This window comes from Klebsiella sp. CD33, assembly GCF_051992865.1.
Lineage (GTDB): Bacteria > Pseudomonadota > Gammaproteobacteria > Enterobacterales > Enterobacteriaceae > Klebsiella > Klebsiella pneumoniae.
Genome location: NZ_CP197023.1, coordinates 4,486,788 through 4,544,458, shown reverse-complemented (window position 1 = coordinate 4,544,458; position 57,671 = coordinate 4,486,788). Strand labels below are relative to the sequence as shown.

Genomic DNA, 57,671 nt, shown 5'->3' with positions numbered 1-57,671 from the left:
GAAACTTTAATGCCGATCGGGCTCTTGATGCCGGTGGAGAGCATGTCGATGCGGTTGCGGATCGGCGGCACCCACAGGTTCGCCAGTCCCGGCAGGCGCACGGTTTTATCCAGCTCCTCGACGATCTTCTCCATGGTCATCCCCGGTCGCCATTGATCCTGCGGCTTGAGCTGAATGGTGGTCTCCACCATCTCCAGCGGCGCCGAGTCGGTGGCGGTTTCGGCCTTGCCGGTTTTGCCGAACACCCTTGCCACTTCCGGCACCGTCATGATCAGCTTATCGGTTTTCTGCAGCATATCCGCCGCCTGCGCAGCGGAGATCCCCGGCAGCGTGGACGGCATATACAGCAGATCGCCCTCGTTGATCTGCGGCAGAAACTCGCCGCCGACCCGGTTAAGCGGCCAGGCAACCGTCAGGATCGACAGGAGCGCAATCAGCAGGGTAGTCTTCGGCCAGTGCAGGACCTTCAGCAGCAGCGGGTGATAAATGCGGATCAAAAAGCGATTCAGCGGATTGCTGCTCTCCGCCGGGATCCTGCCGCGGATCCAGAAGCCCATCAGGATCGGGATCGCCACGATCGCCAGCAGCGCTGCCCCGGCCATCGACCAGGTTTTGGTGAAGGCCAGCGGACCGAACAGTTTGCCCTCCTGGCCTTCGAGGGTGAAAATCGGGATAAACGACAGGGTGATGATCAGCAGGCTGATAAACAGCGCCGGACCGACCTCCACCGAGGCCTCGGTAATGATTTTCCAGCGTGTGTCGTTGCTGAGCTTCTCTCCCGGGTGCTGATGTTCCCACTCCTCCAGCCGCTTGTGGGCGTTCTCGATCATCACGATGGCGGCATCGACCATCGCCCCCACCGCAATGGCGATCCCGCCCAGCGACATGATGTTGGCGTTGAGCCCCTGGAAATGCATCATGATAAAGGCGAAGCACAGGCCGAGCGGCAGCGAGATAATCGCTACCAGCGCCGAGCGCACGTGCCACAGGAACAGGGCGCAGACCAGGGCGACGACGATAAACTCTTCCAGCAGCTTGTAGCTGAGGTTGTCGATGGCGCGGTCGATAAGCTGGCTGCGGTCGTAGGTGGTGACCACTTCAACCCCTTCCGGCAGGCTGCTTTGCAGCGACGCCAGCTTCGCTTTGACCGCCGAGATCACTTCGCGGGCGTTCTTGCCGGAGCGCAGGATCACCACGCCGCCGGCCACTTCGCCTTCGCCGTTAAGCTCGGCGATACCGCGGCGCATTTCCGGGCCGATCTGCACCCGCGCGACGTCGCCGAGATAGACCGGCACACCGTTGTCACCGGTTTTCAGCACGATGTTTTTGAAGTCGTCGAGCGTCTGCAGGTAGCCGCTGGCGCGCACCATATATTCGGCTTCCGCCAGTTCGACGGAAGAGCCGCCCGCCTCCTGGTTAGAGGCGTCCAGCGCCGATTTCACCTCGCCGAGGCTGATGCCGTACTGGGTCAGCTTCATCGGGTCGACGACAATCTGGTACTCCTTGACCACGCCGCCCACCGACGCCACTTCCGAGACGTTAGGGATGGTTTTCAGCTCATATTTTAAGAACCAGTCCTGCAGGGAGCGCAGTTCGGCGAGGTCGTGCTTGCCGCTGCGGTCGACCAGCGCGTATTCGAAGACCCAGCCGACGCCGGTGGCGTCCGGGCCCATTTCGGCGCTGACCCCGGCGGGAAGTTTGCCCTGCACCTGGTTGAGATACTCCAGCACCCGCGAGCGCGCCCAGTAAGGATCGGTGCCGTCTTCAAAAATCACGTATACGTAGGAGTCGCCGAATTGCGAGAAGCCGCGCACCGTTTTGGCGCCGGGGACTGACAGCATGGTGGTGGTCAGCGGCCAGGTGACCTGGTTTTCGACGATCTGCGGCGCCTGCCCCGGATAGCGGGTTTTGACGATCACCTGTACATCAGAGAGATCCGGCAGGGCGTCTACCGGGGTGTGGATGATGGTCCAGGTTCCCCAGATGCTGAGAAACAGCGCCGCCATCATCACCAGGAAGCGGTTGGCCACCGAGCGGCGGATAATCCATTCAATCATGGTTCCGTTCCTTAGTGCGCGTGGGCGGCAGAGGCCGCGGCATCAGGGGCCTGCGCGCGCATGCGCTCCAGCGCGCCGGCGATATTGGCCTCCGAGTCGATCAGGAACAGGCCGCTGGCGACGACTTTCTCACCCTCCTGCAGCCCGCTGCGAATGGCTGTGACGCCATTGGATTCATGGAAGACCTGGACCCGCTTCGGCACGAAGCGGCCCTCGTTATCGACGGTGATCACTCGCTGCTCGCTGCCGCTGTCGATCAGCGCTTTGGAGGGGATCAGCAGCATCGGTTCGCTTTCGCTGGTCAGCTGCAGATAGGCGTTCATCCCCGGCTTCAGCGCTTCATCCGGGTTGTTGACCTGCAGGCGCAGCTGCAGGGTGCGGGTGACGCTATCGACGCTGGGGAGAAGAGTCCATTTGCTGATGCGGAAGGTTTTGCCCGGCCAGGCGGGAACCTGAATGCTGAACTGCGAGGCGTCTTTAATCAGCCAGGCGATGGATTCCGGGACCGCCACGCTGACCCACACCGGATCCATGCCCTGAATTTTCGCCACCACGTTATCTTTGGCGATGTTCATTCCGGCGCGCAGATCGAAGGCGGTGATCACCCCGTCGATGGGCGCCTTGAGGGTGAAACGGGTCTGGATCTTGCGCGTGGCTTTCAGGCGGCGGATATCGTCGTCCGGCATTCCGGCGAGACGCAGCCGCTCGAGGATCCCCTCGACCTGGGTGGCGGTGCCCCCGGTCTCCTGCAATAGCAGATATTCGCTCTGCGCTTCCACCCAGTCCGGGATGGTCAGCTCGAGCAGCGGCGTGCCTTGTTTCACTTTGTCGCCGACGGTCAACGGATAGACTTTATTGATAAAGCCCGCCGCCCGCGCCTGCATAATCACATACTGGTACTCGTTATAGCTGATGTTGGCCGGGAAGGTCTGGGCGTAGCGCAGCGGCCCGCGGGTGACGGCGGCGGTTTTCACCCCAAGATTCTGGGTCTGCGTCGGGTCGATACGCACCCCCGGCGCACCGGCGGCGGCATGCTCCTCATCGGCGTATTTCGGCACCAGATCCATATCCATAAACGGCGATTTACCCGGTTTATCGAAGCGGGTGTTCGGGTACATCGGGTCGTACCAGAACAGCACTTTACGCTGCTGCTCGGCCGCCGGAGCGGCAGAGTGGGTCGGTGCCCATCGGGCGTACAGCGCCGCGGTAAGCGCGCCGCCAATCAGCATGCTGCCGAGGATCAGCGCCGTATTTTTCAGTTTCAGGGATGCCATGTGTCGTCCATTCAGTTGTTGAGGGGCCTACCGTCGCCGGGCCGTTATTGGGCGCGGATATCCTGTAATAGCGACAGATTGCCCTGCTGAACGAAGGTGAAATCCACGCTGTCGCCGTCCTTCACATTGTTGAGCTGCGTCTGCGGGGTGATGGTGAAGCGCATGGTCATCGGCGGCCAGTTCACCGCCGGGATGGCCTCGTGGGCGATGGTGATTTTTTTGCTATCCATATCAATAGCTTTAATGACGCCTTTACCGCGGATGCTTTGCGCCTGCGCGGCGGCGGGCTCCTCGTGCATCGCCATGCCGGCATGCGGGTTGGCGGCCTGGGCGGCGAACACCGCGCCAGAGAGCAGGGTGAACAGGGTTATTTTAGATAGTGAATTCATCATCAAGACTCCTTGGGTTATTCCATCCAGCCGCCGCCGAGGGCGGTGAACAGGGTGATTTCATTCGCCTGACGGGAATAGTTGAGTTCCAGCAGGGTTTGTCGGGTGGTGAAAATATCGCGCTGGGCGCTCAGGACTTCGATATAGCTGACCGCGCCATGGCGATAGAGCGCAGTGGCGCGCTGCAGGGTGATATTTAGTGAAGCGAGATAGTGCTCCTGCGCGGCAATTTGATCGGCCAGGCTCTGGCGCAGGGCCAGCGCGTCGGCCACCTCTTTAAAGGCGGACTGGATTTTTTGTTCATAGTTGACCACCTGCTGCTGCTGGCGGATCTCCGCCAGATCGAGGCTGGCCTGATTACGCCCGGCGTTGAAAATCGGCAGTTCGATTTTGGGAATGAAGTTCCACATCGCGCCGCCAGCGTTAAACAGGCTGGAGAGTTCGCTGCTGCTGCCGGAGAGCGAGCTGGTCAGGGTGATCGACGGGAAGAAGGCCGCCCGCGCGGCGCCGATGTTGGCGTTGGCCGCTTGCAGGCTGTGTTCGGCCTCTAAAATATCCGGCCGCTGCAGCAGGATCGCTGAGGAGAGCGATGGCGGCAGGGTTACGCCTTGCAGGTCTACCGCGCTGCTGGCGCTATCGTCCGGCAGGCGCTGATAGCTGCCGAGCAGCAGTTGCAGGGCGTTATTGGCCTGCGCCAGCTGGCCCTGACGTTTGGCGATATCGGCGCGGGTGCTTTCGATCATGCCGCGCGCCTGCTCCAGCGCCAGCACGGTGGTGCTCCCGGTCAGCAGCTGTTTTTCAACGAAGGCGTAAGACTGCTGATAGTTCTGTAAGGTATCGTTGGCCACCTGCAGCTGCGCTGCCGCCAGCCGCTGGTTGAAGTAGCTTTGTGAAACGTTAGCAATCAACAGGATATGCACTGCGCGCCGCGCCTCTTCGCTGGCGAAGAAGTTCTGTCGGTCGGCCTCGCTAAGGTTTTTCAGCCGGCCAAAGAAGTCGAGGTCGTAGCTGAGGTTTAAGCCGGCGGCATAATCGCTGCTGGTGGTGGTGTCGCCTTTGAGCTTGCCGCCATAGGTGGTGCTGCCGTCACCGTTCAATTGCGGGTAGCGGTCGGCGTCGGTAACCCGATATTGCGCGCGAGCCTCCTGCACTTTCAGCGTCGCCATCCGTAGATCGCGGTTGTTGGTCAGCGCGGTGCTAATCAGGCTTTTCACCTGCGGGTCGACGAAAAAGGTGCGCCAGCCGGTCTCCTGGTAGCCCGCCGTTGCGGCAACCAGTCTGTTCTGGCTGAGTGAGAACTGCTGCGGCACCGGCGCGACAGGGCGCTGGTAGTCCGGAGCGAGCGACAGACAGCCGGTTAAGGCAAATATCACGCTGAGGGTAAGTAGCTGTATTGAGCGCATGGCGGCAGAAGTTTCGACGATTTATCCATGGCGGCTACTTTACGTAGCGGGCTCTGTTCAGGGCGTGACGGGAAAATGACAAAGCTGTCATTTTCCTGATATTTCATTGCTATCCGGAGGCGCTCCTCTAAAATTGAATACCCGCACAAAGCGCGCGTGAAGGAGCCTGCCGTGAAGATTTTGATTGTCGAAGATGAGAAGAAAACCGGAGAGTACCTGACCAAAGGGCTCACCGAGGCCGGCTTCGTCGTCGACCTGGCCGATAACGGCCTCAACGGCTATCACCTGGCGATGACCAGCGATTACGATCTGCTGATCCTCGACATCATGCTGCCGGATGTGAACGGCTGGGATATCGTGCGCATGCTGCGCGCCGCCGGGAAAGGCATGCCGATCCTGCTGCTTACCGCGTTGGGCACCATTGAGCATCGGGTGAAGGGGCTGGAGCTGGGCGCTGACGACTATCTGGTAAAACCGTTCGCCTTTGCGGAGCTTCTGGCGCGGGTGCGCACTCTGCTGCGCCGCGGGGCGGCGGTCATCGTCGAAAGCCAGTTTCAGGCGGCCGATCTCTGCGTCGATTTGGTCAGCCGCAAGGTGACGCGCGGCGCCACCCGCATCACCCTGACCAGTAAGGAATTCACGCTGCTGGAGTTCTTCCTGCGTCATCAGGGCGAGGTGCTGCCGCGTTCGTTAATTGCCTCGCAGGTGTGGGATATGAACTTCGACAGCGACACTAACGCCATCGACGTGGCGGTGAAGCGGCTGCGCGCCAAAATTGATAACGACTTCGAGCCGAAGCTTATCCAGACCGTGCGCGGCGTCGGCTATATGCTTGAGGTGCCGGATGGCCGCTAAGCGCCCCTTTTCCCTGGCAACCCGGCTGACCTTCTTTATCAGCCTCGCCACCATCATCGCTTTCTTTGCCTTCACCTGGATCATGATCCATTCGGTGAAGGCCCACTTTGAAGAGCGCGACGTGCACGATCTCAGGCAGCTCAGCACCACGCTGGAGACGGTCCTCGACCACGCTGACTACCCGCAGGCGCGGCGGCTGGAGATCGTGAGGAATATCATTGCGGGTTACGCCAACGTCTTTATCTGTCTGGACGACGGCCAGGGCAATATTCTGTTTCAGTCGCCCGACGGGCCGGATCTCAGCCATATGCTGAGTACGCCGGGGCTGGCGATGCAGCTGCGCGACGGGAATGTGATTTCATGGACTGACCCGCAGCCGCGGAAGATGGTTCATGATAATCATCCAATGGAGACCCGCGCCTGGCGGCTGATCATGCTGCCGCTGGGCAAGCAGGCGGACGGCAAACCGGCGTACCACCTGCTGATGGCCTTATCCATCGATTTTCACCTGCACTATATTAATGAGCTGAAAGCGAAGCTGATTTCCGCGGCGACGATAATCAGTTTGCTGATCATCGCCATCGTGCTGTTTGTGGTCTATCAGGGGCATAAGCCCATCCGCCAGATCAGTCGCCAGATCCAGAATATTACCTCGCGGGATCTCGACGTGCGCCTTGACCCGCAGGCCGTGCCTGTCGAGCTGGAGCGGCTGGCGCTGTCGTTTAACCATATGCTGGAGCGCATAGAGGATGTCTTTACCCGCCAGTCCAACTTCTCCGCCGATATCGCCCATGAAATCCGCACGCCGATTACTAACCTGGTGACGCAAACTGAAATCGCCTTAAGCCAGAGCCGCAGCCAGCAGGAGCTGGAAGAGGTGCTCTATTCCAATCTTGAAGAGTTCTCGCGGATGTCGCGGATGGTCAGCGATATGCTGTTCCTCGCCCAGGCGGATAATAACCAGCTGATCCCTGAGCAACAGGCGCTGGATCTGGCCGATGAAGTGCATAAGGTGTTTGAGTTCTTTGAAGCGTGGGCGGAAGAGAAGGCGGTGGCGCTGCGCTTTGTCGGTAGCCACTGCCGGGTGACGGGCGATCCGCTGATGCTGCGGCGAGCGATCAGCAACCTGCTGTCGAATGCGATCCGCTACACGCCGGCCGGCCAGGCGGTGACCATCCAGTTGAGCGAAAGCGCCGAGACGATCCGTCTGGTGGTGGAGAATCCCGGTACGCCGATTGCCGCCGAACATCTGCCGCGGCTGTTTGACCGTTTCTATCGCGTCGACCCCTCGCGTCAGCGCAAAGGCGAGGGCAGCGGTATCGGCCTGGCGATTGTGAAATCGATTGTCGGAGCCCACCACGGCAGCGTGGCGGCGCAGTCCGATCTGCGCTCGACGCGGTTTATTGTGGTGTTGCCGAAATAGGCGCAATCCGCGAGTGATAGTTGAGTATGTGGCTTTCTGTCGCTATATTAAATGTACGGAAAATAACCGTACATGAAGTTTGCAACAGGCCGGAGATAACGTATGCCCGCACTTAAAAAGCAGCGTATAGATTTGAGATTAACCGATGATGATAAGAGCATCATCGAGGAAGCTGCGGCAATTTCGAATCAGACGATTACCCAGTTTGTGGTTGCCAGTGCCTCAGAACGTGCTGCGGAAGTGATTGAGCAGCACCGCAGAATGGTCCTCAATGAGCAATCATGGAGCCTGGTGATGGAGGCGATTACCCAACCGCCAGCCCCGAATGATCGACTGAAACGTGCAGCGAAGCGTCTACAAACCAGGTAAGGTAGAGCTAATGGAGCAGCAACTGACGATTGAGATGATTGCCGATGCGTTCAGCTACGATATCACTGGATTTGATTGCGGCGAGGAAGCGCTGAATACGTTTTTAAAAGAGCACCTCAAGCGGCAGCACGATGGACAAATCTTAAGGGGTTATGCGCTGGTCTCCGGGGATACCGTTCCCAGGTTGCTGGGTTATTACACCTTATCGGGGAGTTGTTTCGAGCGAGGCATGTTGCCGTCTAAAACTCAGCAAAAGAAAATCCCGTATCAAAATGCGCCAAGCGTAACCCTCGGGCGGCTGGCCATTGATAAATCTGTTCAGGGGCAGGGCTGGGGAGAGATGTTGGTTGCCCATGCGATGCGAGTGGTGTGGGGAGCGTCTAAAGCCGTTGGCATCTACGGATTGTTTGTTGAAGCCCTTAATGAGAAAGCTAAAGCATTCTATCTTCGTCTGGGGTTTATACAGCTCGTGGATGAAAATAGTAACTTACTGTTTTATCCGACCAAATCGATTCAACAGCTCTTTACTGACGATGAGTCATAAAAGAAACCGGGCAGCGCCAGGCGGCTGCCCGCAGTATCGCGACTCTCTTACTCTTCGAAGTACCAGTAGCCCTGATTAATCAGCCGCGTCAGTTCGCTCACGAACGCCGGATTCTGCAGGCCGCTGCCGAGCTCTTCCTGGCCTAATGAGGTATAGCGACACAGCGCATCCAGCGCTTCGGCATCGGTGGTGTCGAGTTGTTCGCTATGCACGAAGAAGCTGTCGCCGATATGCAGAACGCGCAGGCCGCTCAGGCGGGAAAGCTTTTCACCACCCAGCAGCGCATCGACCACTTCCTCTTCTTCATACGGTGGTTCTGCCGGCGCAATATCCAGCTCGTGACGCGGGGTGGTGACGAAACTGCCGAACCACTGCTTGAAGTCTTCCGGCTGGCGAATCATATCGATCATCATGGTGCGCAGACGTTCGAGTTCATACTCTTCAACCCGGCCCGGATGCTCGCGGCAGGTGAGGTCCGGATCGCTGTAGTGCTCGCCGCCGAGATCGTTCTCCAGCACATAGTCGGCGAAGCTGCTGATCAGGTCGCGGCCGTTTGGCCCGCGGAAGCCGACGGAGTAGTTCAGGGCGGTTTCGTGGGTTATGCCGTCGTGCGGGAATCCCGGTGGAATATAGAGGATGTCGCCTGGCTGCAGATCTTCATCAATGATCGGTGGGAACGGATCGACGTGCAGCAGTGCCGGATGCGGACAGAACTGACGCATCGGCAGCTTGTCACCCACGCGCCAGCGGCGGCTGCCCATGCCCTGAATAATAAAGACGTCATACTGATCGATATGCGGACCGACACCGCCGCCGGGGACGGAGAAGGAGATCATCAGGTCGTCCAGGCGCCAGTCCGGCAGTACGCGGAACGGACGCACCAGCTCGGCGGCAGGCATATGCCAGTGGTTTACCGCCTGGGCCAGCAGGGACCAACCGGTTTCGCCCAGCCCGTCGAAATGTTCAAAAGGACCATTGCTGGCCTGCCATTTGCCGTTTTTCAGGCTGACCAGTCGGCTGTCGACTTCCGGCTCCATGGCTAATCCGGCCAGCTCGTCCGGAGTAATCGGGTCGACGAAGTCCGGAAACGCGTTTTTTAATACCACCGGCTGTTTCTGCCAGTATTTTTCTAAAAACTCGGGCCAGTTAATGTTGAGTTGATAAGCCATCGATTATTACCAGTAAGAAGAAACGGGCCTGATTATAGAAATGAGGGCCGGGCGGGCGCATTGTCGTGGGTCAAGAGTGATGCTTAATTCACCATCGGCGCGATAATGGCGTTGGGTAAGAGAGAAAATCACATTTTCGCCAAAAACCGATCTTAGCGTAAATTGCGCTGCAGGCCGCATGAACACTGGGATTGCGCCTTTAATGGTAAGAAGATGAATTAGCGAAAAGTTCAAATAATGAGCGGTCGATAAGATTTTTCTATTTTAACGCTTGCTACTTCCGGCGAACTCCCTATAATGCGCTCCCACTGACACGGCAGATGTGAATCACTTCACACAAACAGCCGGTTCGGTTGCAGAGAAAAATCCTGAAAAACGGGTTGACTCTGAAAGAGGAAAGCGTAATATACGCCACCTCGCGACAGAGCGCTAAAGCGCGTCGCAACTGCTCTTTAACAATTTATCAGACAATCTGTGTGGGCACTCAAAGTGACATGGGTTCTTAACGTCCTCGGACGAAAAATGAATACCAAGTCTCAAGAGTGAACACGTAATTCATTACGAAGTTTAATTCTTTGAGCATCAAACTTAAATTGAAGAGTTTGATCATGGCTCAGATTGAACGCTGGCGGCAGGCCTAACACATGCAAGTCGAGCGGTAGCACAGAGAGCTTGCTCTCGGGTGACGAGCGGCGGACGGGTGAGTAATGTCTGGGAAACTGCCTGATGGAGGGGGATAACTACTGGAAACGGTAGCTAATACCGCATAACGTCGCAAGACCAAAGTGGGGGACCTTCGGGCCTCATGCCATCAGATGTGCCCAGATGGGATTAGCTAGTAGGTGGGGTAATGGCTCACCTAGGCGACGATCCCTAGCTGGTCTGAGAGGATGACCAGCCACACTGGAACTGAGACACGGTCCAGACTCCTACGGGAGGCAGCAGTGGGGAATATTGCACAATGGGCGCAAGCCTGATGCAGCCATGCCGCGTGTGTGAAGAAGGCCTTCGGGTTGTAAAGCACTTTCAGCGGGGAGGAAGGCGTTAAGGTTAATAACCTTGGCGATTGACGTTACCCGCAGAAGAAGCACCGGCTAACTCCGTGCCAGCAGCCGCGGTAATACGGAGGGTGCAAGCGTTAATCGGAATTACTGGGCGTAAAGCGCACGCAGGCGGTCTGTCAAGTCGGATGTGAAATCCCCGGGCTCAACCTGGGAACTGCATTCGAAACTGGCAGGCTAGAGTCTTGTAGAGGGGGGTGGAATTCCAGGTGTAGCGGTGAAATGCGTAGAGATCTGGAGGAATACCGGTGGCGAAGGCGGCCCCCTGGACAAAGACTGACGCTCAGGTGCGAAAGCGTGGGGAGCAAACAGGATTAGATACCCTGGTAGTCCACGCCGTAAACGATGTCGATTTGGAGGTTGTGCCCTTGAGGCGTGGCTTCCGGAGCTAACGCGTTAAATCGACCGCCTGGGGAGTACGGCCGCAAGGTTAAAACTCAAATGAATTGACGGGGGCCCGCACAAGCGGTGGAGCATGTGGTTTAATTCGATGCAACGCGAAGAACCTTACCTGGTCTTGACATCCACAGAACTTTCCAGAGATGGATTGGTGCCTTCGGGAACTGTGAGACAGGTGCTGCATGGCTGTCGTCAGCTCGTGTTGTGAAATGTTGGGTTAAGTCCCGCAACGAGCGCAACCCTTATCCTTTGTTGCCAGCGGTTAGGCCGGGAACTCAAAGGAGACTGCCAGTGATAAACTGGAGGAAGGTGGGGATGACGTCAAGTCATCATGGCCCTTACGACCAGGGCTACACACGTGCTACAATGGCATATACAAAGAGAAGCGACCTCGCGAGAGCAAGCGGACCTCATAAAGTATGTCGTAGTCCGGATTGGAGTCTGCAACTCGACTCCATGAAGTCGGAATCGCTAGTAATCGTAGATCAGAATGCTACGGTGAATACGTTCCCGGGCCTTGTACACACCGCCCGTCACACCATGGGAGTGGGTTGCAAAAGAAGTAGGTAGCTTAACCTTCGGGAGGGCGCTTACCACTTTGTGATTCATGACTGGGGTGAAGTCGTAACAAGGTAACCGTAGGGGAACCTGCGGTTGGATCACCTCCTTACCTTAAAGAACCTGCCTTTGTAGTGCTCACACAGATTGTCTGATGAACGTAAAGAAGCAAGGCGTCTTGCGATTGAGACTTCAGTGTCCCCTTCGTCTAGAGGCCCAGGACACCGCCCTTTCACGGCGGTAACAGGGGTTCGAATCCCCTAGGGGACGCCACTTGCTGGTTCGTGAGTGAAAGACGCGTGCCGAACTATCTCAAAACTCATCTTCGGGTGACGTTTGAGATATTTGCTCTTTAAAAATCTGGATCAAGCTGAAAATTGAAACGACACACAGTCAATGTGTGTTCGAGTCTCTCAAATTTTCGCGACACGATGATGTTTTACGAAACATCTTCGGGTTGTGAGGTTAAGCGACTAAGCGTACACGGTGGATGCCCTGGCAGTCAGAGGCGATGAAGGACGTGCTAATCTGCGAAAAGCGTCGGTAAGGTGATATGAACCGTTATAGCCGGCGATGTCCGAATGGGGAAACCCAGTGCAATTCGTTGCACTATCGTTAACTGAATACATAGGTTAACGAGGCGAACCGGGGGAACTGAAACATCTAAGTACCCCGAGGAAAAGAAATCAACCGAGATTCCCCCAGTAGCGGCGAGCGAACGGGGAGCAGCCCAGAGTCTGAATCAGCTTGTGTGTTAGTGGAACGGTCTGGAAAGTCCGACGGTACAGGGTGATAGTCCCGTACACCAAAATGCACAGGCTGTGAACTCGAAGAGTAGGGCGGGACACGTGGTATCCTGTCTGAATATGGGGGGACCATCCTCCAAGGCTAAATACTCCTGACTGACCGATAGTGAACCAGTACCGTGAGGGAAAGGCGAAAAGAACCCCGGCGAGGGGAGTGAAAAAGAACCTGAAACCGTGTACGTACAAGCAGTGGGAGCACCTTTATGGTGTGACTGCGTACCTTTTGTATAATGGGTCAGCGACTTATATTCTGTAGCAAGGTTAACCGTATAGGGGAGCCGCAGGGAAACCGAGTCTTAACTGGGCGTTAAGTTGCAGGGTATAGACCCGAAACCCGGTGATCTAGCCATGGGCAGGTTGAAGGTTGGGTAACACTAACTGGAGGACCGAACCGACTAATGTTGAAAAATTAGCGGATGACTTGTGGCTGGGGGTGAAAGGCCAATCAAACCGGGAGATAGCTGGTTCTCCCCGAAAGCTATTTAGGTAGCGCCTCGTGAACTCATCTTCGGGGGTAGAGCACTGTTTCGGCTAGGGGGTCATCCCGACTTACCAACCCGATGCAAACTACGAATACCGAAGAATGTTATCACGGGAGACACACGGCGGGTGCTAACGTCCGTCGTGAAGAGGGAAACAACCCAGACCGCCAGCTAAGGTCCCAAAGTCATGGTTAAGTGGGAAACGATGTGGGAAGGCACAGACAGCCAGGATGTTGGCTTAGAAGCAGCCATCATTTAAAGAAAGCGTAATAGCTCACTGGTCGAGTCGGCCTGCGCGGAAGATGTAACGGGGCTAAACCATGCACCGAAGCTGCGGCAGCGACACTATGTGTTGTTGGGTAGGGGAGCGTTCTGTAAGCCTGCGAAGGTGACCTGTGAGGGTTGCTGGAGGTATCAGAAGTGCGAATGCTGACATAAGTAACGATAAAGCGGGTGAAAAGCCCGCTCGCCGGAAGACCAAGGGTTCCTGTCCAACGTTAATCGGGGCAGGGTGAGTCGACCCCTAAGGCGAGGCCGAAAGGCGTAGTCGATGGGAAACAGGTTAATATTCCTGTACTTGGTGTTACTGCGAAGGGGGGACGGAGAAGGCTATGTTAGCCGGGCGACGGTTGTCCCGGTTTAAGCATGTAGGCTGGTTGTCCAGGCAAATCCGGATAATCAAGGCTGAGGTGTGATGACGAGGCACTACGGTGCTGAAGTAACAAATGCCCTGCTTCCAGGAAAAGCCTCTAAGCATCAGGTAACATTAAATCGTACCCCAAACCGACACAGGTGGTCAGGTAGAGAATACCAAGGCGCTTGAGAGAACTCGGGTGAAGGAACTAGGCAAAATGGTGCCGTAACTTCGGGAGAAGGCACGCTGGTGTGTAGGTGAAGTCCCTGCGGATGGAGCTGAGACCAGTCGAAGATACCAGCTGGCTGCAACTGTTTATTAAAAACACAGCACTGTGCAAACACGAAAGTGGACGTATACGGTGTGACGCCTGCCCGGTGCCGGAAGGTTAATTGATGGGGTTATCCGTAAGGAGAAGCTCTTGATCGAAGCCCCGGTAAACGGCGGCCGTAACTATAACGGTCCTAAGGTAGCGAAATTCCTTGTCGGGTAAGTTCCGACCTGCACGAATGGCGTAATGATGGCCAGGCTGTCTCCACCCGAGACTCAGTGAAATTGAACTCGCTGTGAAGATGCAGTGTACCCGCGGCAAGACGGAAAGACCCCGTGAACCTTTACTATAGCTTGACACTGAACATTGAGCCTTGATGTGTAGGATAGGTGGGAGGCTTTGAAGCGTGGACGCCAGTCTGCGTGGAGCCAACCTTGAAATACCACCCTTTAATGTTTGATGTTCTAACGTTGGCCCCTTACCGGGGTTGCGGACAGTGTCTGGTGGGTAGTTTGACTGGGGCGGTCTCCTCCCAAAGCGTAACGGAGGAGCACGAAGGTTAGCTAATCCTGGTCGGACATCAGGAGGTTAGTGCAATGGCATAAGCTAGCTTGACTGCGAGCGTGACGGCGCGAGCAGGTGCGAAAGCAGGTCATAGTGATCCGGTGGTTCTGAATGGAAGGGCCATCGCTCAACGGATAAAAGGTACTCCGGGGATAACAGGCTGATACCGCCCAAGAGTTCATATCGACGGCGGTGTTTGGCACCTCGATGTCGGCTCATCACATCCTGGGGCTGAAGTAGGTCCCAAGGGTATGGCTGTTCGCCATTTAAAGTGGTACGCGAGCTGGGTTTAGAACGTCGTGAGACAGTTCGGTCCCTATCTGCCGTGGGCGCTGGAGAATTGAGGGGGGCTGCTCCTAGTACGAGAGGACCGGAGTGGACGCATCACTGGTGTTCGGGTTGTCATGCCAATGGCACTGCCCGGTAGCTAAATGCGGAAGAGATAAGTGCTGAAAGCATCTAAGCACGAAACTTGCCCCGAGATGAGTTCTCCCTGAGACTTTAAGTCTCCTGAAGGAACGTTAAAGACGATGACGTTGATAGGCCGGGTGTGTAAGCGCAGCGATGCGTTGAGCTAACCGGTACTAATGAACCGTGAGGCTTAACCTTACAACGCCGAAGATGTTTTGGCGGGTTTGAGAGAATTTTCAGCTTAGATTCAGAGTTGAGTACGCAATATAAAGAATTGCGTACTGAGCACAAAGAATTTGCCTGGCGGCACTAGCGCGGTGGTCCCACCTGACCCCATGCCGAACTCAGAAGTGAAACGCCGTAGCGCCGATGGTAGTGTGGGGTCTCCCCATGTGAGAGTAGGGAACTGCCAGGCATCAAATAAAGCAGAAAGCCCGGTCGAAAGACCGGGCTTTCTGCTTTATCTGTTGTTTGTCGGTGAGCGCTCTCCAGAGTAGGACAAATCCGCCGGGAGCGGATTTGAACGTTGCGCAGCAACGGCCCGGAGGGTGGCGGGCAGGACGCCCGCCATAAACTGCCAGGCATCAAACAAGTGAAGAGCCCATCCTGTCGGATGGGCTTTTTGCGTTTCTGTCGTCCGGCCAGCGTGCCGGTATGTCTCCCCGGTGGCGCTGCGCTTACCGGGGCTACAAAACCGTACCCCGGACAAAGTGCGCAGCACCGCCTTTATTGCTTCGCAAAATAGCGTGACGAATGCTTGTGGCATGGTCAACCGGATAGTGAATTTACCGGATGATACAAGTCGGAAAATAATTATCAGCAGCTACGATTAATATTATTTCTTTATTTCAGCGCCATTATATTGTGCTCCGGTAAAATAATGATGCGGCCTCTTCCTCCCACAAAATAACGCGTTTACGCTTCAGAAAAAATATTTCCGTGACTGGATACTTCGCTTCCGGATGTATTGTGGCGAACGGTATGCTTCTTCCCTGTTTTTGTCTAAATGAGCTTTATCATTAACACTTTGTTAACTTGATCTGGTTTATATGGCAGCAAATTTGATATACAAAGGGGGATGATTGCCTGTATGGATGCTGCCCGAAATACCTTGCGAAACATATGCAGGTTCTCGGCTGGCAAATGAGAATAGAAATGAAAATCCTGCTTAACTGGTCGCCATTGCGCCAGCTCTTCACTTACATTCAGGAGCGCTTTACCTTTCTGGTGCTGCTCTGCTGGCCAGCGATTATCTGGTTGTTCTGCCGGGTCGGCGTGTGGCTCACCGATAACGTTTATGAACTGCTGGGAAAATCACCCGCCCAGTCCTTCACCGTGTATCTGCAGCCGTTTATGACCCCCGGCACGCTGCTGCGCATCTCCATCAGCTGGGTGGTGTTGCTGTTCATTCTCTTCAGTATGGCGATGGCCTTCACCTGGGGTTTACGTCGCTTTATGAATCGCCATAAATAAACCATTCGGCCGCCGTAAGTCGACGGCCCTTCTTAAGCCTTTATGCCATCTCACCAATAGTCTTACGAAAACGCAGCAACGCGATAGTAAAGAACACTCCGCCGATAGCCAGCAAGGTTAAGAACTGCGGCCAGACGATGGCGAAGCTGGCGCCTCGATACAATATCGCCTGCGCCAGGCTGACGAAGTGGGTGGTCGGCATGGTCAACATAATATCCTGTACCAGCTGCGGCATACTTTCTCGCGGCGTGGATCCGCCGGAGAGCATCTGCAGCGGCAGTAAGACCAGGATCATCAGCAGCCCCAGCTGCGGCATCGAGCGGGCGAGGGTGCCCATAAAAATGCCGATCGAGGTCGTGGCGAACAGGCTGAGCGCCACCCCCAGCATAAACAGGGGAACCGATCCCTCAATGGGTACCTGCAAAATCCCCTGCACCATCAGCACCAGCGACAGCCCGGACACCACCAGCACCACCAGGCCCATCGACCAGATCTTGGCCAGCATAATTTCAAACGGCGTGACCGGCATCACCAGCAGATGCTCAATGGTGCCATGTTCCCGCTCGCGGATCAGCGCCGAACCGGTGAGGACAATGGCCAGCATGGTGATATTGTTGATGATCGCCATCACCGCGCCAAAGCGCTCCTGCTCAAGGTTAGGATTAAAACGCATCCTTACCGCCAGCTCTACCGGCAGCACGCTGTTATCCCGATAGCGGGCGACAAAACTGTTTACTTCGCCGGTGATAATATTCTGGATGTAACCGTTGCCGGTAAAGGCCTGACTCATGCGCGTGGCGTCGACATTGACCTGGATTTCCGGCTGCCGACCGGCCAGTACATCGCGCTGGAAGTTAGGCGGGATGTTGATGGCGAACGTGTAGCGCCCGGCATCCAGCCCGGCGTCCATCTCATCAGCGGTGATCAGCTCCGGCTCAAGAAACCAGGGACGGTAAAAAGCGTTAATAATGCGTGATGAGAGCTGTGATTTATCCATATCAGCAACCGCGATCGGCGCCAGGTGCAGCGAACCGGGCATCACCGTGGCCGAGGAGTACACCGACACGGTAAACGCAAACACGATCAGCACCAGCATCGCTTTATCACCGAGCAGGCTGCGCAGCTCTTTGACGCCAAGATTATAAATATTGCGTAATCCGCGCATCATCCCTCCTGTTTCTTCAGCAGCAGCACGCTCAACCCGAGCACCAGCGGCACCGCAATCAGTAGCGGAATGAATGAGCCCCACAAATCGCTAATATTCAGCGCTTTCGAAAAGGTCCCGCGGGCGATAGTCAGGAAGTGGCTGGTCGGGTAGATTTGCCCAATCCAGCGCCCGGGACCTTCCAGCGAGGCCACCGGATCGATCATTCCGGAAAACTGGGTTGCCGGGATCAGCGTAATAATCGCGGTACCGAAAATAGCGGCGATTTGGCTCTTCATAAAGGTTGAGATCAGCAGCCCCAGACCAGTGGCGATGGTGACATACAGCAGCGCCGCCAGGGTCAGCGTCAGGAAACTCCCCTTATGCGCGACGCCAAAGACAAAAACCGACAATGCGCACAGCAGGAAGAAGTTAAACATCCCCAGTACGATATAAGGCAGCTGTTTGCCGAGCAGGAACTCGCTACGGGTGGTCGGCGTCACGTACAAGTTGATAATCGACCCGAGCTCTTTCTCACGCACTACGCTCAGGGCGCTGAGCATCGCCGGGATCATCATCAGCAGCAGCGGGATCACCGCCGGGACGATGGCCGGCAGGCTCTTCACATCTGGATTGTAGCGATAGCGGGTCTCGATGGAGATGAGCGAGGTATCGCGCTGCGGGCTGCTCTGCCGGCCGGCCATCTCCTGCAGCCAGGCCAGATGCATCGCCTGTACGTAGCCGCGCACGGTTTCCGCGCGGTTGGGCATCGCGCCGTCCACCCACACGCCGATTTGCACCGGCGTGCCGCGGGCGATATCGCGACCAAAGTTCGGCGGGATCTCTATTGCCACCGCCAGCTCGCCGTCGCGCATCCGGCGGTCCAGTTCGTCATAGCTGTGCAGCGGCGCCTGCTCGATAAAGTAGCGTGAACCGGCTATGTTCTGCGACCAGCCCTGGCTGCTGAGGGTTTGATCGCGGTCGAGGACGGCAAAGCGCAGATCCTCAACGTCCATGCTGATCCCATACCCCATGATAAACATCAGGATCACCGTCCCCAGCAGCGCCAGCGTCGATCGTACCGGATCGCGGCGCAGCTCCAGCGCCTCGCGGCGGCTATAGCTAAACAGCCGGCGAAGACTGAAGGCCTGCCGTGGAGCCGTATGTCCGGAATGCGATGCCACAGCAGACGTGGGTTCTTCTGGTACTGGAGAGGACGGCTGGGCCTCTTTAAGCCAGGCGATAAACGCCTCTTCCAGGCTGTTTGAACCGCGCTGCTCGACCAGCGCCTGCGGCGTATCGCTGGCCAGCACTTTGCCGGCGTGCATCAGGGAGATACGATCGCAGCGTTCCGCCTCATTCATAAAGTGGGTGGAGATAAAAATGGTCACCTGATCCTGCCGCGCGAGGTCTACCATCAGCTGCCAGAACATATCCCGCGCCACCGGGTCGACGCCGGAGGTCGGCTCGTCGAGGATCAGCATCTCCGGGCGATGGATGACCGCCACCGCTAACGACAGGCGCTGACGGATCCCCAGCGGCAGATCGGCGGGAAGCGCGTCTTCAACCTCGGTCAGCATAAAGCGCTCGCACATTTCCGCCACCCGGCCGGGGATTTCGCCGTCCGGAATATGGAACAGGCGGGCGTGCAGCTCGAGGTTTTGCCGGACGGTCAGTTCGCTATAGAGCGAGAAGGCCTGCGACATATAACCCACCCGCTGGCGGGTGGCGATATCCTTCGGGTCGACCGGCTGGCCGAACAGCCAGGCTTCACCTTCGCTGGCGGGCAGCAGGCCGGTGAGCATCTTCATGGTGGTGGATTTGCCGCAGCCGTTGGAGCCGAGGAAGCCGAAGATTTCACCGCGGGCGATGCGGAAATTAACGTGGTCGACGGCAACAAAGTTGCCAAAGCGCATGGTCAGGCCGCGCGCTTCGATGGCGATCTCTTCCTCACGGCTGCCGCGCGGTGGGATAACTACCGCCCTATGCGCCTGACGCTGTGCTTCTGGCAGCAGGGCGATAAACGCCTGCTCCAGGGTCTGGCTGCCGGTCTGGGCTTTGAGCTCTGCGGCGCTGCCGGTCGCCAGCACCTCGCCGGCGTTCATCGCCACCAGCCAGTCAAATCGCTCGGCCTCTTCCATGTAGGCGGTGGCCACCAGCACGCTCATCGCCGGCTGGCGCTGGCGAATACTGTCGATAAGCTCCCAGAACTGCGCCCGGGAGAGGGGATCGACGCCGGTGGTCGGTTCATCAAGGATCAGCAGCTGCGGATCGTGGATCAGCGCGCAGCACAGGCCGAGCTTTTGCTTCATCCCACCGGAGAGTTTTCCGGCGGGGCGATCGCGAAACGGCGCCAGCCCGGTACTCTGCAGCAGCTCGTTGATGCGCAGTTCGCGCTCGGCTTTATCGTGGCCGAACAGGCGGGCGAAGAAGTCTACATTTTCATACACCGAGAGAGTGTGATAGAGGTTTTTCCCCAGCCCCTGCGGCATCCACGCGATTTTCGGACACACCTCGCGGCGGTGATGCACATCGCGCATATCGCCGCCAAGCACCATCACGTTCCCCTGCTCGATGGTCCGCGCCCCGGCGATCAGCGAAAGCAGGCTCGATTTGCCGACGCCGTCCGGGCCAATCAGGCCAACCATACGCCGTGCCGGGATCGCCAGACTGATATCGCGCAGCGCGATGGTGGCGCCAAACTGCTGACCAACGTGTTCCAGCAGGGCGACGGGGGGCGAGGTATCCTGCGGCGTTAGTTTCATTGCGGCAACCTCACCGCCAGGGCTTCAGGCCAGGGTTGTTGTTTATCCAGCCGTACGTAAGCCATACCGGGCAGGCCGGTTTTGACATACTCCAGGTGCTGCGCCAGCAGCTCCGGCGGGATACGCGCTTTGACGCGGAACATTAGCTTAAGGCGCTCGTCGCTGGTCTCGACCGTTTTCGGCGTGAACTGGGCGACGCTGGCGACAAAGCTGATATTGGCCGGGATCACCAGATCCGGCGCGGCATCAAGGACCAAGCGCGCTTCGCTGCCGAGCGCCAGCAGACCTGCCTGTTCGGTGGGCAGAAAGAAGGTCATATAGACATCGGCGAGATCGACCATGTTCAGTACCCGGCCACCGGCGGCCAGGACTTCGCCTGGCTCAGCGACGCGATACTGAATGCGGCCGTCGCGAGGGGCTTTCAGCTCGCTATCGTCAATATCGGCGAGGATCCGCCGCTCGGTCGCCTGGGCGGCTTCGACGCGGGTTTGCGCCTGAATAATGCTGGTGCGGGCAGCTTCGATGGCGGCGCGGGCGGCGGAGACCTGGGCTTTCGCCGATTCCAGCGCCGCGCGGGCGCTCTCTGCGGCCGCGCGATCGTCATCCAGCTGCTGGGCGGAGACGGCGCCACGCTGGGAGAGGGCGTTGGAGCGAACATGGCGTTTCGCCGTGGAATCCAGCTCCGCCTGGCGCTGCTTCACTACCGCTTCGCTGGCGCGCATTTCACTTTGTCGCTGATCGAGCAAGGCTCTGGCGGCCAGGACCGCGCTTTCCGCTTCCTTGATTTGCGCGGCGGCTTCAAGACGCTGCTCGTTCAGTACCCGGGTATCCATTCTCGCCAGCACCTCTCCCTGGTGCACGAACTGACCCTCTTTGACCAGAATGGTGTCGATACGCCCGGCGATTTTACTGGCAATATCAACTTCGGTGGCTTCGATTCGGCCGTTGCTGCTGGCAAACCCCGCCGGGAGTCCCGGCGGGCGCAGCAGCCACCATGCGGCGGCGGCGAGCACCACCAGTAAGCCGACAAAATACCCTGCCCAACGTTTCTTTATTTTGTCCATACGCGACTCGCTTGATTCCCTTTGCTGAGTGGTGCGCGTGTTTCCTCCGGCGGGCGGAGCGTCCTTCTTGCGAAGGACGAAAAAGTGGAGGGAGGGCCGCTGACGCCGCGCTCTGCCGCGCCGATGCGCAGCCGCTCGCTGGGCTACTTATGTGGTCATCATCAGCGATCCTGGCCTTAATGAAACACGCATAGTGAGAGCTACCGTTAACGCGATAGTAACAGCCGGGGCGATATTGTCCATACGAAAGACAGGGTCTTGTCGGCGTGTTATCAAAATTATCCGCACAGGGAGTATTTCACCATCTCAGAACAGCACCGGCAGACCCAGCCCACGCTTCACCTCATGCAGCGTCTGCTGTGTGAGGTGGTGGGCGCGTTCGCTGCCCTGGCGCAGCAGCTCCAGCAGCATCCCTTTATCCTGAATAAAAGTGGCCCTGCGTTCGCGGATCGGCGCCAGTAGCGTCTGCAGGCAGGTCTCCAGCTCATTCTTACACTGGCGATCGCCCAGCCCGCCGCGTTGATAGTGGGTTTTCATCTCTGCCACCCGCGCCTTATCGCTGTGGAATGCATCGAGATAGGTAAACACCACGTTGCCCTCGACATGCCCCGGATCGCTGACTCTCAGGTGCGTCGGGTCGGTATACATCGCGCTGACCGCGTGGTGGATCTCCTCCTCTGTGGCCGATAACGTCAGCGTATTGCCCAGCGATTTCGACATTTTGGCGTTGCCATCGACGCCCGGCAGGCGACTCACTTCGCTGAGTAGCGCCTTACAGTGGCGCAGCACCGGCTCGCCGGTGAGGCTATTCATCTTGTGGACGATCTCGTTGGTCTGCTCAATCATCGGTAGCTGATCGTCGCCCACCGGCACCAGCTCGGCTTTGAAGGCGGTGATATCGGCCGCCTGGCTAATCGGATAGGCAAGAAAACCCACCGGTAGCGAGCGGGCGAATCCCTTTTGGGCAATCTCATTTTTGACCGTCGGATTACGTTCCACGCGGGCGACGGTGACGATATTCATATACAGCGCGCTGAGCTCCGCCAGCGCCGGCAGGGCGGACTGCAGGCAAATAGTGGTGAGCCTGGGGTCGATGCCGACGGCCAGATAATCGGCCATGACTTCGAGGATATGGTGGCTGATTTTTTGCGGATTGCTGCCGTTGTCCGTGAGCCCTTGCAGGTCGGCGATCAGGATAAATTGCTGGTGGTTATGCTGCAGCGCGACGCGCTGGCGCAGCGAGCCGACGTAGTGGCCAAGATGCAGCTGGCCGGTCGGGCGGTCGCCGGTGAGGATGGTTTGTGGATGGTTCATCAGGGACTCCTTATCAGACTGTTCAGCCGAAAGACGTCCTGAAAACACCAAAGCCGCCTTCCGGCGGCTTTGAAAATGGAAACGTATATCGTGCCGCCTGTTATGCAGGCAGCCACCAACGGCGGGGATAGGTCACGATCGCGTTTCTGTTCATAGGGAGTATCCTGCCACGGAAGGGGCTGGAGGCGCAATCAAAAATCACATACTTTTCCTGATGTTATTTATGTGATTATTTTTCGGTAAATAACGAAGCGGGAAAAATATATTTTCTCTGCGACCCGATCATTATTCTGGAACAACAAACTATGTTGCATTTTTTTTGTGAAAAAGCTCACGCCACAGGATTATAGTATTATTATCCATATTTATAGCTGGATATTACCTGTCTGCTGTTACAGCTTGTGTTTATTCTCTTCTAAATTATTAACATTATTACAATTTCTATCTATTTTTCCGCTTTGCGTCATACCCCTGTCTGACTACAACGTATTGAGGCTAATTATTATGCATAAACGTCTGGTCGTTAATATTTTTTCATCCTTGCTGTTGGGGGCTGCGCTTATTTCCGCGCCGGTATATGCGGCGGAAAAAACCGTAGTCAATATTTCAAAAGTGGACGGCATGCCATGGTTTAACCGGATGGGTGAAGGGGTAGTCCAGGCCGGGAAAGAGTTTAACCTCAACGCCTCCCAGGTAGGGCCGTCCAGCACCGATGCGCCGCAGCAGGTGAAAATTATTGAGGACCTGATTGCACGTAAAGTGGATGCCATCACTATCGTGCCTAACGATGCCAACGTGCTGGAGCCGGTATTCAAAAAAGCCCGTGACGCCGGCATCGTGGTACTGACCAACGAATCGCCCGGGCAGCCGAGCGCCAACTGGGATGTGGAGATAATCGATAACGAGAAGTTCGCTGCTGAATACGTGGAGCATATGGCCAAGCGGATGGGTGGCAAAGGCGGCTACGTTATCTATGTCGGTAGCCTTACGGTACCGCAGCACAACCTGTGGGCCGATCTGCTGGTGAAATACCAAAAAGAACATTACCCGGACATGCATGAAGTCACCCGCCGAATGCCGGTGGCGGAAAGTGTTGATGATTCCCGCCGTACCACGCTCGATCTGATGAAAACTTACCCGGATCTGAAAGCGGTGGTCTCTTTTGGTTCGAATGGCCCGATTGGCGCGGGGCGCGCGGTGAAAGAGAAGCGTGCGAAAAATAAAGTCGCGGTCTACGGGATGATGATCCCATCGCAGGCGGCCTCTCTTATTAAGAGCGGCGATATTACCGAAGGGATCACCTACGATCCGGCGACAGCCGGCTATGCTCTCGCGGCCGTCGCCAGCACCCTGCTGAACGGCAAAACCATTGAGCCGGGATTTGAACTGAAAGAGCTCGGTAAAGCGGAAGTCGATAGCGACAAGCATATTATCCGCTTCCATAAAGTGCTGCTGGTAAATAAAGACAATATTGATTCGCTCTACTAATCCACCTTCCGGGGCGCCTGCCGCCCCGGCTTAACCAGCCAGGGGATGCTATGGAACCTTTCCTTTCCCTTCGACACGTCAGCAAAACCTTCCACGCGAACCGCGCGCTCAATGATATCAGCATCGACTTTATGCCCGGAGAAGTGCACTGCCTGGCCGGGCAGAATGGTTGCGGGAAGTCGACGTTGATCAAAATTATCTCTGGCGTCTATCGCCCGGATGAGGGCGCAGCGATGACGCTGGGCGGCAAGACGTGGCCCAAACTGACGCCAGCGGCCTCTGTCGCCCATGGGATCCAGGTGATTTATCAGGATCTGTCGCTGTTTCCCAATCTCAGCGTGTGGGAGAACATTGCTATAAACCACTATCATCGCGGCGTGCTGGTGAGGCGCAGCGAACTGCGACGCAGTGCGGAGCAGGCGATGCGCAGTATTAACGTCTCGCTGCCGCTGGATGCCGCCGTGGAATCGCTCTCCATCGCTCGCTGTCAGCTGGTGGCTATCTGCCGCGCGCTGGCGCAGGATGCCCGGCTTATCATTATGGATGAACCCACGGCCTCATTGACCCATCAGGAAGTGGAGGGACTATTGCATGTGGTGCGCCAGCTGCGTGAGAGGGGGATCTGCATCGTCTTCGTAAGCCACCGTCTGGAAGAGGTCATGGCCGTATCGGACCGCATCAGCGTGCTGAAGGATGGCAATCTGGTCGGCACCTTGCCGGCGGCAGAGGTAACCACCCGTCGGCTCGGTTTTCTGATGACGGGCCAGGAGTTTGACTATCAGGTGCGCGATCTGTGGCAGGGGCAGGGCAGTACGCCGGTGCTGGAGGTGCGCAATCTCAGCCGCAAGGGGGAATATCATAACGTCTCCCTGAAGGTCGAAGCCGGAGAAGTGGTGTCGATAGTCGGCCTGTTGGGCGCCGGGCGAACAGAGCTGTGCCTGAGCCTTTTCGGCATGACCCGCCCTGACAGCGGCGAGATCCTGATAAATGGCCAGCCGGTGCGGTTGCGTAGCAATCAGGACGCTATCCGCCACGGTATCGGCTATGTCTCCGAGGACCGTATGTCGCGCGGCCTGGTGATGAGTCAGTCGATTGAAAACAACATTATCAGCACCGTGTTTCATAAAGTGAAAGGCGCTTGCGGACTATTGAGTGATAGTAAAGCTCAGCAGCTGGTCGCAAGAATGGTCAACGCGTTGACCATTAAGGCGCCGGATACGCATCTGCCGGTGAATACCCTCTCCGGTGGTAATGCCCAGCGCGTTTCTATCGCCAAATGGCTGGCGATCTCTCCTAAGCTGCTGATCCTTGATAGCCCAACCGTGGGGGTGGATATCGCAAACAAAGCCGGGATCTATCATATCATCAGCGATTTGGCTGCCCATGGTATCGCCGTGCTGATGATTTGCGACGAGATTGAAGAGGCGTGGTACCAGAGTCATCGCATCCTGGTGATGAAGCAGGGCGAGTTGACCCATAGCTTCCTGCCGGACAGCAGTACCCAGCAGCAGATAGCGGAGGTGGTCAATGGCTAATCTGTTGAAACGACATGAATTCTGGTTAGGCATGTTCATTATTGCGCTGTGCCTGCTGCTGGGCTGGCGCAGTGAGGAATTTTTCACTTTCGGCAATCTTTACGACCTCGCTAATAACTATGCGATGCTGACCATTCTCGCCTGTGGTCTGTTCGTGGTGCTGATCGCCGGCGGGATTGATATCTCCTTCCCGGCTATGACCATTATCGCCCAGTACGGCATGGTGGTGATGCTGCAAAAAGTAGGCGGCAACTTCGCGGTGGCTTTTGTGCTTGCCGGCGGCATCGGCGTGCTGCTGGGGCTGGTGAACGCGCTGTTGGTTAATCGTCTGCGGGTGCCCTCGATCATTATCACCATTTCTACGCTCAACATTTTCTACGGTTTGCTGCTGTGGTTAAGCAAAGGTGTCTGGCTCTACGACTTCCCTCCGTGGTTTGAAAAGGGGGTTATGCTGTTCAAATATACCGATGCCGATGGTTACGATTACGGCCTGGGGCTGCCGCTGCTGACGATGATCGCCGTGGTGCTGTTGACCGCGTTTATCATGAATTTCACCACCGTTGGCCGCAAGATCTATGCCATGGGCGGCAACCGGGAATCCGCCAGCCGCGTCGGCTTCAGCGTGCTCCGCCTGCAGCTGTTCGTTTATGGCTATATGGGACTAATGTCGGGGGCCGCAGGTGTCGTGCAGGCGTGGACAGTGATGACCGTTGCGCCGGATTCACTGCTGGGCTATGAGCTGACGGTGCTGGCGGCGGTGGTGCTGGGCGGCACCAGCCTGATTGGCGGGCGCGGAACTCTCACCGGTACGCTGCTGGGGGTGATTTTACTGGCGGTGATGCAGAACGGCCTGAACCTGCTAGGGGTCTCCTCCTACTGGCAGACCCTGATCACTGGGGCGATCATCGTCGTCAGCATCAGCGTAACGGCATGGAGCCAGCATCAGAACCGGAGCTTGTTATGAAAAAATCATGGCGCAATAACGTTGAGTTTTACCTGATCGGCCTGCTGCTGCTGATGGTTATCGCCTTTAGCATCGCCATGCCAAACATCTTCTGGTCTGTCAGCAATTTCCAGTCGATTGCCTCGCAAATGCCGGTGCTGGGGATCCTGGCGCTGGCGATGGCCATGACTATGCTTTGCGGCGGCATTAATTTGTCAATTATCGCGACGGCTAACGCCTGCTCGCTGGTGATGGCCTGGGTGGCGACGAGCTATCCGCCTGGGGGCGCTACCGCGCTGGCGACGCTGCTGGCCGGCGGAGGGGCGGCGATGATCATTGGCCTGTGCAACGGGATATTGATCGCCGGGATCCGCGTTTCGCCGATCCTGGCTACCCTTGGCATGATGACCCTGCTCAAAGGGATAAATATTCTGATCACCGGCGGCAGCGCCATCGCTAACTATCCGCAGTGGGTGCTGTGGCTGAATCACGCCCAGTGGTTCGGTATTCCGCTGCCAATGTGGCTTTTTGCGGTGGTGGCGGCCGGGCTGTGGGTGCTGCTGGAGAAAAGCCCGCTGGGTCGGGCGATCATGTTGATCGGATCCAACGAACGGGCGACCCATTATTCCGGGATCAATACCCGGCGGGTGTTGATGTGGGTATATGTCATCTCGGCCCTGCTCTGCGCGGTGGCTGCGTTTCTGATGATGTCGAAGCTGAACTCAGCCAAAGCATCTTATGGGGAATCGTATTTGCTGGTGTCGATCCTCGCGGCGGTGCTTGGCGGCGTGAATCCGGATGGCGGTAGCGGGCGCATCGTTGGGATGGTGCTCGCGCTGTTCCTGCTGCAGATTATTGAGAGTGGGTTCAATATCCTCGGTATCAGCCCCTATCTGACGATGGCGCTGTGGGGCGTATTGCTGCTGTGCTTTATCCAGGCGCGAGGCATGCTGGGACTGGAGAGAGCCGGGTAAATGACCCGTCCTCGGGGGTGAAGACGGGATAGCCAGTTATTCGCTACGCAAATGCACCGCCAGGCCGCTTTGCCCTGGCGCCAGCTCCGGGCGCAGCGTCAGCGACGGGATCAGATAATCGCCATGATTCTGGCGGCGGAATGGAATGGGCTCGGTTTGCCACAGCGTGTCCAGCCGCTCGGCCAGGGCGGCGCACTGATCGGCGAACTGCCCGGCATCGGTTTTATCCGTGCGGTAGAACACCAGCGGGGGAAGCACCTCAAAGCCGGGATAGAACAGCATACCGTGCTGAATGGGGAACAGGATGTCGTCGATGGGGCCATTGATCCCGCGCGGTGAATAGTGTTCCGCCCAGCCGCCGGCGGTGACGATCAGCATCGCCCGCTTGCCGACGAAAGTGCCTTCCCCGTAGCGATCGCCCCAGTGGCGGTCGCTGTGCTCGCCGACGCCATAGGCAAAGCCCCAGGCGTACACCCGGTCGATCCAGCCCTTCATGATGGCGGGCATCGAGAACCACCATAGCGGGAACTGGAAAATCACCGTATCGGCCCACAGCAGCTTTTCCTGCTCGGCTACGATATCCGCACTTTGGGTGCCCTGGGCAAAGGCCTGTTTGGAATCGAGGGTCGGCCGCCAGAACTCGCCGACCGGCGGGGCGCCGCTATCGTCGGCGTCATATCCGGCCTTCCAGCGCATGGCATAGAGATCGGAAACCTGCACTTCATGCCCGGCCTGCTGCAGATGGCGGATGGCGAAATTTTTCAGCGCGCCATTGAGCGAGCGCGGTTCCGGATGGGCGTAAATCAGCAGTACTTTCATAATATCACCTCTGGCGTATGGAGATCTGCAGAGTAGGAAAGCTGACGCTATAGTAGAAATTAATTACTTAAATTCCCGGTATAGTCGTGATTAATTTACAGCGTCTGGATCTCAATCTGTTGCGCACCCTGGATGTGCTGCTTAGCGAAAACAACGTTACCCGGGCGGCGCAGCGGCTGAATCTGTCGCAGCCCTCGGTAAGTATTCAGCTCGCCAGGCTGCGGGAGATTTTCGCCGATCCGCTGCTGATGCCGGGCCCGCGCGGCATGCAGCCCACCGCCCGCGCCGATGAGCTTCGCCAGCCGCTGCGCGCCGCATTAGCCGCGCTGGAGCAGGCGGTGGCGCCGGTCAGCCCTTTTGATCCGGCCACGGCGGCGGAGACCTGGCGGGTGGCGGCGACGGACTATATGGCCTCGGCGATCCTCCTGCCGATGCTGGCTGGGTTACGCCAGGCCTCTCCCGGCAGTCGGCTGGCGGTATTCGAACTGCAGCCTGCGCGGCTGGAGCAGCAGGCGGCCAACGATACAGTAGATCTTTTCTTTCATACCCGTGAGGGCGCGCCGCCGGGGCTGCATCAGCGCCTGCTGTTTCGCGAACGCTACGTGCTGGCTGGCCGGGCGGAACATTCGGCGCTGCGGCCTGGGCTTAGCCTGGAAACGTTCTGTCAGCTGGAGCACGTGATCTTCTCCCCGGACGGGGGCGGCTTCAGCGCGGCGACCGATATCGCGCTGGCGAACCTCGGACTGACGCGGCGGGTTGTCCTTTCCGTGCCACATTTCCTGTTTATGCTGGAGACCCTGCGCAATAGCGATCTGGTGGCGGTCCTGCCGGAGCGGCTGGTGCGCGGGCAGAGCGGGCTGGTGGTCGTCGAGCCGCCGCGGCGGTCGCCGGCTTTGAGATGCTGATGCTGTGGCACGAGCGCTGGCACCGCGACCCGGCGCATCAATGGCTGCGTCAGTTCATTGTGAATTCACTGGAGGAACAGACATGCTGAGTGGACTGAATCACCTGACCCTGGCAGTCAGCCAGCTGGCGCCGAGCGTGGCGTTTTATCAGCAACTGCTGGGCATGACGCTGCACGCCCGCTGGGACAGTGGCGCCTATCTCTCCTGCGGCGATCTGTGGCTGTGCCTGTCGCTGGATCCGCAGCGGCGCATCACCCCGCCGGAAGAGAGCGACTACACCCATTATGCGTTTAGTATTAGCGAAGCCGATTTTGCTAGCTTCGCCGCCCGCCTTGAGGCTGCCGGCGTGGCGATCTGGAAGCTGAACCGTAGCGAAGGTGCCTCGCACTATTTCCTCGATCCCGATGGCCATAAGCTGGAGCTGCACGTCGGCAGTCTCGCCCAGCGTCTGGCCGCCTGCCGCGAACAGCCGTATAAGGGGATGGTGTTTTTTGACCAGTGAAGCTGATTTGCGGACGCGAGGTAACCCGTAGCCCCGGTAAGCGCAGCGCCACCGGGGAGATGAGCGTCGTGTATTAACCTTCGAGGTTTAGTTCGACATTGCGCTTGAACACCAGGAAGCCCATCAGCGCGCACAAGTTCGTCAGACGGCTGAGATTATTACTATTGCCGTCGAATCGGAGGCTGGAAACCAGAGATATCAGCGCCACATGCAGGGGGATGTAGGTATTTTTAGTCGCAGGCGTACCTTCGCCAGCAGCGGCTTATCACCCGCCATCCTGCAGTAAACTTAGTGCAGCGTGTTAATATGATGCTGCTTAAAATTCTCCGCCTGCGCCAGTACGCCCATATACACATCATCATTCGCCACCGGTGGAAATTTATGCTTATGCAGTAACAGAATGAGTTCCACTTTCAGTTTCGCTTTAATGTCATCACGCTTGCTCCAGTCCGGATACTTCGAGGTGTTATCGACCACCGCCTTCATCTCTTTCGCCAGCGCCAGCATCTTGTCGTCCTCATAGGTGAACTGATACTTATCGCGCATATGCGCCAGAATGTCGTAGAAGGCTTTCTCTTCGATATCAATCCCCATTTCGGCGTAGGTACCCATTTCGGTTTTGATATCGTAGATAATATCGGTCATCTCCTGACTGAAAGAATCAAACTCTTCACCGTTGAGAACATCATCTTCCCGGCGTTCGTTATATTTATCCATAATCGACTGAAAACGACGGGTGAAATTGATCCCCTGAAGCTGGTTGATCTTTTTAAAGTCGCTGATGGCTTTTTCCAGCAGCTTTTGCAGCAGCTGAATTTTGGTTGCCGGCAGTTTTATCTTATTAATGCGCGCCAGATAATCGTCGTCGAAAATATCGATCGACTCTGCTTTCTTATCGCCAAGGAAAAACAACTCTTCCACGCCGTCGGCCTTTAACGCATCGGCAATCATCTCGCGTACGCGAGCGTTCATCTGCGTGACATCCGGCGCGTCGCCTTTGGTCAGCTTGAAGACGATGGAGCGTACGGCAATATAAAAGTGGATGTAGTCGCGCTCGGCCTGCGAAAGCGCTTCGCTGCCGCAGCAGACGTCGTAGGCCGCTTTCAGGCGCTTCACCAGCCCCATAAAGCGGCGCTCTGTCTTCTGAGTGCGCATGACAAACTCTGCCGCCTGATTCAGGCAGGCCAGCTGCGCCTGCGGTTCTCCTGTGAAGTAAGCCCGGCTGTCGAAGTCGTGCAAAACCTGCGCCAGCAGTTCGAGATGGTTTTTCACCTCAATCACTGACTGCTGGATATCTTCAAAGTTAGTGGCGTCAATGCGGGAATACATCGCCAGCGCCTGGTTCATCTGGCGCTTAATGCCGATATAGTCGACGACCAGCCCTTTACTTTTGCCTTCCAGCTTGCGGTTAACGCGGGAGATGGTCTGGATCAGGTTATGCTTTTGCAGCGGCTTATCGATATAAATAGTGTCCAGCTCCGGTACGTCAAAACCGGTCAGCCACATGTCCACCACGATGGCGATTTTGAAATTCGACTTCGCGTTTTTGAACTGTTTATCCAGCTCTTTACGGTACTCTTTACTGCCCAGCAAATCGTACAGTTCTACGCTATCGTCTTTACCGCGCGTCATTACCATTTTGACCATTTCGGACGGCTGCAGCTCTTTCGCCTCCTGCCCGGTCAGTTCAACCCCATCAGGGGCCTGTTTAATTTCAAACCATGCCGGACGAAAGTCTTTCAACTGACGATAGAAGTCCCAGGCAATCTCCCGGCTGGCGCAGACAAACATCGCCTTGCCTTTCACCGTTGAGCCTTCGGCGACACGTTTTTCATAGTGCCTGGCAAAGTCTTCCGCCAGCGCCTTCAGACGGTCTTCATCACCAAGAATGGCGTTCATGGTGGCGCTGGCTTTTTTGCTCTCGTCGATTTGCCACTCGTTGGTTCCGGCGTCGGCGCACTCTGCGTAGTACTTTTCCACCTCTTCCAGCTTGCGGGCGTCGAGGATGACCTTCGCGGCGCGGCCTTCATAGACGATGCGCACGGTGATCTCATCCTGCACGGATTCGGTCATGGTGTAGCTGTCGACGATGTTGCCAAAGACTTCCATCGTGGCGTCGATAGGGGTGCCGGTAAAACCAACATAGGTGGCCTGCGGCAGCGAGTCGTGCAGATATTTGGCGAAACCGTAAGTTTTGCGCACCTTGCCGCTCTCTTTATCGACGATCACTTTCTGATCGAGGTTGACCTGGCTGCGGTGCGCTTCGTCGGAAATACAGATGATATTGCTGCGCCCGGAGAGCAGTTCAGTGTCTTCGGTAAATTTATGGATAGTGGTCAGGAAGACGCCGCCGCTGTTGCGACCGGCCAGCTTTTCCCGCAGATCCTCACGGCTGGTGACGGGCACCACGGTCTCGTCACCAATATAGTTTTTGGCATTGCACATCTGCGCCGAGAGCTGATCGTCCAGATCGGTGCGGTCGGTGATCAGCACGATCGTCGGGCTGGCGAACTCGACGCTTTTCATCAGCAGACGGGTTAAGAACTGCATGGTGTAGCTCTTGCCGCAGCCGGTCGCGCCAAAGTAGGTGCCGCCCTTGCCGTCGCCGTAAGGTTTACGCGCCCGTTCGATGCTGTAGTACAGCTTGCGCGCCGCATAGTACTGCGGGTAGCGGCAGCAGATTTTTATTTCGTGTTTGGCCTTATCCGGGAAGCAGATAAAGTTTTTGATCACGTCCAGCAGGCGGACCGGATGAAACAGCCCCTGAATCATCGAATGCAGGGAGGGGATGCCGTCCTGCTCGCGGTTTTCATTGCCGGTAACTTTGCGCCACGAGTAGAAATACTCATACGGCGCAAACAGGTTACCCATGCGGTTATTGACGCCGTCGCTGATAATGCACAGCGCGTTATAGACAAACAGCTGCGGAATATCGCGGCGATAGCGGGTGCAGAGCTGCTTATACGCATCGCCAATATTGGCTTCCTGCTCGCGCACCGCGCTTTTAAACTCAAAGACCACTAACGGCAGGCCGTTGATATACAGGATGGCATCCGGAATACGCGGCTGGTTTTCTTTGCCGGTGATGGTCAGCTGATTGACGATTTTCACCCGGTTCAGCGGCTGGATAAGATAGCTTGCCGGGGGCTCAGCAGCATGCTGCAGCGGCATGTCTTCGGTATCGAACAGTTCACGTAGTGCCGCAGAAAGATGCCGGGTATCGAGCAGTTCGATATAGAGATCTTTCTGCTGACGATCGTCGCGTTTAAACAGGAAACCGTTGGCCAGCCAGGCGCAGAAGGTTTTATTGCTTTCGTAAAGATCGGAGGCGGGCAGCGTGGTGAGCTGCTTAATCAGCCGCTGGATCTCCTCTTCGGTGATGCCGTCGGCCTGATAGCGGGCGGCGAGGTAATGGCGAAGATCGTCTTCAATAATCACCTGATCGAGGCTGGAACGCGGAACATCATCGCCGATCAGGTGCTGATAGCCTTGATCCTGTAGCAGTTCAATAATGGCTTGTTCTAACTTCGCTTCACTGAATGAGAGATGCATATTTCGCTCCGGCCCTGGCTGTTTTTCTGGTAAAGGTTCCTGTAACAGAGAAAACCTTACCAGAAAGCCCCTGATTTAACAGGGGCAAAATGCATTAAGCGGGTTCGGTTTGGGTTACTAAATCTGGTAGATCCTCCAGGGACAGCTCGCCTGAGATAAGTTTGGGGAGCAGGGTGTCGCGGAGGGCAGTTAGCTGTTTACTTTCGTTATTGTTAAGTTGCCCTTTTGACCAATAATCGTTTAAGAGCAATTCAAATTTTTCTAAAATGTTTTCATTGGGTAAAACGATTTTATATTTAAGCAGGTCTTTAGCCTCTGCTCTAGGCATTCTTGTTCCTGTAGAACGTAAATTTGCGTATGCTACAAACTCATCGGTAAATGCATACATTGCCATTAAAGATTGGCTTTGTTGAATAAATCGAACTTTTGCTGAGTTGAAGGATCAGATCACGCATCCTCCCGACAACACAGACCATTCCGTGGCAAAGCAAAAGTTCAGAATCACCAACTGGTCCACCTACAACAAAGCTCTCATCAACCGTGGCTCCCTCACTTTCTGGCTGGATGATGGGGCGATTCAGGCCTGGTATGAGTCGGCAACGCCTTCATCACGGGGAAGGCCCCAGCGCTATTCTGACCTTGCCATCACGACTGTGCTGGTCATTAAACGCGTATTCAGGCTGACCCTGCGCGCTGCGCAGGGCTTTATTGATTCCATTTTTTCTCTGATGAACGTTCCGCTACGCTGCCCGGATTACAGCTGTGTCAGCAGGCGGGCAAAGTCGGTTAACGTCAGTTTCAAAACGTTCACCCGGGGTGAAATCGCGCATCTGGTGATTGATTCCACCGGGCTGAAGGTCTTTGGTGAAGGCGAGTGGAAAGTCAAAAAGCATGGCCAGGAACGCCGTCGTATATGGCGAAAGTTGCATCTGGCAGTTGACAGCAACACACATGAAATCATCTGTGCAGACCTGTCGCTGAACAATGTGACGGACTCAGAAGCCTTCCCGGGTCTTATCCGGCAGACTCACAGAAAAATCAGGGCAGCATCGGCAGACGGCGCTTACGACACCCGGCTCTGTCACGATGAACTGCGGCGTAAGAAAATCAGCGCGCTTATCCCTCCCCGAAAAGGTGCGGGTTACTGGCCCGGTGAATATGCAGACCGTAACCGTGCAGTGGCTAATCAGCGAATGACCGGGAGTAATGCGCGGTGGAAATGGACAACAGATTACAACCGTCGCTCGATAGCGGAAACGGCGATGTACCGGGTAAAACAGCTGTTCGGGGGTTCACTGACGCTGCGTGACTACGATGGTCAGGTTGCGGAGGCTATGGCCCTGGTACGAGCGCTGAACAAAATGACGAAAGCAGGTATGCCTGAAAGCGTGCGTATTGCCTGAAAACACAACCCGCTACGGGGGAGACTTACCCGAAATCTGATTTATTCAACAAAGCCTTAAAGATTTGTAATATTTCTCTTTGGCTCGGAAAACTAATATATCAGTTGAGCATATTCCTGAAAACGGAGTTATTGCTACTTTGTGAAAATAAGGACGCAACTTGCCGAATAGCAAATCACCTTTATTGAAAGCGGATTTGTTACTGGATACTTCACTACCATTCCCATAATTAGTAATCAAAATATGTTTACGTTCTAAATGTTCCAATCCTACGTAGTGAACGTCCGTAGAGATATCTTCCGATTTTACATTTTCTTTTACTAATTGAGCAATCTCGGAAAAATTTTCAATGCGCCAGCCTTTCGGCACCCAGCCTAACTCTGTTTCTTCAAACTCAGCCGGGAATCGTGTACGAATATCCACCGGAAGTGGTTTGAAATCTGCACCGTTGCGTACTTTTTGACGTAGTTCGGCGCGAGATTGCAGCGTTTCCGGGATTGGGTTTCCCGCATCCAGCGCGTTATCAATCACCGGATCGAAATCCACAAACCAGGATTTGAACAGTGTTTGGGACATTTGTTCCAAAGTTTGGTTGATTTTATTATTTAAATCAATCTTTTTATCAAGGCATTTTAATTGATGCGAAATTGATTTTTGTAAAGTGGTCGGAGGCAATTTTAATATTATTTCTCTAAGCTCAGACTGCTTGATTCCAGTAACTGTGCTTCCGGAGGCTCTACCATCAAGCTGGTTTTGAACAAAAGAAGACTGTAAAAGATATAAAAGATAATCATTTTCCAGAATTCCTTTTTTACCTCTCAGAGTAATAACTCGTTGAGCTAAAGCCACCTTGCGCGCATCTAATTGAGCTACTTCGCCTAGTGGCGCCTCTGTAGTTAGTACGACGTCACCTTCCAAAGGTAACCCTCTAACCATCCAATTGTCATAATCATCAATAGCAATAAACTCACTAACTTCTTGAATTCTACCATTTTTAATTATTTTAGCCGTGATCAGGGGAATGCCATTATCAACTTTTTTTGGGGTTTTACCTCTGTAATCAATAATAGCATCCATACAATCTTCAAGGCGCATTTCTATATAATTACTCCCCATAACCCAGCGCCTCCAGGTTCTGGCGAATGGCTTTATCCAGTTCTTGCGCCTGCTTCATCTGCGCAAACAACGTCTGCGACAACTCGCGCATTTTGGTTTCAAACGCCACGCCGTCGTCTTCCTGCTCGGCGGCGCCGACGTAGCGGCCCGGAGTCAGCACATAGTCGTTTGCCTTGATCTCTGCAATCGTCGCAACCTTGCAGAACCCGACCTGGTCTTCGTACTGCGCCAGCTTGCTGTCGCCGCGCTTAACTCGTTCGGCCAGCTCTTCCGGCGTGCTGCGCCAGGCATGGTAGGTGTCGGCGATGGTGGCGATATCGTCTGCCGTCAGCTCTTTGGTGGTGCGGTTGATCATGGTGCCGAGGTTACGCGCATCGATAAACAGCGTTTCGCCCTGACGGTTACGATAGCCTTTGGCCGGATCGGCCGTCTTCGACTTGGTCATAAACCACAGGCACACCGGGATCTGGGTGGTGAAGAACAGCTGGCCGGGCAGGGCGATCATGCAGTCGATCAGATCGTTTTCGATCATCTGCGCGCGGATCTCGCCTTCGCCGCTGGTGTTGGAGCTCATCGAGCCATTCGCCAGCACAAAACCGGCGGTGCCGTTGGCCGACAGCTTGGAAAGCATATGCAAAATCCAGCCGTAGTTGGCGTTACCGGTTGGCGGCGTGCGGTAGCCGGCAAAGCGCGGGTCTTTGGTCAGCTCGGCGTCGTTGCGCCAGTCTTTCAGGTTAAACGGCGGGTTGGCCAGAATATAGTCGGCTTTCAGATCCGGGTGCTGGTCGCTGAAGAAGGTGTCCGCCGGGCGCTCGCCAAGGTTGGCGGAAAGGCCGCGAATCGCGAGGTTCATCTTCGCCAGCTTGTAGGTGGTGGCCGTCAGCTCCTGACCGTACAGGGCGATATCGCGGCTTTTCCCCTGATGGCTTTCGACAAACTTCACCGACTGGACAAACATCCCCGCTGAGCCGCAGCAGGGGTCATAAATTTTACCCTGGAACGGTTCGAGCATTTCGGTCAGCAGCGTCACCACGCATTTTGGCGTATAGAACTCGCCGCCGCCTTTGCCCTCGGTGGCGGCAAACTTGCCGAGGAAGTATTCGTACACGCGACCGACTAGGTCTTCTTTCGACAGCGCTTCGACGTCGGTTTCGTGGGCCAGCGTTTCGATGTTATCGATGGTGTCGATAAGCGACGCCAGCTTCTTGGTTTCCAGATTCTGGCGGCTGAAGTAGTTGTCCGGCAGCGCGCCTTTCAGCGTCGGGTTGCGCTTCTCAATGGTGGAGAGCGCAGTATCAATACGTACCGCAATGTCGTCCTGCTTGGCATTTTGCTTGATGAACGACCAGCGCGCCTCTTCCGGCAGATAGAAGATGTTGTCCTGCTGATAGAAGACTTCCATCTCAAGGAAATCGCCCTGACCTTCGTCTTTCATCTTCTGACGGCGGGCTTCAAACTTATCGCTGATAAATTTGAGGAACACGAGGCTCAGCACCACGTGCTTGTACTCGGAGGATTCCACGCTGCCGCGAAGCTGGTTCGCGGTATCCCATAATGTGTCTTCAAAGCCTTTCTTTGCTTTGGCTTTTTTGGTTGGTGCTTTGGCCATGATGAACTCGTTCTGGAAAAATTTGGTGGCTATTGTAACGATAAAAGCGGTGAAGTTCGCCCTTTAGTCGAGATCCAGCTCATCAAACAGCTGTAGATCCACGTCTAATAATTCGACCGCATTGCTGCGTCTGATCCCAACGTTGTTTTCTATTAGCAGCTCCAGCAGGCGATCGCCATCAATTAGCGTAATCGGCGCGGCTCCGGGAAATAGTGCCGCCTCTGCACATTTCGCTGCAAATTTTCCGGTGGTGATAAGCGTGCCGCGAATGGCTTTGTGGTAGGGCAATGCACCGCGCAGCTGATCGATAAACGGGCGGGTAATAGTGTTTTGCATCCGCTTCACCTGCACCACTTCGGTAATGGTGGTGATGCCAACCTGCACTTTACCGACCACATCCACGCCTTTATCGCCGGAGGCTTTGGTCACTTCGACTTGCTCATAGCCCATTGCTTCCAGCAACTGGCCGACCAGATGCTCAAACTTGTAGGGATTCATGGTGGATATTTGCTCGCGCAGTAATTCCTTTTGCTGCTGGTTATAGCGTTTAACCGCATCCAGCAGCTCTTTGCGCGGATCGGTTCGGCGCTCAGGCAGCGCTTTGCCAAGCCATTTTCTACCGGCATCGGTGATTTTGTAGCTCATCCCTTCACGAGTAATAAGTTCGCGCTCGACCAGATTGTAAAGCCGGGCATAGAGCGTTGTTTTAACTGAACTTGGAGAGGCGAATTTAGAGTGCTGATGCAAGAAAGCCTGCCATTCCGGAAGCAGATCGGCGCGCCGGGCCTGTTCGCGACCGGCGAGCAATTCCAGTAGTTGCAGCATGCCTTCGATATCGTCCAGTTTACGCAGCGTCGCTTCATCGTGAGCGAGGAATAAACGTCCCTGTTCACTGGGATGCCAGCCGCCATCCTCATCGGTCTGCATCAAATCGAATAGCGGGTTGTTGATAAACATATAACAACCATAGCTGTGGCGGGGGTTGAGTATATGGTTATCGGTCTTCCAGATTTGCCAGGCTATTTTGGCATCTTCTCCGCTCAGTCGTTCCTTAATCCAGTGGTCCGGCTCTGACCAGTCTACCGGGTTTTGCGGGGTGCCAGTCTGTTCCTGAATGGCGGAGATCATATTACGGACCGATTTTACTGAGCATCCTGCTACGGCTTTCATCATCGCTCGGGTCTGGTCGTAGGTCGGGAATAACGGAGTAATGACTTTGTAATTTCGCATGGCAATTCCTTCGCTAAAGCAATGTACGGCATCATGCCATTTTATAAAGGCTAATGGCGGGCCGACTATCATTAAATTCGTTTAATTTCATTCTATTGCTCGCCTGGCTGATGGTGAGTGTGTTTATCCCGGAAGCTGCGCTTGCTGCGCCTTTTCCGGGTTACCGGCTCGCAGATTGTGGGAATGCCGCAGCTTCACTCCATCGCCACCTTCACCGCTTCTCCCAGCTTCACCATCACCGCTTTATGTTTCTCGGTCGGCGGCAGGGCGCAGTTGATCCTGACGCAGTTGCGATACTTGCCCGCCGCGGAAAACAGCGAGCCCGGCGCGACCTGGATCTTCAGCCGGCACAGCTGCTTGGCGACGCAGACCATATCTACCTGCTCCGGGAGCTCAACCCACAGCATAAAACCGCCCTTCGGCCGGGTGACGCAGATCCCGCAGGGGAAAAATTCCCGCAGCCAGCAGGTGTAGATCTCGATATTGCGCTGATAGATCTGCCGCATCCGCCGCACGTGGCGGTGGTAGTGGCCTTCGCGAATAAAATTGCAGGCCGCCAGCTGAGTGGAGGGGACGTTGGTCCCGCTGGCGGCGTACTTCATCTGTAGCAGCTTGTCGTAGTAGCGCCCGGGGGCGATCCAGCCGATACGCAGCCCGGGGGCGATGGTTTTGGTAAAGGAGCTGCAGAGCATCACCCGGCCGTCGATATCCCAGGAGTGGATCGTGCGCGGGCGCGGGTATTCGGTGGCCAGCTCGCCGTAAATATCATCTTCGAAAATAACGATATCGTAGCGTTGGGCAAGGTTCAGCACCGCGCGCTTGCGGGCGTCCGGCATGATAAAGCCCAGCGGGTTATTGCAGTTTGGCACGAGGATCACCCCTTTGATCGGCCACTGATCCAGCGCCAGCTCCAGGGCCTCGATGCTGATCCCGGTTTCCGGATCGGTGGGGATCTCAATGGTCTTTAATCCCAGCCCGCGCAGCATCTGCATGGTGCCGTAGTAGCAGGGGGATTCAACGGCGATGATGTCCCCTGGCTGACACACCGACAGCAGGGCCAGCGACAGCGCGCTGTGGCAGCCGCTGGTGAGCACCAGATCGTCGGCAGTTACCACCGATCCGCCGTCGAGCATCAGGCGGGCGATCTGCTCCCGTAGCTCGCGACGCCCGGCCAGTTCGTCATAGTTCAACACCTCAGTGAGGTTGTGCTGGATAGCCCGGCTCAGTTCACGCCAGATTGGCTTCAGGCTTGGCTGCGTCACGTCCGGCGAGCCGCCGCCGAAGGGGATGATCGATTTATCGTAGCGGGCGTCAAGCATGGTCAGCACCTGATCCCACTGGGTTATCTCCACCGGGCGCTGGACCGGACGCGACATCGGCGGCACCGGCGGCTGGGCTTTGCGCGGGGCGACGAAATAGCCCGATCGCGGCTGCGGCACAATCATCTGCTGCTGCTCAAGCAGCTGATAGGCCTGCTGGACAGTGCTGATGCTGACGCCGTGCTCCTGGCTCAGGCTGCGCACCGACGGCAGCTTTTCGCCATGGCGATACAGGCCCTGTTCGATGCGTTCGGCCAGCAGCGTAGCGAGATGTTGGTAGCGGGTCATGCTGTATCCTTAATTGCCGCCATACAGATGGAATAACCAGTACAGATGGGCGTAAAAATTGGGCTCTGGTGTACGTTTTAGCTAATCTGTATGTTAAAGAAAAGCGTTTTGTGAATCTGTATTCCTTACCCCCAAATCCGTGAAGATAAAGCCTCTGGCAAGGTGAGGAGGTAGAGGATGGAATTTCACGAGAACAGGGCAAGACAGCCATTTATCGGTTTCGTACTGCTGGTGCGGTTTATCAAAAAATGGTGGCTTCAGGAGCAAACGCGCAGAGTTTTGCAGCAAATGAGCGACGAACAGCTGAAAGATATCGGCCTGCGTCGGGACCAGATCAATTAAAACGTGCGGTTTTTTACAGGCAAACCTTCTTCATTATCCCGGTGAGCGCAAAGTGCCGCCGGGATACATTCACGAAATTTATCAATTGATGCGGCACGAGCTTCCGTTTCTTGATACTTACCCTGATAAGTATTATTTTCTTCTCAATAATGAGAGGAAGACCCGTGACTGAAGACGAACTGTTTGCCCGCCGCCCGCTGGGGATGCGGATGGCTATGGTGGTGCGCCAGTGGCGCGCCATTATTGACTCCGCTATCACCGATACCGGACTCACCCAGTCCAGCTGGACGGTGCTGATGCAACTGCATCAGCTGGGAGACAACGTCTCGGTCAGCGAACTGGCGGAGGTGCAGGGCATTGAACTGCCACCGCTAATGCGCACCCTCTCATTACTGGAAAAGCAGGGCTATCTGGTGCGTTCCACATCGCCATATGACAAACGCATTCGCCTGCTGACGCTGACCGCTGAGGGGCGGGCTATTCTGGAAAAACTGAGCTGCGTGATCGAGACCTATCAGGAGCGCGTAACCCAGACCATCCCGGAGGCCGATCTCGCCACCTTCAGCGCCACGTTAAATCAAATCGCCTGCCGTTTGCGGAATATCCGCGAAGAAGATAACAAGATCTAACACACTATGATGACGCCTGAACAAAAATTTGCCCGCTGGGTACGGGTGAGTATTGCCGCTTTTCTGGGAATATTCGCCTGGTTTATCGTTGCCGATATCTGGATCCCGCTGACGCCGGACTCCACCGTCATGCGCGTGGTGACCCCGGTTTCGTCGCGGGTCTCCGGCTATGTCTCGCACGTCTACGTGCACAACAACAGCCAGGTGAAAAAGGGCGACCTGCTGTATGAGCTCGACCCAACGCCATTCATTAATAAAGTTGAAGCGGCGCAGATCGCCCTCGAGCAGGCGAAACTGAGCAACCAGCAGCTGGACGCGCAAATCGCCGCCGCCCGCGCCAACCTGCGCACCGCGCAGTACACCGCGCGTAACGATAAGGTCACGCTCGATCGCTACCAGCGCTTGAGTACGATGCAGAACGTCTCGCAGTCCGACCTCGATAAGGTGCGAACCACCTGGCAGACCAGCGAGCAGTCGGTCTCGGCGCTGAACGCGCAGATCCAGAACCTGCTGATCCAGCGCGGCGAGCGCGACGATAAGCGCAACGTCACCCTGCAAAAATACCGCAATGCGCTGGAGGAGGCGCAGCTGAACCTGGCCTGGACCAAAGTGCGTGCGGAAACTGACGGCATGGTCAGCAACCTGCAGCTGAACCCGGGGATCTACGCCACCGCGGCGACGGCTGTGCTGGCATTGGTTAACAACAACACTGACATCGTCGCCGACTTCCGCGAAAAAAGCCTGCGCCACACCGCGGTGAATACCGATGCGGCGGTGGTCTTTGACGCCCTGCCGGGTCAAGTCTTCCCGGCGCACGTGACCAGCAGCGACGCCGGGATTCTGGCGGGACAGGAGGCGGTGAACGGCCAGCTGTCGCAGCCCGAGCAGTCCACCCGCTGGGTGCGCGACGCCCAGCGGATGCGCATTCACGTCGCGCTGGATCAGCCGCTGGACAAACCGCTGCCGACCGGCGCCCGCGCCACGGTGCAGCTGTACAATAGCGAGGGACCTTTCGCCCGCACCTTCGCCGGCCTGCAGATCCACCTGGTGAGCTGGTTGCACTATGTCTATTAATACCCTGGCGCATGTCTTTACCCCGCACGGCAATATCGTCTACACGGCGAATGATTTTCGCCAGACGGTGCGTATCGCCGTGGCCGGGACCATTGCGCTCAGCATCTCCACCTTCTACGACGTACAGTACGGCGTATTTTTCGTCGTTTATCCGCTGATGCTGATGTCGCTGGTACCGATGTTCAACCTGCACGTCGCCCGCCAGTTTATATTTAGCGCGGCGGTAAACTGTGTCGAAATGGTGCTAATTGTCGGCTATTTGTCGCAGTGGCCGGTGATCATGACCCTGGTGGTGTTTGCCCTGTACGTGATGCGTTTCCGCTTTATGAGCCAGGGACCGCTGTTCCTGTTGGGATCGATGGGGGTGGTGTGCCAGAGCACGATGCTCAACTTTATGAGCTATCCCACCAGCAACTGGCACACCCTGATGTTCTCCAATATGGAAGCCTGCGTGATGGCCGTGGCGCTGAGCGCGCTGCTGCATTACCTGATCCCGGACGTCGAACCGCGCAAGCCGCCGCCGCGGATTGAGAAAGACGCCGCCCGCATCCGTCATGAGTCGCTGCTCTCCGGTACGGTAGCGACGATCATCTTTGTGGTGTTTCAGATCTGCGATCTCAGCGACTCGCTGTCGGCGCTGATGGCCGGGATCCTGATCCTGTTCCCGATGCACTATCGCGGGGCGGTGATCAGCTCGATCTGGCGCGTCGTCGGGGTGGTGCTGGCCTGTCTCTATATACTGGTGGTGCAGCTGATTATCTATGATTTCAGCAACCACATGATCCTGATGATGCCGCTGATTGGCCTCGGGCTGGCCTTCAGCGCCCGCCTACACGTGATGGAGAAAGTGGGCGCCGGGGTGGGCTTCGCCAGCATCACTACCATCGGCATTATGTTCGGCCAGAATCTGCATCCGTATCAGGATCTGGTGTTCAGCGATCTGTACCGCATCACCTCGGTGACGGTCTCGCTGGTGGTGACGCTGACCCTGGTTTTTCTCATGCACCGCCTGCTGAACTGTTTCGCGGCGACGCGTTTTGTGGTGAGCGATTAACCTGCAGGTGGGAAGGTGGCGAGACAGCGCCATGCTTCCCCGTTCTGCTGATACAGCGCCGCCGTCTGTTCCGGGACGATCCAGCCTCGCGCATCGGCTTCCGTCCCCTCCAGCAGGATGCACAGCCCGCAGCCGCTGCGCAGCTGGCGGGGTATATCTTTGACCTCGAAGGCCACTCCCGCCGCCTGCATGGCTTTGCGCATCCGCACTACCCCCACCGTGGAGTGAAATAAAAACAGAAACGTTGTCATCCGCGCCTCCGCTGGCGCTGGCCGATCAGCGCCGCGCCGATCGCCCCGGCAAACTGGGCGTCGGGATGGGTTGTCACCGCCATGCCGACATGGCTTTCCAGCATCCGGGCAAAGGCGGCGCAGTGGCTGACGCCGCCGGTAAACAGCAGCGGCCCCTGCGCCGATAAGCGGCCAATAAAGTTCGCGCTGCGCCGGGCCATGGCGTTAATCACCCCCGCCAGAATCGCCTCCGGCGCGACACCGGCCGACCGCAGGCTAATGACCTCCGATTCGGCAAACACCGTGCACATACTGGTAATGGCGTGCGGTTCCACGCCGTCGGTAATGGCGTCCAGTTGTTGGACGCTGGCGCCGAGGGTGCGTGAAATGACCTCCAGAAAACGGCCGGTGCCGGCGGCGCATTTGTCATTCATCAGGAAGTCGCTGAGGTTGCCCCCGGCGTCCAGCTGGATGACTTTGCTGTCCTGGCCGCCGATATCAATCACCGTGCGGGTGTCCGGCGCCAGCAGGCGGGCGCCGAGGCCGTGACAAGAGATCTCCGTCACCTGCTTATCGGCAAAATCCACCAGCTGGCGGCCATAGCCGGTGAGGGTTAAAAAAGGCGTCTCCGTGAGGCCAGCGCGCAGTGTCTCCCAGGCATCGTGGATGGCGTCGGCGGGGCGAAAGGGGGTGGGGCAGAGGAAGCGGCGCACGATGACGCCGTCCGCCAACAGGATGCCTTTTGTGGCGGTGGAGCCGGAATCAATGCCAACCGTATAGTTCACGCCAGCTCCTTACAGCATTTCGATAAAGGCGGCGACGCGGGTGCTGAGCTGGCCGAGGTCCGCTGTCGAATAGTCGGTTTCAATCGCCATGTAAGGAAGATCGTGCCGTTGGCGCAGATGGCGTTTAATCGCCAGCGATTCCACGGCATAGGTATGGCAGGCCTGCAAAATGACGTCGATCACCCCGTCGGCCTGATACTCCTCCACCATCTGGCTCAGCAGCTGCAGACGCTGGTCGTTGGGGGAGATACAGGAGCAGCCGATGGCGAGATATTTATCGGTTAAGGCGTCGTAGACGTCACCCTCTTCCGCCACGCAGCGCTCGGTCGCTTTCGCGCCGGTGCAGTTCTCATAGCCGACCACCCAGCCGCCGTTTTCCTCGATGGCGCGGACCACTTTTTCCGCCGCGCCGCCGATCGGGCAGCCGGTGATCAGGATCCGCGGACGAGGTTCCAGCCGTTTACCCTGCTGCCACTCCTGATGGATGCGCTCCGCCATGGCATGCAATTCATCAATCAGGGCGGTTTTGTCGAAACGAAAAGTGGCGCCGTACACCACTTTCAGGATGTCGCCGCCGCTGAGCGCCGGCGGATTGAGCTGCCCGAGACGATAAAAGTGGGCCAGCGCCCGGCGCTCGCGATTTTTCAACACGATGGCTTCGCGCAGCGCCGCCTCGCTAATCGGCGTGCCAAACCGGGCCTCAATCACCTGCTGCAGGCGCAGGATCTCCGTTTTCCACAGTGCGCGCGAGGCGGCATCGCTGGCGCTGTTCGGCAACTGCATGACGTGGACCGCCTTGAACTCGGCCATGTACTCATACATTTTCTTTTTGCCGTCGCAGGTGGTTTCCCCAACCACCAGGTCAGAGAAATAGAAGTAGGGACATTTATCGGTTTTGCCGAAGCCGTAGCTGCTTTTGATAAGCGGGCAGAGGTTGCGCGGGAGATCTTTTTCCGCTTCCTCGATGGTTTCATCGGAGGTTGAGCACAGCGAGACGACAACGGCGCCCGCCGCCATGGCGATCTCCTGGGGCATAAAGGTGCAGTAAGTGCCCACCAGCGGTACGTTCTGCTCTTTAAGATCCATGACGGTGAGAAAGCCCTTCTGGCGAGCTTCTGAGAACTGGTCAAAAATGGCGGGTAGATCGGTGATAAGCGACATGGTTTTCCTTCCCCGTACACGGGAGATGCTGAAAGAGTCGCCATTATAGCCATGGTGTATGCAGGGTTTTATTGATCTCCTGCGTCTGTACGCGGTGTTAATAGACCTTTTTCAAATCCATCTCTTCCTGGATACGCTCGCTCCATGCCTGATGGGTGCGGATGGCCTCTTCGATACCGGCGTTGTAAAACAGCGGCCCCAGCTCTTTGGCGATAAAGTCGACGAAAAATTCGGCGTCAAACTGCTCCAGTTCGAGGTCGAAGGTCTCTGTGCAGTACTTGCTGAGCCTGTCGCGCAGCAGGTCGCGCTGCGCCTGGCTGAGTTCAATGTCATTCATGATGGGGCTTTCTCCGTAAAAGGGCTCACGACTGCCGGGCTTCGATCACCGCTTGTCCGCGCTGGTGGCGTAACAGTCCGGCCAGGCAGCAGGCGGCGACAATCCCGGCGGCCACTGCCAACAGGTGGAAGGGGAGTCTGCCGCCATGGAACCACAGCCAGCGCGCGCCTTCAATTGATAACGCGCTGACGCTGAGGATCACGATATTCAGCGAGGCGGAGACCGTGCCTTTCGGCAGGTCGTTGGAAAAGAGGGTAAAGCGAAACAGCGTCGGGAAAATCAGCCCGATGCCGAAGGCGTAGAAGCAGGTGCCGAGCACCGACCACAGCCAGACGTGGGGCCATACCAGATTGCCAACGATCAGGATGGCCAGGCCGAGCATCTGTACCGGCACCGCGCTGAGGACAAAGCGCGGGCGGGTAGGGTCTTTTACCCAGCGCGCCACCGACAGGTTGGCGATGATAACGGCGCTGAAGACCGGCACCTGGCTCCAGGCGAACTCGCTGGTGGTCAGTCCGCCGGCGTCCATTAAAATCACCGGCGATACCGCCACCCAGCTCATCAGCGGAATATAGCTCAGCGACAGCGTGGCGGCGCCGAGTAAAAAGATGCGGTTGCGAAAGACGTTGCGAAAATCGCGCAGCACGCCCAGGGGGCTGAACGGCACATCGCCGCGGCGCACCGTCTCCGGCATGGTCAACAGCAGGCCGAGCCAGGCCACCAATCCCATGGCGGCGATAATGCCGAACAGCGCTTTCCAGTGGATGAAATGCATCAGCGCCGCGCCGGAGAGCGGGCCGACGATCGGCGCCACCAGCACGACGGAGGTGATCACTGCCATCAGCCTGATCGACCTTTTTTCCTCAAAGGCCTCCTGTACGGTGACGTAGCCGACGGTGGCGATAAAGCAGATGCTGGTGCCCTGCACGAAGCGGGCAATCAGGAACTGCGTCATGGAGGTGGTGAACAGGGTCGCCAGGCATGCGAGGGTGAAAATCAGCGCGCCGGTGAGCAGCACCGGACGCCGTCCTATCCGGTCAGAGAGCGGCCCCAGCAGCCACTGTAGCGCCATGCCGCCGGCCATATACAGGCTCACCGAGGCCGGAGCCAGCGCCACATCAGCATTGAAATCCCGCACCACGTGCAGGATCCCCGGCTGGATCAGATCGGTAGTGAGATAAGCGGAAAAATCATACAGAATTAACGCCGCCGGGAAGAACAGCGCGGCGGCGTGTCGGCTCAGCCAGTGGGAAATCCTGTGCATCATCTCGCCCTCCCTGTGGAATATTTATCAGCGCTATTGTTCGGATAGTATCATTGCTAACCAATATGCAGATGCAGCAGCGAGGGGATCTGCGAGAGCAGCCACAACAACAGGCCGATGGTTCCCCCCACCAGGGTACCGTTGATGCGGATGAACTGCAGATCTTTACCGATATTGAGCTCGATCTGCCGCGACATATCGCGGGCGTCCCAGCTCTTCACTGTGTCGCTGATATGGCGGGTGAGGAAGGCGGCGAACTCCGGCGCCACCCGGTGCGCCGCCTGCTCCAGGTGTTCGTTAAGCGATTCGCGCAGCGCGTCGTCGCGGAGTAAGGTTTCACCGAACCACTGCCCCGCCTCGGCGATACGCTGCTTAATACGTGAGTCGTCGCTGCTGATATCGTTTTTTACCCAGCCGCGCAGGTCGCCCCATACTTCGCCAAGATAGTGGTTAAAGGTCTCATCATTTTTTAGCCAGGCTTTGATGTTATCGGCCTTCTGCGCCATATCCGGGTCGGATTTCAGGTTATCGATAAGCTTTTGCACGGCGCGGTCAAAAGTCTGACGGATCTGATGCGTACGGTCGTGAGTCACCTCGTCCAGCAGGGTATTCACCGCGTCGGTGACCATCTCAGCGCTGTGCTCGCCGAGCCACTCGGTGGGTAGGAGTTTGGCCTTCAGCGGGTGTTCGGTCTCCAGCCAGTGTACGATGCCGCGGGCGATAAAGGCGCGGGAGCTGTCGCGCTGCAGCAGGGCAATCAGTTGGTTTATCAGCGAATCGAGCAGCTTTTGATGGCGATTGTCGCGGGTCAGTCCCTCCAGCATCATGGCGCTGGTCTGCGTCAGGTCGACCTTATCGATAGCCTTATGCACCGCGCGTCGCAGCAGACGTTGAATGCGCGCGTCATCGGTCAGTTCGAGAAAACCGCTCATCACCTGCAGCAGGTGCTGGCCGACCCGTCGGGCGTTCTCCGGCTGGCTGAACCAGTTGCCGAGCATCAGGGCTGGCTGATAGCGGCGGATCAGCGCGACCAGCGACGGGGTATCAAGGAACTTTTCCTCGACAAAGCGGCCGAGGTTGTCGGCGATGCGGTCTTTATTGCGCGGAATAATCGCCGTATGGCGGGCGACAAAGGGCAGCGGAATACGGCGAAACAGAGCCACGACCGCAAACCAGTCGGCCAGCGCCCCGACCATCGCCGCTTCGGAAATAGCTTTTAGCGCACCGACCCAGGGCGACGGTGGTAGCGCGAGGGTAGTGATAAAAATGGCGGCTGCAATCAGCAGCAGCGACAGCGCCAGCAGTTTGGCGCGTTTCAGTTCAGCGAGTTTTTCCATATGCTTAAGCATATAGCCTGACGGCGAGGTCGTGCAAAAATCGCCAGATAATCCCCAGGCCGAAGAGCATCAGGATCGCCCCCGCCGCCCGCTCGACTCGCCAGACGATGGCGCCCAGGCGGCGCTGTATCTGCGGCAGCGCAATCGCGCTCACCAGCAGTAAATCCCAGAAGAACACCACGCTGACCATCCACAGCCCGCTCACCGTTTGCTGAAGCAGGGTCACAGCCGGCCCGAGCAGGGAAGTCATCAGCGCCAGATAAAACAGGGCGTTTTTGGGGTTGAGCAGCGATGACCCCAGCCCCAGCAGCAGCTGCCTGCCGAACCCCGGACGCGCTGCGCGAACGCTCTCCATCGCCAGCGTCGCGGGACGGCTGCGTATCAGCAGGCTGCCAATCCACAATAAATAGCCCGCCCCCAGCAGTTCGATGAGCAAAAAAAGCAGCGGCGCCTGGCGCAGAAGCCCCCAGCCGACGATGGCGAGCACAATATACAGCGCATTGCCTGCGGCGATGCCGAGACACAATCCGATGCTGCCGCGGATCCGGTAGCGCACGGCGTAGCCGACCAGCAGAAAAAAATCAGGGCCCGGACTGAGCAGAGCGACAAAGTGGGACAGGGCTAACGCCGGGAAGGCGGCGGGAAAGAGCGTCGATAAGGTATGCATAGTGGCCTCGATAATGGTGCAGAGGCCACCCTACGCCAGGTGGCGTATTACTTATTGTCAGATATTGATCTGCTTTGCGCATACTGCCGCGGCGTGGCGGCGGTATAGCTGACAAAGGTTTTATGGAAATGGCTCTGATCGGCAAAGCCAGCCTGATAGCCAACGTCGGCGATAGGATCCCCGGCGCGTAAGCGCGTTTTCGCATATTCGATGCGCGCCATGTTGATCAAACTGGCAGGCGTCAGGCCGGTATCTTGTTTCACGGCGCGGATAACGGTCTCTTTACGAAGCGCGCTGTCGTGGGCCAGCTTATCCAGCGACGGCGACGCCGGCAGATCCATCGCCAGGCGCTGAAACAGCAGGGCGCTGGCGTGATGTGGCGCCTGCGGCGCGGCGGCGCACAGCGGCAGCGCGTGCAGGAGTTGCGCCAGCCGGGCGGGCAGTTGTTCAAGGCTCCCGCGGCTCATCAGGGCGACAACCTGCTGGAAACTGGCAAAGAGAGGGCTGTCGCGCAGCAGCGGCTGCGGCGAGGTGATACTGGCGCCAGGGGGAATATCCGGGCGCTGCGCGTGGCACCATGTCGCGTCCAGGTAAAGCATGTGATAGCTGCGCGGCCTGCCATGCAGCGGATTACAGCTATGCGGCGCGTGCGGCGGGATCACGATCAGATCCCCGGGTTGCAGCAGGTACTCCTGGCCAGCGCACAGGCAGCGCGTTTCCCCCTCGATAATCGCCCCTACGGAAAGCTGGGGGTGGCTGTGGCGCTTATAGGCCCGGCGGCTGCGCCGGGTGCTGCGCAGCTCCAGCCACGGCAGACGATCGTCTCGCCAGAAGGTTTGGGGAATATCTCGGGTATGGTTCACTGCTTTGGCCTTTGCTGCGGGGATAAGCCGTTTATAGCATGCTGCGCCGAGGCTGTCGCCCGCCTGGATTTGCGTACCGCGTCGAAAAAGGATGTCACGCTTGCAGTCCGGGGAAATATGTTTTCGTAGCGGAATGTAAAATCCCGGTTTCCGGGGGTGCCAGAGACATTCATGGGAGGTAGAGTCCCTGCAGGATAAGCAGGCAGGGATGAGCCGATGGCAAAGGGCACCACCTCGACGCCGCATGATGCGGTGTTTAAACAGTTCCTCACTCAGGCCGACACCGCGCGCGATTTTCTGGCGATCCATCTACCGCCTGCGCTGCGTCAGCGCTGCGACCTCGATACCTTACAGCTGGAGTCGGCAAGCTTTATCGAGGAGAGCCTGCGGGCCTGGTACTCCGATGTGCTGTGGTCACTCAAAACCGCCTCTGGCGAGGGCTACATTTATGTGGTTATCGAACATCAGAGCTCGCCGGATGCGCAGATGGCCTTCCGCCTGATGCGCTACGCCATCGCCGCGATGCAGCGCCATCTTGATGGCGGTCATACAAAACTGCCGCTGGTGGTGCCGATGCTGTTCTATCACGGAGCGACCACGCCATACCCGTGGTCACTCAACTGGCTGGACTGTTTTGCCGATCCACAGCTGGCGAGTGAGCTTTATATCTCGCCCTTTCCGCTGGTGGATGTCACGGTGATCCCCGACGATGAGATCGTTCGCCACCGGCGCGTGGCATTACTCGAGCTGATACAGAAGCATATTCGCCAGCGCGATTTAATGGGCATTGTTGAGCAACTGACGACGATTTTACTTAGCGGGGACGCTAATGACAGACAGCTAAAAACGCTGTTTAATTATCTGCTGCAGACTGGCAACGCGCGCCGCTTTGGCCGGTTTATCCACGAAGTGGCGCAACGGGTTCCTCAGCACAGGGAGAGATTGATGACTATTGCTGAAAGATTACAGGAAGTGGGCCGCAGAAAAGGCAAGCGTGAAGGACAGCATGCCGAGGCGCTGCGCATTGCCCAGAGGATGCTGGCCGACGGCATTGCCCGCGAGACGGTGGTGAAAATCACCGGCCTGACCGCCGACGAGATCGCCGCGCTGGCGCATTGATAACGCCGGGGCGGACTGACGGTCGCCCCGGTTAGCCTCTTTATGGAATATTCCGGATATACCTAACTTTACCCGCATCGCCAGCCATCTCGACTACCCTTAATATCCTTAACGGCATTTTTGACTGCCTTAGTAGCGATAACAAGGAGACATGCGATATGGCCTATCAGACGGTGAATCCTGCGAACAATCAGCTTATTAAAACGTACCCGGCGCACAGCGATGCGGATGTGGAGGCGGCGCTGCAGCAGGCGGATGCGCTCTACCATTCTGCCTGGGCAAAAGGCGATATTGAACCGCGGCTGGCGGTACTGCATAAGCTGGCGGATCTGATCGATAGCCGGGCGGAGGAGCTGGCAAAAATCGCTAGCCAGGAGATGGGGAAACTCATTAAGCAGAGCCGCGGCGAAGTGAAACTTTGCGCGCAGATCGCCCGCTATTACGCCGATAACGCCAAATCGTTCCTGGCGCCGGTGAAGTATCCCTCCGAACTGGGTGAAGCCTGGGTTGAGCACCATCCCATTGGCGTCTTACTGGCGGTGGAGCCGTGGAACTTCCCCTATTACCAGCTGATGCGCGTCCTTGCGCCAAACCTGGCGGCCGGTAACCCGGTTATCGCCAAACACGCCAGCATTGTGCCGCACTGCGCGGAGACCTTTGCCCATCTGGTGCGTGAGGCCGGTGCTCCGGAGGGGGCGTGGACTAACCTGTTTATCTCCCAGGATCAGGTGGCGAAGATTATCGCCGACGATCGCGTGCAGGGCGCGGCGCTAACGGGGTCGGAGAAAGCCGGCAGCGTGGTGGCGGCGCAGGCGGCGAAGCATATTAAGAAATCAACGCTGGAACTGGGCGGCAATGATGTGTTTGTCGTGCTGGACGATGCCGACCTGGAGCGCGCGGTGAAAATCGGCGTCCAGGCGCGGCTGAACAACGCCGGCCAGGTGTGTACCGCTGCCAAGCGCTTTATCCTGCACGAAAATATCGCGGATGCGTTCCTGACAAAATTTAGCGAGGCGTTTCGCCAGGTGAAAATCGGCGATCCGCTGGATGAAAGCACCACGCTGGGGCCGCTCTCTTCCAAAGATGCGCTGGATACCCTAAGCAAACAGGTGGACGAGGCGGTGAAAAATGGCGCTAAGCTGCATCTGGGCGGCAAAGCGGTGGCTCGAGAAGGCAATTTCTTTGAACCCACAATTTTGACCGGTATCACCCGTGATAATCCGGCGTACTTCGAAGAGTTCTTTGGCCCGGTGGCGCAGATCTACGTGGTGAAAAACGATGAGGAGGCAATCCAGCTGGCCAATGATTCCCACTATGGTCTGGGCGGCGCGGTGTTCAGTCAGGATATCGAACGCGCCAAACGGATGGCCTCCGCCATTGAAACCGGAATGGTTTATATCAACTGGCTCACCGATACCGCGCCGGAGCTGCCGTTTGGCGGCGTGAAGCGTTCCGGTTACGGTCGGGAGCTCTCCGATCTCGGCATCAAAGAGTTTGTGAACCAGAAGCTGGTGGTGGTGCGCCGCTAAGCCTATGACCCGGCCATAAAAAAACCTGCCATTCGGCAGGTTTTTTTATGGCTAATGCTCAGCGCACCTTAACTTTATCGCGGGGCGTTGACCATAATCAGAAGGTGACCCCGCCGCCCACATAGGCGCCATCAATCAGGGTGTGGTTCGGGCGACCCTCTTTACCGTCAACGCTCACATGGCGGTAACCCACTTTCAACGTCACTGGACCAATCGGAGACCAGCTCACGCCGCCGTTCGCTTCAACATAGTTTTTCACGCTGTTGTTCAGACCATCCGGCGCGACATACCCTTCGCCAAACACGTGGATGCTATCGGTCAGGGCCACGTTCACTCCGCCGCCGACCGGAAACGCGACGCCGTTATCGCCTTTTTTCGGCCCGAGGTAGATGGCTTTCGCGCCGGCGTTGAGCATCACCGGGCCCACTTCCAGGTTGTAACCCGCGCCCACGCCGCCGGTCTGGCTACCATCATCGGTATTCTTCAGCCAGTGGCTTTCGGCGTACAGGCCAGAAGAGGATTTACCCATTTCCATATTCAGATTAGTGAAGTTTTTACCCTGTTCAACGGTAAACCCCACCGCCATGGCGGAACCAGAGACCGCGGTCAGGGCTGCAAGAATAAGGATGTTAAGCTTTCTCATGGTTTACTCCTCGTCAATAAAGTTGTCTGAGGGCACCTTAACAAGCGATGTTTACCTCTGCAAATGTGACTTGCGTCGATTTTTTATGCTGGTTTTGTCAGGAAGGTGTTTTGAAAATGTTGTAATGACGTTGGGTTACGGCGAGGTCAATCATCAAATTTAGCCTGTTTAGCCGTGGTTTAATTGGTGGGCTAAACAGAAACTGAACAGAGCAGTCATTAATTATTAAGGGGCCTATTCATTCAGTTTCTTATAATTTCCAAAAATGTTTCTACTGTTACTTATTAAAACGTTGCTTTACATTTTTCGACGCGCTGCCGACGTTTGGTCCCTGTTTTTGACGAGGTCTCAGAGAGAAGGGGGCCTGCGCCTTAGGGCGCAGGCGGGCAGGTTAGCGTCGTAACCCGGCAAACGCCGCGCGAATTTCCTCTTCCGGCAACTGAATGCCGATAAACACCAGCGTGCTGTGCGGCGTTTCATCGCCCCACGGGCGATCCCAGTCGGCGCTGTAGAGGCGCTGCACGCCCTGGAACAGCAGGCGATTTGGCTCGCCGTCGATCCACAGCATGCCTTTATAACGCATCAATTGCTCGGCGAAGGAGAGCAGCAGATTTTCCATTACCCGTGAAACTTCACTGATATCCACCGGATAGTCGAGCTCGACCACAATCGACGAGACGTCATTCTGTTTTTCTGCCACAAAATGAAAGCGCGGTGTGGCGCTGACAACCTTCTCTTCCAGCATAAAACCGCTGGTGTTAAACAACTGGCTTAAATCGATATCGCCGTGAATGACGGTATAAATCGGCGCCCGCGCGTTAATGCGCGCCAGCCGTTCACGCAGCTTTTCGGTGTCGCCGGCGACGTCGGTTTTGGTTAACAGGATCCGGTCCGCGTAGCCGACCTGCGACTGGGCGATGGTGAACTGATCCATCTGCTGGTCGGCATGGACGGCGTCAACCAGGGCGATCACGCCGTCCAGCAGATAGCGCTCGCAGAGCACCTGATGGGAGAAAAAGGTCTGGATAATCGGCCCCGGGTCGGCCATGCCGGTGCATTCAATCACCAGCCGGTCAAACTCGATTTCGCCGCGATCGCGACTGTCGAGGAGATCGAGCAGGGCGTCTTCCAGTTCGTTGGAGCGTGTACAGCAGATACAGCCGTTGGTCAGGGTTTTAATCTGCGTGGCGCGGTCGCCGATCAGCTGATCGTCAACGGAGACTTCGCCGAATTCGTTTTCAATCACGGCGATTTTGAAACCGTGCTGCTCATTGAGGATATGGCGCAGGAGGGTGGTTTTTCCTGCGCCGAGAAAACCGGTGAGTAGGGTGACTGCAATCGGTGCCATTATTGCCTCCATTAACAGCAGCGTACGCCGCCTTTGCCGTCGCCGCCGTAGCGGGCCTGCTGACGTTCGCGGAAGAATTCTTCATAAGTCATGTACGGCTGATCCGGATGGTTGGTTTGCATATGCGTGACGTAGTTGTCGTAATCCGGAATGCCAATCAGCATTTTTGCCGCCTGACCGAGATATTTTTTTGCCTGACCTAAGTTACCAAACATTATAAGTTCCAGATAACGAATAAAGCCGGATGGCGGCTAGCGCCATATCCGGCCTACGTTAATGCGCTTTTGGTAGGCCGGATACGCGTAGCGCTATCCGGCATCAGGGTTAATGATGTGACGAGGTCTTCACGCCGCCTTCCGGTACCGGCACGTACGGAGTCTCTTTGTCGGTACGCACCTTATTGTTGCGGACATTGAGCCAGGTTTTGATGCCGTAGAAGATGATGCTGTACACCACCACCAGGAACAGAATACTCAGGCCGGCGTTGGTGTAGTTGTTGACCACGATATGGTTCATGTTGGCGATCTGCTGCGCGGTCAGCTCGCCGCCGGCGGCAATCTTCTCTTTATACTGCTGAGCCATAAAGAAGAAGCCTTCCATCTGCGGGTTGCTGCTGAACAGCTTCAGGCCCAGCGCCCAGGTGGTGCACAGCAGCAGCCATGCCGCCGGGATAACGGTGACCCAGATATATTTGGTGCGCTGCATCTTGACCAGCACCACGGTGCCAAGCACCAGCGCCACGGCGGCCAGCATCTGGTTAGAGATCCCGAACAGCGGCCACAGGCTCTTCACGCCGCCCAGCGGGTCGACCACGCCCTGATACAGCAGGTAGCCCCACAGCCCGACGCAGCCGGCGGTACCGATAATCCCGGCGACCAGCGAGTCGGTTTTTTTCAGGAACGGCACGAAGTTACCCAACAGATCCTGCAGCATAAAGCGGCCTGCGCGGGTACCCGCATCCAGCGCGGTGAGGATAAACAGCGCTTCAAACAGGATACCGAAGTGGTACCAGAAGCCCATATCCGCCATCGGGATGATTTTATGGAATACGTGGGCGATACCGACGGCCAGCGTCGGCGCGCCGCCAGCGCGGTTCAGTACCGAAGGTTCGCCGATATCTTTCGCCGTCTGCAGGATCTGCTCAGGTGAAATCACAAAGCCCCAGGAGCTGACGGTCGCCGCCGCGTGGACGGTGACTTCTTTCAACTGCGCTGCGATCATCGCCGCGTTTTCACCGCCCATTTCATGCAGGTTCGGCATGACGATGCCCAGGCCTGCCGGCGGGGTGTTCATCGCGAAATAAAGGCCCGGTTCGATAATCGAGGCGGCGACCAGCGCCATGACTGCAACAAAGGATTCCATCAGCATCGCGCCGTAGCCAATAAAGCGGGCATCGGTTTCGTTGGCCAGCAGCTTCGGCGTGGTGCCGGAGGCGATCAGCGCATGGAAGCCGGAGACCGCGCCGCAGGCGATGGTGATAAACAGGAACGGGAACAGCGCGCCTTTCCACAGCGGACCGGTACCATCAATGTACTGGGTCACTGCCGGCATTTTCAGGTCCGGGTTGAGGATAACGATCCCCAGCGCCAGGCCGACGATTACGCCGATTTTCAGGAAGGTGGCCAGATAATCGCGCGGCGCCAGAATCAGCCATACCGGCAGCAGCGCGGAAATGAACGCGTAGCCAATCAGGGTAAAGGTGATAGTGGTATCTTTAAAGGTCAACGCCGGGCCCCAGTACGGGTCGTGGGCAATCACGCCGCCGAACCAGATAGAGGCCACCAGCAGCACGATACCGATAACCGACACTTCACCGACGCGGCCTGGGCGCAGGAAGCGCATGTAGATCCCCATAAACAGGGCGATAGGCACCGTCGAGCAGACGGTAAACACGCCCCACGGGCTTTCCGCCAGCGCTTTCACCACGATGAGCGCCAGCACCGCGAGGATGATGATCATAATCAGGAAGCAGCCGAACAGGGCGATAGAGCCCGGAACCGGCCCCATCTCCTGTTTAATCATCTCGCCCAGCGAGGCGCCGTTACGCCGCGAGGAGATAAACAGCACCATGAAGTCCTGTACCGCGCCCGCCAGCACCACGCCGGCCAGCAGCCACAGGGTGCCCGGCAGATAGCCCATCTGCGCGGCCAGTACCGGGCCAACCAGCGGGCCAGCGCCGGCGATCGCGGCAAAGTGGTGGCCAAACAGCACGTAGCGGTTGGTTGGCACATAGTTCAGGCCATCGTTATTAATGACCGCCGGCGTGGAGCGCGTCGGGTCAAGCTTCATCACCTTCTGCGCGATGTACAGGCTGTAATAACGGTAGGCGACGAGGTACACAGAAACCGATGCGACGACGATCCACAGGGCGCTGACGTGCTCACCGCGGCGCAGGGCGACGACTGAGAGGCAAAATGCCCCGATGATTCCGAGAACCACCCAGGGTATGTGCTTGAATAGTTTTTTGGTATCCATAGTAAAACCTGGCGTTAATTAGATGAATAATTGGCCGAAGCCGTCTGGTTTTAAGTAAGGGTTGATGGAGGTATTGATTAGCTAGGCTGCCTCCGATCTTGCCAGAACAGCGCGCGCGTAAAGTTGGGTAAATCGGTGAGTGGTTGTATAGGGGGTTAAGCGGTTACTTGCGGGGGTAAGCGGTTAGATATGAGTACGAGAGCGCGTAAATGTGTGATTAAGCTCACAATATTATTCTGCGCATCTCAAAGATATGCTTTCAAACTGAGGATAACGATTTTTATCACCCGCAGATCACTATCTTTATTTCAAGTAGAGGTATTTTGATATTATGCTGACTTTGCCATGTCGTATGGATAGCGTTTAACAAAGGGAATTCGAGTTATGAAATTTGTAAAGATAATGATCATCGCCAGTGCTTTTTACTTAACATATGCTCATGCAAGAGAGATACATCAGGCTGTTGATGAGCCGGCAGCCCCTTATAATTTGCGCTGGGGGATGAGTTACGATGAGGCCAGAAACACGCCTTTATATTCTCTGGAGGTATCAGATATCAATTATGCCGGAAAAGACCCGGATCTGATTATCTCAACGCTGACTCCCCAGGAAGTGGGGGCGTTGAAATATCAGGAGATGAAGCTTTATTTTGATAAGAATAAAGGGCTGAAAAGTGTTTTTGTTAGCGCTGATGTTGATTCC

The 57,671-nt window shown here is 56.8% G+C and carries 45 protein-coding genes, 1 tRNA gene, 3 rRNA genes and 2 pseudogenes (2 of these 51 cut by a window edge); 23 read left to right on the top strand and 28 right to left on the bottom strand.

What is annotated here, in order from left to right; translation table 11 throughout:
- The 4 genes in view from ACR809_RS22265 to ACR809_RS22250 are tightly spaced (at most 44 nt apart) and all read right to left on the bottom strand, a layout consistent with a single transcriptional unit that may run on beyond the window.
- A protein-coding gene (locus tag ACR809_RS22265; protein WP_122051577.1) for a CusA/CzcA family heavy metal efflux RND transporter crosses the window boundary here: on the bottom strand, positions 1–2,057 show its 5' portion. 1,093 nt of this gene lie to the left of the window's left edge; 2,057 of the gene's 3,150 nt are visible here — the first part of the coding sequence; its start codon is at positions 2,055–2,057; its stop codon lies beyond the left edge, outside the window.
- An 11-nt stretch (positions 2,058–2,068) separates the two neighbouring features.
- On the bottom strand, positions 2,069–3,331 hold the full coding sequence (locus ACR809_RS22260; protein ID WP_122051576.1) for an efflux RND transporter periplasmic adaptor subunit: 1,263 nt from the start codon (positions 3,329–3,331) through the stop codon (positions 2,069–2,071).
- Positions 3,332–3,375: 44 nt separating this feature from the next.
- On the bottom strand, positions 3,376–3,720 hold the full coding sequence (gene cusF / locus ACR809_RS22255) for a cation efflux system protein CusF (protein WP_122051662.1): 345 nt from the start codon (positions 3,718–3,720) through the stop codon (positions 3,376–3,378).
- A 17-nt stretch (positions 3,721–3,737) separates the two neighbouring features.
- Positions 3,738–5,123: an efflux transporter outer membrane subunit gene (locus ACR809_RS22250; protein ID WP_122051575.1), complete on the bottom strand. Its 1,386-nt coding sequence runs from the start codon at positions 5,121–5,123 to the stop codon at positions 3,738–3,740.
- A 171-nt stretch (positions 5,124–5,294) separates the two neighbouring features.
- Here ACR809_RS22250 and cusR point away from each other — a divergent pair, with 171 nt between their 5' ends.
- The 4 genes from cusR to kacT all read left to right on the top strand — a co-directional run bounded on the left by cusR (position 5,295) and on the right by kacT (position 8,314).
- Positions 5,295–5,978 carry a copper response regulator transcription factor CusR gene (cusR, locus tag ACR809_RS22245; protein ID WP_032105399.1) on the top strand — a complete coding sequence of 228 codons (684 nt, stop codon included), beginning with the start codon at positions 5,295–5,297 and terminating at the stop codon, positions 5,976–5,978.
- Positions 5,968–7,401, top strand: coding sequence for a Cu(+)/Ag(+) sensor histidine kinase (locus ACR809_RS22240; protein ID WP_122051574.1), 1,434 nt, complete (start codon positions 5,968–5,970; stop codon positions 7,399–7,401). Before cusR ends, ACR809_RS22240 begins: the two co-directional genes overlap by 11 nt.
- A gap of 102 nt (positions 7,402–7,503) precedes the next feature.
- On the top strand, positions 7,504–7,770 hold the full coding sequence (kacA, locus tag ACR809_RS22235; RefSeq protein ID WP_002887278.1) for a type II toxin-antitoxin system antitoxin KacA: 267 nt from the start codon (positions 7,504–7,506) through the stop codon (positions 7,768–7,770).
- 10 nt (positions 7,771–7,780) lie between these two features.
- Complete coding sequence (gene kacT / locus ACR809_RS22230; RefSeq protein ID WP_122051573.1) at positions 7,781–8,314, top strand: type II toxin-antitoxin system toxin KacT; 534 nt, start codon at positions 7,781–7,783, stop codon at positions 8,312–8,314.
- 47 nt (positions 8,315–8,361) lie between these two features.
- On the opposite strand, the gene ACR809_RS22225 is transcribed toward kacT, so the two are convergent.
- Complete coding sequence (locus ACR809_RS22225) at positions 8,362–9,483, bottom strand: ribosomal protein uL16 3-hydroxylase (protein WP_002887282.1); 1,122 nt, start codon at positions 9,481–9,483, stop codon at positions 8,362–8,364.
- Positions 9,484–10,073: 590 nt separating this feature from the next.
- Between ACR809_RS22225 and ACR809_RS22220 the strand changes: the two genes are divergently transcribed.
- The 5 genes from ACR809_RS22220 (at position 10,074) to ACR809_RS22200 (ending at position 16,142) form a co-directional block, all read left to right on the top strand.
- Positions 10,074–11,613, top strand: a 16S ribosomal RNA gene (locus tag ACR809_RS22220).
- 85 nt (positions 11,614–11,698) lie between these two features.
- Positions 11,699–11,774 (top strand) — tRNA-Glu (locus ACR809_RS22215).
- Between the two features lie 190 nt (positions 11,775–11,964).
- Positions 11,965–14,867: ribosomal RNA gene (locus ACR809_RS22210) — 23S ribosomal RNA — on the top strand.
- A gap of 101 nt (positions 14,868–14,968) precedes the next feature.
- A 5S ribosomal RNA gene (gene rrf / locus ACR809_RS22205) occupies positions 14,969–15,084 on the top strand.
- The 16S, 23S and 5S rRNA genes sit together here with 1 tRNA gene alongside, the layout of an rRNA operon.
- A gap of 740 nt (positions 15,085–15,824) precedes the next feature.
- Complete coding sequence (locus ACR809_RS22200) at positions 15,825–16,142, top strand: hypothetical protein (RefSeq protein WP_002887322.1); 318 nt, start codon at positions 15,825–15,827, stop codon at positions 16,140–16,142.
- A 40-nt stretch (positions 16,143–16,182) separates the two neighbouring features.
- On the opposite strand, the gene ACR809_RS22195 is transcribed toward ACR809_RS22200, so the two are convergent.
- From ACR809_RS22195 to trpS, 4 genes are all read right to left on the bottom strand, one after another.
- Complete coding sequence (locus ACR809_RS22195; protein ID WP_009309136.1) at positions 16,183–17,307, bottom strand: ABC transporter permease; 1,125 nt, start codon at positions 17,305–17,307, stop codon at positions 16,183–16,185.
- The gene (gene rbbA, locus ACR809_RS22190) at positions 17,307–20,051 is read right to left on the bottom strand and encodes a ribosome-associated ATPase/putative transporter RbbA (protein ID WP_064148323.1); all 2,745 of its coding nucleotides are present in this window, start codon (positions 20,049–20,051) and stop codon (positions 17,307–17,309) included. The genes ACR809_RS22195 and rbbA overlap by 1 nt, the downstream gene beginning before the upstream one ends.
- The gene (locus tag ACR809_RS22185) at positions 20,048–21,115 is read right to left on the bottom strand and encodes an HlyD family secretion protein (protein ID WP_004192202.1); all 1,068 of its coding nucleotides are present in this window, start codon (positions 21,113–21,115) and stop codon (positions 20,048–20,050) included. The genes rbbA and ACR809_RS22185 overlap by 4 nt, the downstream gene beginning before the upstream one ends.
- Positions 21,116–21,421: 306 nt before the next feature.
- Entirely contained in the window at positions 21,422–22,429 is a 1,008-nt protein-coding gene (gene trpS / locus ACR809_RS22180) for a tryptophan--tRNA ligase (protein WP_031592140.1), read from the bottom strand.
- Between the two features lie 504 nt (positions 22,430–22,933).
- Here trpS and ACR809_RS22175 point away from each other — a divergent pair.
- The 4 genes from ACR809_RS22175 to ACR809_RS22160 are packed head-to-tail and all read left to right on the top strand — an operon-like array spanning position 22,934 to position 27,369.
- Positions 22,934–23,917, top strand: a complete 984-nt coding sequence (locus tag ACR809_RS22175; RefSeq protein ID WP_002887349.1) for an autoinducer 2 ABC transporter substrate-binding protein — start codon at positions 22,934–22,936, stop codon at positions 23,915–23,917.
- 50 nt (positions 23,918–23,967) lie between these two features.
- Positions 23,968–25,452 carry a sugar ABC transporter ATP-binding protein gene (locus ACR809_RS22170; protein WP_004177552.1) on the top strand — a complete coding sequence of 495 codons (1,485 nt, stop codon included), beginning with the start codon at positions 23,968–23,970 and terminating at the stop codon, positions 25,450–25,452.
- Positions 25,445–26,416 carry an ABC transporter permease gene (locus tag ACR809_RS22165; protein WP_004177551.1) on the top strand — a complete coding sequence of 324 codons (972 nt, stop codon included), beginning with the start codon at positions 25,445–25,447 and terminating at the stop codon, positions 26,414–26,416. The genes ACR809_RS22170 and ACR809_RS22165 overlap by 8 nt, the downstream gene beginning before the upstream one ends.
- Positions 26,413–27,369, top strand: a complete 957-nt coding sequence (locus ACR809_RS22160; protein ID WP_002887352.1) for an ABC transporter permease — start codon at positions 26,413–26,415, stop codon at positions 27,367–27,369. The genes ACR809_RS22165 and ACR809_RS22160 overlap by 4 nt, the downstream gene beginning before the upstream one ends.
- A gap of 36 nt (positions 27,370–27,405) precedes the next feature.
- Here ACR809_RS22160 and ACR809_RS22155 read toward each other — a convergent pair whose 3' ends face one another.
- Positions 27,406–28,188 (bottom strand): NAD(P)H-dependent oxidoreductase, encoded by a 783-nt coding sequence (locus tag ACR809_RS22155; RefSeq protein ID WP_004177550.1) that lies wholly within the window; start codon positions 28,186–28,188, stop codon positions 27,406–27,408.
- Between the two features lie 86 nt (positions 28,189–28,274).
- Here ACR809_RS22155 and ACR809_RS22150 point away from each other — a divergent pair.
- A pseudogene (locus tag ACR809_RS22150) lies at positions 28,275–29,182 on the top strand (LysR family transcriptional regulator).
- Positions 29,176–29,595, top strand: a complete 420-nt coding sequence (gene fosA, locus ACR809_RS22145) for a FosA5 family fosfomycin resistance glutathione transferase (RefSeq protein WP_016531125.1) — start codon at positions 29,176–29,178, stop codon at positions 29,593–29,595. The pseudogene ACR809_RS22150 and the gene fosA overlap by 7 nt, the downstream one beginning before the upstream one ends.
- Before the next feature lie 288 nt (positions 29,596–29,883).
- On the opposite strand, the gene ACR809_RS22140 is transcribed toward fosA, so the two are convergent.
- Entirely contained in the window at positions 29,884–33,147 is a 3,264-nt protein-coding gene (locus ACR809_RS22140; protein ID WP_117250441.1) for a type I restriction endonuclease subunit R, read from the bottom strand.
- 94 nt (positions 33,148–33,241) lie between these two features.
- A complete protein-coding gene (locus ACR809_RS22135) occupies positions 33,242–33,541 on the bottom strand; it encodes a restriction endonuclease subunit S (protein WP_369782816.1) in 300 nt (99 codons plus the stop codon).
- A 40-nt stretch (positions 33,542–33,581) separates the two neighbouring features.
- On the opposite strand from ACR809_RS22135, the gene ACR809_RS22130 reads away from it, so the two are divergent.
- The gene (locus ACR809_RS22130; RefSeq protein ID WP_074187230.1) at positions 33,582–34,550 is read left to right on the top strand and encodes an IS5-like element IS903 family transposase; all 969 of its coding nucleotides are present in this window, start codon (positions 33,582–33,584) and stop codon (positions 34,548–34,550) included.
- Positions 34,551–34,882: 332 nt separating this feature from the next.
- Here the strand turns inward: ACR809_RS22130 and ACR809_RS22125 are convergent.
- From ACR809_RS22125 to ACR809_RS22110, 4 genes and pseudogenes are all read right to left on the bottom strand, one after another.
- Positions 34,883–35,666, bottom strand: a pseudogene (locus tag ACR809_RS22125) (restriction endonuclease subunit S); the annotation flags it as partial.
- A complete protein-coding gene (locus tag ACR809_RS22120) occupies positions 35,656–37,275 on the bottom strand; it encodes a type I restriction-modification system subunit M (protein ID WP_065804559.1) in 1,620 nt (539 codons plus the stop codon). The gene ACR809_RS22120 and the pseudogene ACR809_RS22125, both read right to left, overlap by 11 nt.
- 63 nt (positions 37,276–37,338) lie before the next feature.
- On the bottom strand, positions 37,339–38,505 hold the full coding sequence (locus tag ACR809_RS22115) for a restriction endonuclease (RefSeq protein ID WP_065804560.1): 1,167 nt from the start codon (positions 38,503–38,505) through the stop codon (positions 37,339–37,341).
- A gap of 194 nt (positions 38,506–38,699) precedes the next feature.
- Positions 38,700–40,112 (bottom strand): aminotransferase-like domain-containing protein, encoded by a 1,413-nt coding sequence (locus tag ACR809_RS22110; RefSeq protein WP_002887384.1) that lies wholly within the window; start codon positions 40,110–40,112, stop codon positions 38,700–38,702.
- Between the two features lie 177 nt (positions 40,113–40,289).
- Between ACR809_RS22110 and ACR809_RS22105 the strand changes: the two genes are divergently transcribed.
- From ACR809_RS22105 to ACR809_RS22090, 4 genes are all read left to right on the top strand, one after another.
- Positions 40,290–40,454, top strand: coding sequence for a DUF1127 domain-containing protein (locus ACR809_RS22105; protein ID WP_002887388.1), 165 nt, complete (start codon positions 40,290–40,292; stop codon positions 40,452–40,454).
- 164 nt (positions 40,455–40,618) lie between these two features.
- Positions 40,619–41,083 carry a MarR family winged helix-turn-helix transcriptional regulator gene (locus ACR809_RS22100; RefSeq protein ID WP_004177547.1) on the top strand — a complete coding sequence of 155 codons (465 nt, stop codon included), beginning with the start codon at positions 40,619–40,621 and terminating at the stop codon, positions 41,081–41,083.
- Between the two features lie 6 nt (positions 41,084–41,089).
- The gene (locus ACR809_RS22095; RefSeq protein ID WP_002887394.1) at positions 41,090–42,157 is read left to right on the top strand and encodes an HlyD family secretion protein; all 1,068 of its coding nucleotides are present in this window, start codon (positions 41,090–41,092) and stop codon (positions 42,155–42,157) included.
- Positions 42,147–43,211, top strand: a complete 1,065-nt coding sequence (locus tag ACR809_RS22090) for a DUF2955 domain-containing protein (RefSeq protein ID WP_002887411.1) — start codon at positions 42,147–42,149, stop codon at positions 43,209–43,211. Before ACR809_RS22095 ends, ACR809_RS22090 begins: the two co-directional genes overlap by 11 nt.
- Here ACR809_RS22090 and ACR809_RS22085 read toward each other — a convergent pair.
- The 8 genes from ACR809_RS22085 to ACR809_RS22050 all read right to left on the bottom strand — a co-directional run bounded on the left by ACR809_RS22085 (position 43,208) and on the right by ACR809_RS22050 (position 49,855).
- Positions 43,208–43,462, bottom strand: coding sequence for a DUF3343 domain-containing protein (locus ACR809_RS22085; RefSeq protein ID WP_002887412.1), 255 nt, complete (start codon positions 43,460–43,462; stop codon positions 43,208–43,210). The two genes, ACR809_RS22090 and ACR809_RS22085, sit on opposite strands and share 4 nt — an antisense overlap.
- Positions 43,459–44,226: a putative 2-hydroxyacyl-CoA dehydratase activator YjiL gene (gene yjiL / locus ACR809_RS22080; RefSeq protein WP_109266625.1), complete on the bottom strand. Its 768-nt coding sequence runs from the start codon at positions 44,224–44,226 to the stop codon at positions 43,459–43,461. The genes ACR809_RS22085 and yjiL overlap by 4 nt, the downstream gene beginning before the upstream one ends.
- A gap of 9 nt (positions 44,227–44,235) precedes the next feature.
- Positions 44,236–45,387, bottom strand: a complete 1,152-nt coding sequence (locus tag ACR809_RS22075; RefSeq protein WP_004178488.1) for a double-cubane-cluster-containing anaerobic reductase — start codon at positions 45,385–45,387, stop codon at positions 44,236–44,238.
- A gap of 97 nt (positions 45,388–45,484) precedes the next feature.
- On the bottom strand, positions 45,485–45,724 hold the full coding sequence (locus ACR809_RS22070; RefSeq protein WP_031592129.1) for a DUF2164 domain-containing protein: 240 nt from the start codon (positions 45,722–45,724) through the stop codon (positions 45,485–45,487).
- Between the two features lie 25 nt (positions 45,725–45,749).
- A complete protein-coding gene (gene mdtM / locus ACR809_RS22065) occupies positions 45,750–46,991 on the bottom strand; it encodes a multidrug efflux MFS transporter MdtM (RefSeq protein WP_004146110.1) in 1,242 nt (413 codons plus the stop codon).
- A gap of 53 nt (positions 46,992–47,044) precedes the next feature.
- Positions 47,045–48,337 (bottom strand): DUF445 domain-containing protein, encoded by a 1,293-nt coding sequence (locus ACR809_RS22060; RefSeq protein ID WP_004146918.1) that lies wholly within the window; start codon positions 48,335–48,337, stop codon positions 47,045–47,047.
- Positions 48,330–48,992, bottom strand: a complete 663-nt coding sequence (locus ACR809_RS22055; protein ID WP_004177543.1) for a LysE family translocator — start codon at positions 48,990–48,992, stop codon at positions 48,330–48,332. The genes ACR809_RS22060 and ACR809_RS22055 overlap by 8 nt, the downstream gene beginning before the upstream one ends.
- 47 nt (positions 48,993–49,039) lie before the next feature.
- Complete coding sequence (locus ACR809_RS22050) at positions 49,040–49,855, bottom strand: AraC family transcriptional regulator (RefSeq protein ID WP_040184161.1); 816 nt, start codon at positions 49,853–49,855, stop codon at positions 49,040–49,042.
- A gap of 216 nt (positions 49,856–50,071) precedes the next feature.
- On the opposite strand from ACR809_RS22050, the gene ACR809_RS22045 reads away from it, so the two are divergent.
- Both ACR809_RS22045 and ACR809_RS22040 read left to right on the top strand, forming a co-directional pair.
- Positions 50,072–50,974, top strand: coding sequence for an Rpn family recombination-promoting nuclease/putative transposase (locus ACR809_RS22045; RefSeq protein WP_004211327.1), 903 nt, complete (start codon positions 50,072–50,074; stop codon positions 50,972–50,974).
- A gap of 158 nt (positions 50,975–51,132) precedes the next feature.
- Entirely contained in the window at positions 51,133–52,503 is a 1,371-nt protein-coding gene (locus ACR809_RS22040) for an NAD-dependent succinate-semialdehyde dehydrogenase (protein WP_004146105.1), read from the top strand.
- Positions 52,504–52,600: 97 nt separating this feature from the next.
- On the opposite strand, the gene ACR809_RS22035 is transcribed toward ACR809_RS22040, so the two are convergent.
- The 4 genes from ACR809_RS22035 to ACR809_RS22020 all read right to left on the bottom strand — a co-directional run bounded on the left by ACR809_RS22035 (position 52,601) and on the right by ACR809_RS22020 (position 56,969).
- Entirely contained in the window at positions 52,601–53,146 is a 546-nt protein-coding gene (locus tag ACR809_RS22035) for a YfaZ family outer membrane protein (protein ID WP_004177540.1), read from the bottom strand.
- 391 nt (positions 53,147–53,537) lie between these two features.
- The gene (yjiA, locus tag ACR809_RS22030; RefSeq protein ID WP_002887442.1) at positions 53,538–54,494 is read right to left on the bottom strand and encodes a GTPase; all 957 of its coding nucleotides are present in this window, start codon (positions 54,492–54,494) and stop codon (positions 53,538–53,540) included.
- Between the two features lie 11 nt (positions 54,495–54,505).
- Complete coding sequence (locus tag ACR809_RS22025) at positions 54,506–54,709, bottom strand: YbdD/YjiX family protein (RefSeq protein WP_002887451.1); 204 nt, start codon at positions 54,707–54,709, stop codon at positions 54,506–54,508.
- A gap of 109 nt (positions 54,710–54,818) precedes the next feature.
- Complete coding sequence (locus ACR809_RS22020; RefSeq protein ID WP_004211335.1) at positions 54,819–56,969, bottom strand: carbon starvation CstA family protein; 2,151 nt, start codon at positions 56,967–56,969, stop codon at positions 54,819–54,821.
- 384 nt (positions 56,970–57,353) lie between these two features.
- Between ACR809_RS22020 and ACR809_RS22015 the strand changes: the two genes are divergently transcribed.
- Positions 57,354–57,671, top strand: the 5' portion of a protein-coding gene (locus tag ACR809_RS22015; RefSeq protein ID WP_004177539.1) for a hypothetical protein. Its footprint extends 306 nt past the window's final position; 318 of the gene's 624 nt are visible here — the first part of the coding sequence; its start codon is at positions 57,354–57,356; the stop codon falls past the right edge of the window.

What these genes read in the sequence shown, in the direction of transcription:
- ACR809_RS22035 (WP_004177540.1), bottom strand. Translation starts at nt 53,146, where the DNA reads ATGAGAAAGCTTAACATCCTTATTCTTGCAGCCCTGACCGCGGTCTCT.
- ACR809_RS22200 (WP_002887322.1), top strand. Translation starts at nt 15,825, where the DNA reads ATGAAAATCCTGCTTAACTGGTCGCCATTGCGCCAGCTCTTCACTTAC.
- ACR809_RS22025 (WP_002887451.1), bottom strand. Translation starts at nt 54,709, where the DNA reads ATGTTTGGTAACTTAGGTCAGGCAAAAAAATATCTCGGTCAGGCGGCA.
- ACR809_RS22075 (WP_004178488.1), bottom strand. Translation starts at nt 45,387, where the DNA reads ATGTCGCTTATCACCGATCTACCCGCCATTTTTGACCAGTTCTCAGAA.
- fosA (WP_016531125.1), top strand. Translation starts at nt 29,176, where the DNA reads ATGCTGAGTGGACTGAATCACCTGACCCTGGCAGTCAGCCAGCTGGCG.
- ACR809_RS22095 (WP_002887394.1), top strand. Translation starts at nt 41,090, where the DNA reads ATGATGACGCCTGAACAAAAATTTGCCCGCTGGGTACGGGTGAGTATT.
- ACR809_RS22250 (WP_122051575.1), bottom strand. Translation starts at nt 5,123, where the DNA reads ATGCGCTCAATACAGCTACTTACCCTCAGCGTGATATTTGCCTTAACC.
- ACR809_RS22115 (WP_065804560.1), bottom strand. Translation starts at nt 38,505, where the DNA reads ATGCGAAATTACAAAGTCATTACTCCGTTATTCCCGACCTACGACCAG.
- ACR809_RS22040 (WP_004146105.1), top strand. Translation starts at nt 51,133, where the DNA reads ATGGCCTATCAGACGGTGAATCCTGCGAACAATCAGCTTATTAAAACG.
- rbbA (WP_064148323.1), bottom strand. Translation starts at nt 20,051, where the DNA reads ATGAAACTAACGCCGCAGGATACCTCGCCCCCCGTCGCCCTGCTGGAA.
- ACR809_RS22175 (WP_002887349.1), top strand. Translation starts at nt 22,934, where the DNA reads ATGCATAAACGTCTGGTCGTTAATATTTTTTCATCCTTGCTGTTGGGG.
- yjiA (WP_002887442.1), bottom strand. Translation starts at nt 54,494, where the DNA reads ATGGCACCGATTGCAGTCACCCTACTCACCGGTTTTCTCGGCGCAGGA.
- ACR809_RS22240 (WP_122051574.1), top strand. Translation starts at nt 5,968, where the DNA reads ATGGCCGCTAAGCGCCCCTTTTCCCTGGCAACCCGGCTGACCTTCTTT.
- cusF (WP_122051662.1), bottom strand. Translation starts at nt 3,720, where the DNA reads ATGAATTCACTATCTAAAATAACCCTGTTCACCCTGCTCTCTGGCGCG.
- trpS (WP_031592140.1), bottom strand. Translation starts at nt 22,429, where the DNA reads ATGAACCATCCACAAACCATCCTCACCGGCGACCGCCCGACCGGCCAG.
- ACR809_RS22155 (WP_004177550.1), bottom strand. Translation starts at nt 28,188, where the DNA reads ATGAAAGTACTGCTGATTTACGCCCATCCGGAACCGCGCTCGCTCAAT.
- ACR809_RS22090 (WP_002887411.1), top strand. Translation starts at nt 42,147, where the DNA reads ATGTCTATTAATACCCTGGCGCATGTCTTTACCCCGCACGGCAATATC.
- ACR809_RS22160 (WP_002887352.1), top strand. Translation starts at nt 26,413, where the DNA reads ATGAAAAAATCATGGCGCAATAACGTTGAGTTTTACCTGATCGGCCTG.
- ACR809_RS22070 (WP_031592129.1), bottom strand. Translation starts at nt 45,724, where the DNA reads ATGAATGACATTGAACTCAGCCAGGCGCAGCGCGACCTGCTGCGCGAC.
- ACR809_RS22135 (WP_369782816.1), bottom strand. Translation starts at nt 33,541, where the DNA reads ATGGCAATGTATGCATTTACCGATGAGTTTGTAGCATACGCAAATTTA.
- ACR809_RS22185 (WP_004192202.1), bottom strand. Translation starts at nt 21,115, where the DNA reads ATGGACAAAATAAAGAAACGTTGGGCAGGGTATTTTGTCGGCTTACTG.
- kacA (WP_002887278.1), top strand. Translation starts at nt 7,504, where the DNA reads ATGCCCGCACTTAAAAAGCAGCGTATAGATTTGAGATTAACCGATGAT.
- ACR809_RS22105 (WP_002887388.1), top strand. Translation starts at nt 40,290, where the DNA reads ATGGAATTTCACGAGAACAGGGCAAGACAGCCATTTATCGGTTTCGTA.
- ACR809_RS22085 (WP_002887412.1), bottom strand. Translation starts at nt 43,462, where the DNA reads ATGACAACGTTTCTGTTTTTATTTCACTCCACGGTGGGGGTAGTGCGG.
- ACR809_RS22195 (WP_009309136.1), bottom strand. Translation starts at nt 17,307, where the DNA reads ATGCGCGGATTACGCAATATTTATAATCTTGGCGTCAAAGAGCTGCGC.
- ACR809_RS22225 (WP_002887282.1), bottom strand. Translation starts at nt 9,483, where the DNA reads ATGGCTTATCAACTCAACATTAACTGGCCCGAGTTTTTAGAAAAATAC.
- kacT (WP_122051573.1), top strand. Translation starts at nt 7,781, where the DNA reads ATGGAGCAGCAACTGACGATTGAGATGATTGCCGATGCGTTCAGCTAC.
- ACR809_RS22055 (WP_004177543.1), bottom strand. Translation starts at nt 48,992, where the DNA reads ATGCATACCTTATCGACGCTCTTTCCCGCCGCCTTCCCGGCGTTAGCC.
- ACR809_RS22260 (WP_122051576.1), bottom strand. Translation starts at nt 3,331, where the DNA reads ATGGCATCCCTGAAACTGAAAAATACGGCGCTGATCCTCGGCAGCATG.
- ACR809_RS22060 (WP_004146918.1), bottom strand. Translation starts at nt 48,337, where the DNA reads ATGCTTAAGCATATGGAAAAACTCGCTGAACTGAAACGCGCCAAACTG.
- ACR809_RS22140 (WP_117250441.1), bottom strand. Translation starts at nt 33,147, where the DNA reads ATGCATCTCTCATTCAGTGAAGCGAAGTTAGAACAAGCCATTATTGAA.
- ACR809_RS22045 (WP_004211327.1), top strand. Translation starts at nt 50,072, where the DNA reads ATGGCAAAGGGCACCACCTCGACGCCGCATGATGCGGTGTTTAAACAG.
- mdtM (WP_004146110.1), bottom strand. Translation starts at nt 46,991, where the DNA reads ATGATGCACAGGATTTCCCACTGGCTGAGCCGACACGCCGCCGCGCTG.
- ACR809_RS22120 (WP_065804559.1), bottom strand. Translation starts at nt 37,275, where the DNA reads ATGGCCAAAGCACCAACCAAAAAAGCCAAAGCAAAGAAAGGCTTTGAA.
- ACR809_RS22165 (WP_004177551.1), top strand. Translation starts at nt 25,445, where the DNA reads ATGGCTAATCTGTTGAAACGACATGAATTCTGGTTAGGCATGTTCATT.
- ACR809_RS22170 (WP_004177552.1), top strand. Translation starts at nt 23,968, where the DNA reads ATGGAACCTTTCCTTTCCCTTCGACACGTCAGCAAAACCTTCCACGCG.
- ACR809_RS22110 (WP_002887384.1), bottom strand. Translation starts at nt 40,112, where the DNA reads ATGACCCGCTACCAACATCTCGCTACGCTGCTGGCCGAACGCATCGAA.
- ACR809_RS22020 (WP_004211335.1), bottom strand. Translation starts at nt 56,969, where the DNA reads ATGGATACCAAAAAACTATTCAAGCACATACCCTGGGTGGTTCTCGGA.